This is a genomic window from Salmonella sp. GDC200615, assembly GCF_050574145.1.
Classification (GTDB): domain Bacteria; phylum Pseudomonadota; class Gammaproteobacteria; order Enterobacterales; family Enterobacteriaceae; genus Salmonella; species Salmonella enterica.
Map to the genome: position 1 here is coordinate 1,380,188 of NZ_CP192247.1, position 57,301 is coordinate 1,437,488.

Sequence of the window (57,301 nt, forward strand, 5' to 3'; positions counted from 1 at the left end):
CCGGCAGCCGACCGCTGATTGATGCGGCGCTGGCCCATTTTGCTATTGAGGCGGATATCGTGCAGGAGATTGGTCACCCGGCCACGCTGTTTCCAATGGTGTAAGCGGGAATCGGCATCAGCGTGCTGCCCGCGCTGGCGTTACCGCTCCCGCAGGGCAGCCACTTGCAGGTTAAACGGCTGACGCCCGTAGTTGAAAGGCAGCTCATGCTGGCGCGACGAAAAAACCGATCGCTCTCCACGGCGGCGCAGGCGTTGTGGGACGTGGTGCGTACCCAGGCCAGCGAATTAACCGCCGCGAGGGCGAAAGATCCGCTGTATCAGCTATAAATATCTATCTGTCCGTGTGTGAGGTGCGGTCTTGCCCTGCCATTTTTGACAGGGCAGTGTGTTAAAACAGGTATTTGATGGAATAAATAATGCCATCCTGCAGGAAGGATTCTCCTAACTTATTATCAGCGTAACGATATTGTACTCCTGCGGTCAGGTGAGGAGTCGCATTCCACCACAGCGCTACTGCGCCATTAATGCCATCTTTCCCGCCATTGCCCGCAGCGTAGGACGCATCGCGGTCAAACTCATACTCATTCCAGTTCGTTACGCTGAATTTCTCACTACCCAACGAGAAGCTATAGCCGGCCACCCAACCTAATACATAACCATTATCGCCTGTGTAGTAGGTCTGATCGGTATAACGTTTGGCAAAGAAGGGTTTAAACCAGTAACCGTTACCTGTGAAGTTATAGCCTAAACCATAGAGAAACATGTCATCATGGAAATTAGCGCGATGAGGTGAACCGTACGTCCCGTAGGCATGGAGATAGAGGTTTAATCCTGTATCGCCCAGATAAATACGGTTGGTATTTTTAAAGGTGTAACGCTGTTCGCTGCCTGGTTTAGCGTGGCGGCCATTGTAAAAATTTTCCCAGTCGAAGAACCCGTACATTTCTCCCCAGCTAAAATTCGCTCCGCCTTCCAGCTCCAGGTACCCAAAATCATCTTTATGGGATTTTTTACTGGTTTTTTCCGTGGTGTCTGATGTCCAGTCGAGGTAATGGAGGCCGATATCGGCGAACCCGCCTTTAAATTCCGCATGGGTGAGTGCGGGAATAATGAGTAAAGAAGAAAGCGTCAGAGTAAGAATTTTTTTCATAGCATATTTCCCTATGCCGATAATTATTAATGGGTTAATTAAAAAGAGGCAATTTATAAATATGAAAGCGGCATATTGTTAATATGAAGTGCAAGCAAAAACCAATACTGTTTTCCCTCTGTATTAATACAGAAGCGATCTAAATCTATCGATATTAAATGGCTATTGATGACACGTGAAAAGTGTATTGGTCAGCAAGGGGCGATGGTCGTTATAAAAAGGAGTCAAATTAAATCCGATAGAACAAGGAAACTTATGCCTCACGCTCTTTTTTCTCATAATCCTGAGTATTGTATTGATATTATTCATGCACATAAACCGGCATTTACCCCGCGAGTCGCGTTTATTTTAGGCTCCGGGTTGGGTGCTCTGGCGGATCAAATCGAAGATGCGGTAGCCATTTCTTACGAGAAATTGCCGGGATTTCCCGTCAGCACCGTACACGGCCATGCTGGTGAACTGGTGCTCGGCCATCTGGCGGGTGTTCCGGTGGCCTGTATGAAAGGTCGCGGACATTTTTATGAAGGGCGTGGAATGGCGGTGATGACCGATGCCATTCGCACGTTGAAATTACTGGGCTGTGAAGTGTTGTTCTGCACCAATGCGGCAGGATCTCTGCGTCCGGAAGTGGGGCCGGGTAGCCTGGTTGCGCTTAGCGATCACATTAATACGATGCCCGGTACGCCGATGGTGGGGCCAAACGATGATCGTTATGGCGATCGCTTCTTCTCGCTGGCTAATGCTTATGACGCAGATTATCGCGCCATGCTTCAGTCCGTTGCGGCAGAGGAGGGATTCCCCCTCACTGAAGGCGTATTTGTTTCTTATCCGGGTCCGAACTTCGAAACGGCGGCAGAAATCCGCATGATGCAGATTATTGGCGGCGATGTGGTCGGAATGTCCGTTGTCCCTGAGGTGATTAGCGCACGTCATTGTGGCCTCAAAGTTGTTGCCGTCTCAGCGATCACCAATCTGGCGGAAGGGCTGGGCGATGTAAAACTCTCCCATGCGCAAACGCTGGCGGCGGCTGAACTTTCCCGGCAGAACTTTATAAATCTGATTTGCGGCTTTTTACGTAAACTGGCCTAAACACAATGACTACGGCCCCGTATTGGGGCTTTATCTCACGGCAAGGAATAAAAAATGGGTATTACGTCCCGCTTAAAAGTCATGTCGTTCTTGCAATATTTTATCTGGGGGAGCTGGCTGGTTACCCTGGGCTCTTACATGATCAACACTCTGGATTTTACCGGCGCGAATGTCGGTATGGTCTACAGCTCAAAAGGACTGGCAGCGATTATCATGCCGGGCATTATGGGGATCATTGCTGATAAATGGCTGCGCGCTGAGCGAGCCTATATGCTTTGCCATCTGGTTTGCGCGGGGGCGTTATTGTACGCCACCACCGTTACCGATCCCCAGACGATGTTCTGGGTGATGTTGGTTAATGCGATGGCGTATATGCCAACGATTGCATTATCCAATAGCGTTTCGTACTCCTGTCTGGCGAAAGCAGGTCAGGATCCGGTAACGTCATTTCCGCCTGTGCGCGTTTTCGGCACAATAGGTTTTATTGTTGCGATGTGGACGGTGAGCCTGATGGGGCTGGAACTGAGCAGTGCGCAATTATACATCGCTTCTGGCGCATCGTTATTGCTGGCCCTGTATGCGCTGACGTTACCGAAAATTCCGGTAGCCGAGAAGAAGGCGAACACCACGCTTGCCAGTAAGCTCGGACTGGATGCTTTTGTTCTGTTTAAAAATCCACGCATGGCAATCTTCTTTTTGTTTGCGATGATGTTGGGGGCGGTGCTGCAAATTACCAATGTCTTCGGTAATCCGTTCCTGCATGATTTTGCCCGTAATCCTGAGTTTGCCGACAGCTTTGTGGTGAAGTATCCCTCTATCTTGCTTTCAGTTTCGCAGATGGCGGAAGTGGGCTTTATCCTCACCATTCCGTTCTTCCTTAAACGCTTTGGTATTAAAACGGTAATGCTGATGAGTATGCTGGCGTGGACGCTGCGTTTCGGCTTCTTTGCCTTTGGCGATCCATCCCCGTTTGGCTTTGTGCTACTGCTGCTGTCGATGATTGTTTATGGCTGCGCATTTGATTTCTTCAACATCTCAGGGTCAGTATTTGTAGAGCAGGAGGTGGACTCAAGTATTCGCGCCAGCGCGCAGGGGTTGTTTATGACCATGGTTAGCGGCGTGGGGGCGTGGATTGGGTCTCTTTTAAGCGGTATGGCCGTGGATTATTTTTCTATTGATGGCGTAAAAGATTGGCAAACCATCTGTCTGGTCTTTGCCGCCTACGCTCTGGCATTGGCCGTTATTTTTGCATTGTTCTTTAAATATCAGCACCATCCAGAAAAACTGTCGACCAAATCATTAGCACATTAATTTTATTTGACTGGCGAGAGGATGTTCGCCAGTCCATTTTTATGAACAAGGACACAGCATGAAAGAAATTATTCTCTCCTCCGGTATTGGATTTGGTATTGGCGCATTTTTTACTTTATGCCGTATACCTATTCCCGCACCAAATGTTTTACCCGGGGTATTATCTATTGTATTTATGTATATTGGGTATCTTGTCGTTAAATCTATTTTTTACTAGGTAATATGGTAAATTCCAGACGTTATCCCTTATTCCTGGAGTGCGATAGTGATGGAACGAGCCCATCGTATTGATCTAAAGCTATTACGTTATTTCCTCGCTGTTGCAGAGGAATTGCATTTTGGCCGGGCTGCTGCCCGGTTAAATATGTCACAACCTCCCTTGAGTATCCATATCAAAGAACTTGAACAGCAACTGGGTACATTGCTGTTTATTCGTCATTCCCGCAGCGTTGCATTAACCCATGCCGGGAAAGTTTTAATGGAGGAGTCACGTCGCTTGTTAGCCAGTGCAAATCAGGCGCTGGCGCGAGTGGAGCAGATTGGTCGCGGTGAAGCGGGGCGCATTGAACTGGGTGTGGTTGGTACGGCGCTGTGGGGAAGAATGCGTCCTGCGATGCGTCACTTTTTGAAAGCAAATCCCAATGTTGAAGTACTTTTTCGCGAAAAGTCTCCCGGTATGCAAATGGCGTTGTTAGAGCGTCGGGAACTTGATGCAGGGATCTGGCGTATGGCTATCGAACCGGCAGTCGGTTTTACCAGCATACGTTTGCATGAATCTGCATTCATGGTTGCAGTTCCGGAAGATCACGATCTGGCATCCAGAGATTCTGTGCCGCTGTCGGCGTTGCGCAATGAATATTTTGTTACGTTGCCTTCCGTACATTCTGATTGGGGATTTTTACAACGTGTATGCCAACAGGCGGGTTTCTCGCCAATGATTATTCGGGAAGTGGTTGAGCCGCAAACGGTGTTGGCGATGATCAGTATGGGGATCGGGATTACGTTGATGGCTGATGGCTATGCGCAAATGAGCTGGCCGGGTGTGGTGTTCCGTCCGTTAGAGGAACGTATTCCGGCGGATTTGTATATTGTGTATGACCAGCAGCAGGCAACGCCAGCACTGGAGAAACTGGTGGCGGCGTTGACGGTATGATGTCTGTGCCGGATGGCGACTAACGTCTTATCCGGCCTACGTGTGCGGTGTCGTCTGTAGGCCTGATAAGCGCAGCGCATCAGGCAAGACCCGAACCTGCTGCAGGTTCGAATCTTCCATATCGCAGATAGCAAAAAAGCGCCTTTAGGGCGCTTTTTTACATTGGTGGGTCGTGCAGGATTCGAACCTGCGACCAATTGATTAAAAGTCAACTGCTCTACCAACTGAGCTAACGACCCGAAGTGGTGGGTGATGACGGGATCGAACCGCCGACCCCCTCCTTGTAAGGGAGGTGCTCTCCCAGCTGAGCTAATCACCCACTTCTCAATTTCTTATCTACACGGCGGAGACTACATAAAGTAGTTGGTGGGTGATGACGGGATCGAACCGCCGACCCCCTCCTTGTAAGGGAGGTGCTCTCCCAGCTGAGCTAATCACCCCCGCTGTGTGGAGTCGCATTATAGGGAGAGTTGAAAATGAGTCAACGCATTTTCTAAAGTTTTTGTTTGTTCGTCGTAAAATTAAACAAAACGATCGTGAATTACCCCGCGCTGCATGATTTCTATACGGAAATAGCAAAGCGCAGTGTTCTGACCGGATCAACATTGAGGAATCAAGCCACAGTGATAGAATACAAGGCTATTCATCTTTCCAGGATTTGCCGGTTGTCGGCATCTTTATAAACGTAAGGCCATTTCATGAAAATCAAAACTCGCTTCGCGCCTAGCCCGACAGGTTATCTGCACGTCGGCGGCGCGCGTACTGCTCTTTATTCCTGGCTTTTCGCACGTCACCACGGCGGTGAATTCGTGCTGCGTATTGAAGACACCGATCTTGAGCGTTCCACGCCGGAAGCCATTGAAGCCATCATGGATGGTATGAACTGGCTGAACCTGGAATGGGACGAAGGCCCATATTTCCAGACCAAACGTTTTGATCGCTATAACGCGGTGATTGACGAGATGCTGGAGGCGGGAACAGCCTATAAATGCTACTGCTCTAAAGAGCGTCTGGAGCAACTGCGTGAAGAGCAGATGGCGAAAGGCGAGAAGCCGCGTTATGACGGGCGTTGCCGTCACAGTTACGAACATCATGCCGACGATGAGCCATGCGTGGTGCGCTTTGCTAACCCGCAGGACGGTTCCGTTATTTTTGATGATCAGATCCGTGGCCCGATCGAATTCAGCAATCAGGAACTGGACGATCTGATCATTCGTCGTACCGACGGTTCGCCGACCTACAACTTCTGTGTGGTGGTGGACGACTGGGATATGGAAATTACCCATGTGATTCGTGGCGAAGACCATATCAACAATACTCCGCGCCAGATTAACATTTTGAAAGCGTTAAACGCGCCGGTGCCGATGTACGCGCATGTGTCGATGATTAACGGCGACGACGGTAAAAAGCTGTCTAAACGTCACGGTGCGGTGAGCGTGATGCAGTATCGCGATGACGGTTATCTGCCGGAAGCGTTGCTGAACTATCTGGTGCGTCTGGGCTGGTCCAGCGGCGATCAGGAAATCTTCACTCGCGAAGAGATGATCAAGCTGTTCTCCCTCGGTGCGGTGAGCAAGTCTGCGAGCGCGTTCAACACCGATAAACTGCTGTGGCTGAACCACCACTATATCAATACGCTGGCGCCGGAATATGTGGCGACGCATTTGCAGTGGCATATTGAGCAGGAAAATATCGACACCCGTAACGGCCCGCAGCTTGCTGAACTGGTGAAGTTGCTGGGCGAGCGCTGCAAGACTCTGAAAGAGATGGCGCAGAGCTGCCGCTACTTCTATGAAGACTTCAGCGAGTTTGACGCCGATGCGGCGAAAAAACACCTCCGCCCGGTAGCGCGTCAGCCGCTGGAAGTGGTGCGCGACAAGCTGTCGGCGATTACGGACTGGTCAGCAGAAAACGTCCACCACGCGATTCAGGCCACGGCGGATGAGCTGGAAGTGGGGATGGGTAAAGTGGGGATGCCGCTGCGTGTGGCTGTGACCGGTGCCGGGCAGTCGCCTGCGCTGGATGTCACCGTACATGCGATTGGTAAAACCCGCAGCATTGAGCGCATCAACAAAGCGCTGGGCTTTATCGCCGAGCGTGAAAGCCAGCAGTAACGCCCGCTGAAACAGAATAAACGGCAGGGCAGACGCCTGCCGTTTATTCTTTGTTAGTCCGCCTCATTGATACCTAAACGCGTCAGAAATCCGCGAATACCTTCCCGCGATAAAAACAGCGCCAGTTTTTCCTGTTCCTGAGCAGACATATTTTCAACGGCATCAATAATTTGTCGATAAGCGTGACTGTGCGCCGCGTTCGCATATTCTGCGAAAGCCTCTTCCGCCTGATAAAACGCAGGCAGTTTGCGAAAAGCCGGAATATTGAGAATAAACTCCCGCACGCTGGCATCAATATGGATGAGTCTTGCGCGTCCGCCTTTGACGCCGGGAAATTTTTCGGTTTTCCAGTGTTGTTCTCTGATCCAGCGATTGACGGTTTGTCTGGCCACGCCGAGGCATTCAGCCAGCTCTTCAGTGGTCATTTTACTGCGTAATCTTTTCATATTATTTGCTATCGCGTATCCCTAAGCGTTGTAACAAACCGGTAATCCCTTCACGAACGAGGAGAGAGGTAAACTGTTTCTGCTCGGATGAGGTCATCTCTTTGGCGAGCGTCATGAGCAGCGCTTCAAGCGATGCGTTGCTGGCAGGCGTGAATGTGTCTGCGTGATGGTCAACTGAACGTTCAGAGCTGCGGATATATTCACGAACCTGTTCGTTTACATGAACCAGACGGGCTTTACCGCCCTGGACGCCAGGTTTGGGCGATGTTGCCCAGCCTTCTTTCCGTACCCATTTATTGATGGTTTGTCGGCTGTAACCGGTGAGATTAGCGAGTTCTTCTGGCGTCATCCGTTCCTTGAACATAACGATTCCCTGAATAGTCGTGGGGTTAATTAGTGGTTCATTTTATAGCACCATTTTAGTCGAAACCGTGACGTGTTTAACTACTGAATGCGAGTTGTGCCGCAATGTCCTTTATTTGAATGCTTTTTCAGCGATTGAATTCGGCAAGTTCATTTTGCCGTTGACACATGCCGAGGGAATTCATATGATGCCGCCCGTCAACTCGACAAGCTTTACGTAGTGGGGCTATAGCTCAGCTGGGAGAGCGCTTGCATGGCATGCAAGAGGTCAGCGGTTCGATCCCGCTTAGCTCCACCAAATTTACTCCCGATAAATTTGGCGTATACGTAAAAGCACTATGGGGCTATAGCTCAGCTGGGAGAGCGCTTGCATGGCATGCAAGAGGTCAGCGGTTCGATCCCGCTTAGCTCCACCAACATTCAAACCCTCGCTGAAAAGCGGGGGTTTTTGCTTTTTGTCACAAAATTTATGGCCTCTGAGCTGCTCTTCAGGTGCGTTTGTTTGCCGCTGCTTTTGCGGTCAATATGAGCTTTTGTTAGATTGCTTCATAATGCGAATATACTTATTATTCATGCGCCTTATATAATGATGTGAGCATTAAAGCAATGCCGGATAAGTGTAACGTATTAAAAAATATAAAAATATTTTTACTGGCCTTCTGCCTGACCGTTCCGGCTATTCTGCTATCTCGTCTCATTTCTCCCCGCGCCACAATTGATTCCAGCTATATCTTTCTGGCCTGGCTACCGCTCTGCGTCATGTTTTCCGTGCTGTTTTTATTTGGCCGCCGTGGCGTCGCGCCGATGGTAGGCGGAATGATGTTGACTAATGAATGGAATTTTCATTTACCTCTGCCACAGGCGATGGTGCTGCTATTTTGCCAGACGTTTCCCGTGTTGCTGGTTTGCGCTATCGTACGCTGGCAGCTGGGCGCGCGCTGGCGCTACGGAATACCCAACCAAGGCATCTGGCTACGCGTTTTCTGGTTAGGGTTAATGACGCCGTTTGGCATAAAAATCAGTATGCATCTGGCGGGGCACTACCTGGCTTTCCCGGTGACAATCTCTACCTTCTTTGGCACCGGCACCGCTATTTTCTCGATTGTTGATTTATTGAGTCTGATTTCTGCCGCGCTTATTTTTACCCTCTTTTTCTATTATCCGCTGCGGATGATAGTCAGCCCGCACTATATTCGTATTTTCTGGCGGAGGGATGTCGCTCCTTATCTCGCCAAAGAAAAACGCCTGTTTACGCTTCTCTGGTTTGCCACTCTGGCGACGCTATTAGCGGTGCTGTGTACGCCTTTCGAGACAAAGTATATTGCTGGCTATCTGGTGCCAGTTCTGTTCATTGGATTTACCATCGGCGTGGGGAAAATCAGCTATCCGCTGTTGAATTTTAGTTGGGCTCTCACTGCGCTATTCCTGCTTAGCTATAACCGCAATTTTCTGCAGGGCGTGGGCTCAGAATATTCGCTGGCATTTATCCTTTCAGTTCTCATTTCTTTTAGTATTTGTTTGTTGTACATGGCGCGGATTAATCAGCGTAGCGAATGGTTGAATCGACAGTGGCACTCGCAGGCATTAACCGATCCGTTGACGCAACTGCCTAACCTGCGTGCGCTGGAGCAGTTTCTTTTACAGGATGCCGGGCAAAGCGTGTGTTATCTACGCATGGAAAACTTGGAATTTCTGAGCCGTCATTACGGTATGCAGATGCGCGTGCATTGCGAACGCGAGGTGTTTCGCGTGTTGCAGCCGCTGCTGCTGGAAAAGGAGAAAATTTTCCATCTGCCGGGCAGTGAGTTATTGCTGGTATTGACGGGACCGGAGACGGAAGCCCGCCTGCAATATATGCTCAATGTGCTTAATAACCGCAAAATTTACTGGAACAATACCGGTCTGGACATGGAATACGGCGCATCGTGGGGAACATTCGATGGTCGCCAGGAAACCTTGCAACCGCTGTTGGGGCAATTAAGCTGGCTGGCGGAGCAATCCTGTTCGCACCGTCGGGTGCTTGTACTGACCCAGAGTATTGAAGCCGCTTCCGGGCAGACGACGGAACGGGTGCTGCGGTTGCAGAAAATCCGTCAGGCGCTGGAGCGCGGCGCGCTGGTTTTGTATGCGCAACCCATTCGCGACTCGCAGGGAAAAGGGTATGACGAGATTCTGACGCGGCTTCGGTGCGACGACGGTATCATGATGCCCAATCAGTTCATTCCGCTTATCGCCCAGTTTAACCTGAGCGTACGGTTTGATATGCAGGTGATGGAAGCGCTCCTGCAATGGTTGTCCGCGCATCCTTCGGCGGAGCAGGGGGCGCGTTTCTCGGCTAATTTGATGCCGCTGACGCTGCTGCAAAAAGAGACGGCGTCGCGCATTATGCAGCTTTTTAAACGCTATGGCGTCCCGCCTGCTTCGGTCATCATCGAAATTACTGAAGAACAGGCCTTCTCTCATTCCGAAATCAGTATGCACAATATCAACCAGCTGCGTAAGTTTGGCCTAAAAATCGCCATTGATGATTTCGGCACCGGCTATGCAAACTATGAACGGCTAAAACGCCTCAAGGCGGACATCATTAAAATCGACGGTTGTTTCGTAAAAGATATTCTGACGGACTCCCTGGATGCGATGATCGTGAAATCCATCACTGATTTAGCGAAAGCGAAATCGTTGAGCGTCGTGGCTGAGTTTGTTGAAACGCCTGCGCAGCGCGATCTGCTATTGCAGCTTGGCGTACACAGTTTGCAGGGATATCTGATTGGCCGCCCGCGCCCGTTAGGTAAATAAGTGGCATAAAAAAACCGGGGATAGCTCCCCGGTTTCTACATTAAACGCAGACTTACAGTACCAGCGCCGCGATAGAGGCGGACAGTACGCTCACCAGCGTAGAACCGTAAACCAGTTTCAGACCAAAACGGGAAACCACGTTGCCTTGCTCTTCGTTCAGGCCTTTAATCGCGCCCGCAATAATACCGATGGAAGAGAAGTTCGCGAAGGACACCAGGAAGACGGAGATAATGCCTTCAGCGCGTGGAGAGAGGGTAACGGCGATTTTCTGCAGATCCATCATCGCCACGAATTCGTTGGAAACCAGTTTGGTCGCCATGATACTTCCTACCTGCAGCGCTTCACTGGACGGTACGCCCATTACCCATGCGACCGGGTAGAAGATGTAACCCAGAATGCCCTGGAAAGAGATGCTGTAGCCGAACCAACCGGTAACTGTTGCGAACAGCGCGTTCAGCGCCGCGATCAGCGCGATGAAGCCGATCAGCATCGCCGCGACGATAATCGCCACTTTAAAACCTGCCAGAATGTACTCGCCCAGCATTTCGAAGAAACTTTGGCCTTCATGCAGGTTCGACATCTGAATATTTTCTTCGCTGGCATCAACGACATAGGGGTTGATCAGCGACAGAACGATAAAGGTGCTGAACATGTTCAGAACCAGCGCTGCGACCACATATTTAGGGTCCAGCATGGTCATATACGCGCCCACGATAGACATGGAAACGGTAGACATTGCGGTCGCCGCCATGGTGTACATGCGGTTACGGGACATTTTGCCGAGGATATCTTTATAAGCGATAAAGTTCTCAGACTGGCCGAGGATCAGCGAGCTGACGGCGTTAAAAGACTCCAGTTTGCCCATACCGTTTACTTTGGACAACAGGAAACCAATAGCGCGGATGACCACTGGCAGAACGCGGATATGCTGGAGAATACCGATCAACGCGGAAATAAAGACGATCGGGCACAATACTTTCAGGAAGAAGAACGCCAAACCTTGATCGTTCATACTGCCGAAGACGAAGTTTGTCCCTTCGTTGGCAAATCCGAGCAGTTTTTCAAACATCTCGGAGAAACCTTTTACGAAGCCAAGGCCAACATCCGAGTTCAGGAAGAACCAGGCCAGTAATACTTCGATAACAAGTAACTGAATGACGTAACGAATGCGAATTTTTTTACGGTCGCTGCTAACCAGCAGTGCGAGTACCGCAACAACGGCAAGCGCCAGGACAAAATGAAGGACGCGGTCCATATTTGCTCCAAATATGAGGCAGGTTTAATTTTCGTGCACATTCTATGCAACAGCCGTAAAGAAAAAGAGATCCAACACACACTATAATAAGGACCTGTGACGAGATTCAAAATTAGTGATCTGTAATACACTTTTACTGTACTGAATATGAAAATGAAAAGTTATATCAGTGTGCTAATCTTGTAATGTTAAGCCAAACTGTTCTGATACAGGTCGTCATCGTATCGGTCTATCGTTTCACACTATCAAAGTAATCACCCGTACCCATTGAAATGCACTTGATAATCATTATCAATAAACATAGCATGAAACATAGCAAAGGCTATGTTTTTGAGGCAAAAGATGACTGACAATCGCGTAGAGAATAGCAGCGGACGGGCGGCGCGCAAGCTAAGGCTCGCATTAATGGGACCTGCGTTCATTGCCGCGATTGGTTATATCGATCCTGGTAACTTCGCGACCAATATTCAGGCCGGCGCCAGCTTTGGCTACCAGCTACTCTGGGTGGTGGTCTGGGCGAACCTGATGGCGATGCTGATTCAAATCCTCTCGGCAAAACTCGGAATCGCCACGGGCAAGAACCTGGCGGAGCAAATTCGCGACCATTATCCGCGCCCGGTAGTCTGGTTTTACTGGGTACAGGCGGAAATCATCGCGATGGCCACCGATTTAGCTGAATTTATCGGCGCGGCAATAGGTTTTAAGCTGATCCTGGGCGTCTCTTTATTACAGGGGCGCGGTATTGACCGGTATCGCGACGTTTCTGATTTTAATGTTACAACGCCGCGGTCAAAAACCGCTTGAAAAAGTCATCGGCGGTTTACTGCTTTTTGTCGCCGCTGCTTACATTGTGGAGCTGTTTTTCTCTCAGCCTGATATGGCGCAGCTTGGCAAAGGAATGGTTATCCCGGCGCTACCGAACCCGGAGGCCGTATTCTTAGCCGCCGGCGTGCTTGGCGCGACGATTATGCCGCACGTGATTTATCTGCACTCGTCATTAACACAGCATCTGCACGGCGGAACGCGGCAACAACGGTACTCAGCAACGAAATGGGATGTCGCTATTGCCATGACGATTGCCGGTTTTGTCAATCTGGCAATGATGGCGACCGCCGCGGCGGCGTTTCATTTTAGCGGCCACACTGGCATCGCCGACCTCGATCAGGCATACCTGACGCTGGAACCGTTACTAAGCCATGCGGCGGCAACGGTGTTTGGTCTTAGTCTGGTAGCGGCAGGGCTTTCCTCCACCGTGGTAGGGACTCTGGCGGGGCAGGTGGTGATGCAAGGGTTTGTCCGTTTTCACATTCCGCTGTGGGTACGGCGCAGCATTACCATGCTGCCCTCATTTATTGTGATTTTGATGGGGCTGGACCCTACCCGAATTCTGGTGATGAGCCAGGTGCTGCTGAGTTTTGGTATTGCGCTGGCGCTGGTGCCGCTCCTGATTTTCACCAGTAACGCTACGCTAATGGGCGAGCTGGTGAACACGCGGCGAGTAAAACAGATTGGCTGGATAATTGTCGTGCTGGTCGTCGCCCTGAATATCTGGTTGCTGGTTGGAACGGTGATGGGATTGTCATAAAGACAGAAAGATAGCAGGCCCGATGCGTGGGCGTCATCGGGCTGTTATTCAGCAGGAGGCTTAGTGATGATGTTTGTGACCCCGGCCTCGCCCGCGATGATCGTCGCGATCGCGCCAGCCTTCCCGATAACCGCGTTCATACGCTTTACGCTTATCCCAGCCGCGATGATAGCCGTTGTCATGGCGCCACCAGCGATTTTTACGCCATTCATAATGGTTGTGCCAGTAATCCCGGTCGCGCCAGCGACCACCGTCCCAGTAGTTACCGTAATCATCGCGATCGCCAATCTGTAATTTTATTGAGGGCAACAGGGTGATTTCGCCCGCATTCGCGGCAAGCGGTGTAAAAGCCAGCAAGGCTGCCGCCAGAATCAGTGACCTGAACATACTTTCTCTCCTTCACGATCGAGCCGTCGCCGGCCTGTTAATGCAATATTACAAAGCAGTAAAGATTTGTTTCATCGCCTTAACTCTTAAATCATGAAGAAGAGCATTTTTTGCTAAAACCGGCCCTCCAGAATAGCGTCAATTTCTGCACATTCAGCCGCCGAAAAACGGCGATTGGCCAGCATTCCTACGGCGTCTTCTATTTGCGACGGTTTGCTGGCGCCAATCAGTACCGAGGTAACGTTATCGTTACGCAGCACCCAGGCGAGCGCCATCTGAGACAATTTTTGGCCCCGTCGCGCGGCCAGTTCATTCAACCGGCGAACTTTTTCCAGTTTGTCGGCGGTAATCTGTTCTGGTTTAAGGAAACGGCTTCCGCTCGCCGCGCGGGAATCTTCCGGAATGCCATTCAGATAACGGTCAGTGAGCTGCCCGCCCGCCAGCGGCGAGAAGGCAATACTGCCGACGCCTTTTTCCTGCAACAGCGCCAGCAGCCCGTCCTCTACCCAACGCTCAAAAAGCGAATATTTAGGCTGATGAATCAGGCAAGGCGTGCCGAGATCCTCCAGAATATCGATAGCTTGTCTGGCCAGATCGGCAGGATAGTTAAGAGATCCCCACGTACAACGCTTTGCCGTGGCGCACAAGGTGATCTAACGCTTTCATCGTCTCTTTAAGCGGCGTTTCGGGATCGGGACGATGGTGATAAAAGATATCGACATACTCCAGCCCCATACGTTTCAGGCTTTGATCGAGGCTGGCGATAAGGTATTTCCGTGAACCCCAGTCGCCATAAGGGCCATCCCACATGGTGTAGCCCGCTTTGGTGGAGATGATCAATTCATCACGCCACGGTAAAAAATCTTCCTGCAGAATGCGGCCAAAATTGCATTCTGCGGAGCCCGGCGGCGGCCCATAATTATTGGCGAGATCAAAGTGGGTAATGCCCAGATCGAACGCGCGTTGCAGCAGCGCCCGGCTATTTTCTACCCGTGTCGTATCGCCGAAGTTGTGCCATAACCCCAGCGAAATAGCGGGAAGTTTGACGCCGCTGCGTCCGCAGCGACGATACTCCATTGTGTGATAACGATTCTCATCGGGCTGATAAATCATGACCTTTCCCCCTGTGGCGTGAATAAATAGTGTATACGGTTACACTCGCCAGGCGGTATCCGGCTTTTACTGTTTGCCGCTGTAAACATTGTTTTCCAGGCTTTCATCCCCACCGTGCTGGACAGCCATCGGCATTCCTTAATACTCAACATAATATCAACGTCAGAAGGAAAGCTGTCATGCAAAACCCCTATACCGTGGCCGACTATTTGCTGGACAGACTGGCAGGATGCGGCATTGGCCATCTTTTTGGCGTACCGGGCGATTATAACTTGCAGTTTCTTGACCATGTGATTGACCACCCGACCCTGCGTTGGGTGGGATGCGCCAATGAGCTGAACGCCGCTTATGCCGCGGACGGCTATGCGCGCATGTCGGGCGCTGGAGCGCTACTCACCACCTTTGGCGTGGGAGAACTTAGCGCTATTAACGGTATCGCGGGCAGTTACGCGGAATATGTCCCGGTCTTGCATATCGTCGGCGCGCCCTGTAGCGCTGCGCAGCAGCGTGGCGAATTGATGCACCATACCCTCGGTGACGGCGATTTTCGTCATTTTTATCGCATAAGTCAGGCGATATCCGCTGCCAGCGCAATATTAGATGAACAGAACGCCTGTTTCGAGATTGACCGCGTGTTGGGTGAAATGCTTGCCGCACGCAGGCCAGGATACATCATGTTGCCCGCCGATGTGGCGAAAAAAACGGCCATCCCACCTACGCAGGCGCTGGCGTTGCCCGTGCATGAAGCGCAAAGCGGCGTGGAGACGGCTTTTCGTTACCACGCCCGTCAGTGCCTGATGAACAGTCGGCGTATTGCGCTATTGGCCGACTTTCTTGCCGGGCGTTTTGGTTTACGACCACTGTTGCAGCGCTGGATGGCGGAAACGCCCATCGCTCATGCGACACTACTGATGGGGAAGGGGCTTTTTGATGAACAGCACCCGAACTTCGTTGGCACCTATAGCGCTGGCGCCAGCAGCAAAGAAGTGCGTCAGGCCATAGAGGACGCCGATAGGGTTATCTGCGTCGGCACCCGTTTTGTCGATACCCTTACGGCCGGATTTACCCAACAATTACCGACGGAACGCACGCTGGAGATTCAGCCTTACGCGTCGCGCATCGGCGAAACCTGGTTCAACCTCCCGATGGCGCAGGCGGTGTCTACGCTGCGCGAACTGTGCCTGGAATGCGCTTTTGCGCCGCCGCCGACGCGTTCCGCCGGACAGCCAGTGCGGATTGATAAGGGAGAACTGACCCAGGAAAGCTTCTGGCAAACCTTACAGCAGTATCTCAAACCCGGCGATATTATCCTTGTCGACCAGGGGACCGCCGCCTTTGGCGCTGCCGCGCTGTCGCTTCCTGACGGCGCGGAAGTTGTGGTACAGCCGCTGTGAGGGTCTATCGGCTATTCCTTGCCCGCCGCGTTTGGCGCGCAAACCGCCTGTCCCGATCGGCGGGTGATTCTGATTATCGGCGATGGCGCGGCGCAGCTCACGATTCAGGAGATGGGCTCGATGTTACGCGACGGGCAGGCGCCGGTCATCCTGCTGCTCAACAATGACGGCTATACCGTAGAGCGCGCCATTCACGGCGCGGCCCAGCGGTATAACGACATCGCGAGCTGGAACTGGACGCAGATACCACCGGCGCTAAACGCGGCGCAACAGGCGGAGTGCTGGCGGGTGACGCAGGCTATCCAACTGGCAGAGGTCCTAGAACGTCTGGCGCGCCCACAACGTCTGTCATTTATTGAAGTGATGTTGCCAAAAGCCGATCTGCCGGAATTACTGCGTACCGTGACCCGGGCGCTGGAAGCCCGCAACGGGGGATAATGGCCCCCGCTGCGCCGGATTAGGGTTCGTGACGGTTGGCGGCCAGCAACGGTTTTCCCGCCAGCAATAGCCAGGCGGGGAGCATCACAATGCAGAGCAGCGGCAGCAGATTGGTATCCGGTACGACGACTGCCGCCATAAACAGACTGAGCCAGCCGTCGCGCGTCACTACCAGCACTAAGCCAAGAATCGCGCAGGAGACGGTAATCGCCGCGGGTACGGCCTCAACATAGGCATGGAGCATGAGCCCCAGCGCCGCGCCGATAAACACAGCCGGAAAAATGCGCCCGCCGCGAAAGCCGCTCGCCGCCGCGATGACCAGCGCGGCGAGTTTGACGACGGCTAAGGTAAAATAATCTCCCGCGCCCAACGTCTGGCTAAACGCCATTTGTTGCATTTCGTCCAGGCCTTTAAACAGGGTAAGCGGCCCGCCAATGACGCCCAGGATGCCCAGTATAAAACCGCCAATGCCGAGAATCAGGACCGGATTTTTCAGGCGGTGCAGCAACTCATGCAGACGCGGAAGGCACCAGACGGCGACCATCCCGGCGGCAATGGCGATCGCCGCGACGATCGCTCCGCTGGCAATGTCCACCAGACGCATCTGCGTGTAATGGGCGATGGGTAACGAAAAATGCGGATGAAAGAACAGACTGGTGGTGAGTGACCCCGCCGCTGCCGCCATTAACGGCGCAAACAGGCGATCCCACATGGGAATATCGTTAGAGCCGCTAAGTGTTTGCGAAAAAATCAGCGCTGCGGCGACGGGCGTGCCGAACAGCGCGCCGATGGTGCCCGCTGAGGCCAGAATCGTCCAGTCTAACGCCGTGATACGCGGAAACAGGCGGGAGCCGAAAGCCGCCGCCAGCGCGATATTTATTGTCATTATCGGATGCTCTGGCCCCAAACTTACCCCACCAGCAAGGCCGATGATTAAGGCGAGAAGCAGCCCGGGTAGCGCAGATGGCGAGACCGGCATACTGATTAACGGTTCGATGGCCGGATCGGGGCCAGCGTGTCCGGGACTGTAACGGATAATCAAACCCACCACGATCCCGGTTAGCGTGAGCATACCCACTATCCAGAACGGCGAATCATAAGCGATGCCGATGCTGGTGGGCAGTCGTTGCCAAAGAAATTGCTGAAAAACCGACGCGACTTTCATCGCAGCGATTAAAACCAGGCTTGACGCTACGCCAATAATCAGCGCGGGGAGCGACAGCAGCAGCATCGTTCGGGCACGCGGGTGGAACATAATCTCTTCCTTACACGGGGTCGTATACCTATTTTGCACAGCCTGCCCGACGGCATTGCTGCAATTGGTGCTGAAACAAGAAAGTAATTCTGTGATGAAGATCTATATTTATAGGCAGTCAGCCTGATGGCCGTTGTTGTTATGCCCCCATGAATTTACAGTGTGACAAAGACTTATTTTGACTTTAGCGGAGCAGTAGAAGAATGACAAAGTATGCTTTAGTAGGAGATGTAGGCGGCACGAATGCGCGTCTTGCCCTGTGTGATATCGCCAGTGGAGAAATCTCGCAGGCCAAAACGTATTCCGGCCTGGATTATCCCAGTCTTGAGGCCGTGGTGCGCGTTTATCTCGATGAGCATAGCGTCAGCGTGGAAGATGGTTGTATCGCCATAGCCTGCCCGATTACCGGTGACTGGGTAGCGATGACTAACCATACCTGGGCTTTTTCTATTGCGGAAATGAAAAAAAATCTCGGCTTTAGCCATCTGGAAATCATCAACGATTTCACCGCCGTGTCGATGGCGATCCCGATGCTGAAAAAAGAGCATTTAATTCAGTTCGGCGGCGGCGAACCGGTAGACGGCAAACCTATTGCGGTGTATGGCGCGGGAACCGGCTTGGGCGTGGCGCATCTGGTGCATGTGGATAAGCGTTGGATTAGCCTTCCGGGCGAAGGCGGGCATGTCGATTTTGCGCCTAATAGCGAAGAAGAAGCTATGATTCTGGAAATATTGCGCGCCGAAATTGGCCACGTTTCCGCCGAGCGCGTGCTGTCTGGCCCGGGGCTGGTGAATCTTTACCGGGCGATTGTTAAGTCCGACAACCGTCTGCCGGAAAATCTGCGCCCGAAAGATATTACCGAACGCGCCCTGGCGGATAGCTGTATCGATTGTCGCCGCGCGTTGTCGCTCTTTTGCGTCATCATGGGGCGATTTGGCGGCGATCTGGCGTTAACCATGGGGACATTTGGCGGCGTTTATATCGCTGGCGGTATTGTCCCGCGCTTCCTGGAGTTTTTTAAAGCGTCCGGCTTCCGTGGTGGCTTTGAAGATAAAGGCCGCTTTAAAGATTATGTACACGGTATTCCGGCCTATCTGATTGTCCATGATAACCCTGGCTTGTTAGGCTCCGGCGCGCATCTGCGCCAGACATTAGGCCATATTCTATAAGTCAGATGGCGGCATAAACGCCTTATCCGGCCTACAAAAGTGTGTCATCTGTAGGCCTGATAAGCGCAGCGTCATCAGGCAATTAATCATTCTCTTGTCAGTCTCAAACCGCGTGCCTCACGCGGTTTTTTTCATTGCCTTTCCTGTGCATGAATGCTTCAACTGACTGAATTATTTCACTTTACTCTTGCTGAGCGAAAGGTCAAACACCAGCGCGTTGAGTCATCACGTCATGGCGGTTAGTCAGGCGAAAACAGGGATTTATTTTACTATACGTATCCGGTTCGCTGCCTTATTTACGGTTTCATCGCGGCATCTTGCTGGAAAGGATCCTCATTTTCGGGGAAATGTCCCTGAAAAATACCGCAATATGATATGATTGAATACCTTTATCGTTAGTAAGGGTTTTGATTAAAGAGGAAAAACCACAAAATAAAAAGGGGATTATTTGAGATAAGGTTTATTGACAGGAAATTATCGTCGGCTGTAACACATTAGGTAAATTCAATGATATCAAGTTGTTAATAATATGATTTGTTTGATGCTATAACTGACATGCTTAAAAGGTAAATTTTTACGCTTGTTCCTCTTTTTTCGTCGCTAAAAAATATTTTCATTAGCCTCTCGACAGGAAGAAAATTTTCAGGCTATTTTCTAAAGGAGCCACCATCGTGGCAGCGTCGCTCGGACGGTCCGGGCGCTAACGTTAATCTGAGGATATTATGGCTGACTTCCGCCCTGAACGTCGCTTTACGCGTATCGATCGCCTTCCGCCCTATGTTTTTAACATCACCGCTGAACTCAAAATGGCTGCGCGTCGGCGCGGTGAAGATATTATTGATTTCAGTATGGGTAATCCTGATGGCGCAACCCCTCCCCACATTGTCGAAAAACTTTGCACCGTCGCGCAGCGTCCGGATACGCACGGTTATTCCACGTCCCGCGGCATACCGCGTTTACGCCGCGCGATTTCTCACTGGTATCAGGAACGTTATGATGTCGATATCGATCCGGAAACCGAAGCGATTGTGACCATCGGTTCCAAAGAGGGACTGGCGCATTTAATGCTGGCGACGCTGGATCATGGCGATACGGTACTGGTGCCGAACCCCAGTTACCCGATTCATATCTATGGCGCCGTTATCGCCGGGGCGCAGGTGCGTTCGGTTCCATTGGTAGAGGGAGTGGATTTCTTCAACGAGCTGGAGCGCGCTATTCGCGAAAGTTATCCGAAACCGAAAATGATGATTTTGGGTTTTCCGTCTAACCCTACGGCCCAGTGCGTCGAACTGGAATTTTTTGAAAAAGTGGTCGCTCTGGCTAAACGTTATGATGTGCTGGTGGTGCACGATCTGGCGTATGCCGATATCGTGTACGACGGCTGGAAAGCGCCATCCATTATGCAGGTGCCCGGCGCGCGCGACGTGGCGGTTGAATTTTTCACGCTGTCGAAAAGCTATAATATGGCGGGCTGGCGTATTGGGTTTATGGTGGGCAATAAAACCCTGGTCAGCGCGCTGGCGCGCATTAAAAGTTATCACGATTATGGCACCTTTACCCCGCTTCAGGTGGCGGCTATCGCCGCTCTGGAAGGCGATCAGCAGTGCGTGCGCGATATTGCCGAGCAGTATAAACGTCGTCGCGATGTGCTGGTGAAGGGGCTGCATGAGGCGGGCTGGATGGTTGAAATGCCGAAAGCCTCAATGTACGTCTGGGCGAAAATCCCGGAGCAATATGCGGCGATGGGATCGCTTGAGTTTGCCAAGAAGCTGCTGAATGAGGCGAAGGTTTGCGTTTCTCCAGGGATAGGCTTTGGTGATTATGGCGACACCCATGTACGCTTTGCATTAATAGAGAATCGCGACCGCATTCGCCAGGCCGTCAGAGGGATTAAAGCGATGTTCCGCGCCGATGGCGTGCTGCCGTCACATCCAAAACCCGTTGAAGCGAGCACGGAGTAGAAAAGCAAACAGGAGCCCCATGGCTCCTGTTTTTCTTTGCATTGTACTTTTAAATCATCAGGGCGAAAGTACCGGCCCAAACGATGACCATAAATGAAATGCCCATAAAGAAATATTTCACGTTTCATCTCTCCGCGTACCTGTCGTACGCCTAAATGAACTTACACTTACCTGATTATAGAGAGTTGATGCCGGACAATACGAAATTGAGAATTATTCGTGTTTCTACCGCCTGCATCACCTCAGAATTCTGCGCGTCATCGCTCCAGACGGCGCTAATGTACGCCTAAAAATGAGGTGAAACAAGAGGCATTTTCTTATTTACTTTTAGTAACTTACAAGTGTCGGGAATCGGCGACAGTTTAATTTCTGACAGTGATGAATCGCTATTGAGCGACGCCGCCGACACAGTAAAAAATCGCCTGTAAACAGGAGATTTATCGCTAAAAGCAGGAATGAGTAATTTACGATATGAATATTATGACAATGCGAAATGCCAAAATAAAAGGCCTTGCGGCCTTTTTCAGATGTAGAGTGACGCTTCCCCCAACGGGCGAGTCTTGAAACGGCGATGGATCCAGAGATATTGCTCCGGGGCGCGCATGATCTCTTTCTCAATAATTTTATTCATATAGGCAGCGGCTTGATTTTCATCTGCCGGGTAACCTTCCATTTCAGGGGTAATATACAGACGATAACCCGAGTTATCGGATTTCCTTACCATTGTAACGGTCAACATGGCGGCGCCAGACAGCCTGGACAGTACATAGGTGCCGTTGGTGGTGGCGACGTTTTCAACCGCGAAAAATGGCGCAAAGGAGCTGCCTTTAGGGCCGTAGTCCTGGTCGGGAGCAAACCAAACGGCTTCCCCTTTTTTTAGCGCGCCCACAATGCCGCGCAGATTGTTTCTGCCGATCATCGCTTTATTTGAGCGCATACGACCGCGCGTCTGCACCCACTCCATGAGCGGATTGTTATGCGGACGATAGGTCGCCATCATCGGCTGGCAGAGACCCATTACCCGGCCTCCCAATTCCAGCGACATAAAATGCACGCCAACGACCATTACGCCGCGATTTTGCGCCTGCGCACGGGTAAGGTTGTCCAGCCCGTCCACATCAAACCATTTGCGAACCCGGTTATCAGGCCAGAACCAGGCCATGCCCGTTTCAAGCAGCGCCATGCCAAGAGAGTGGAAATTCTCGGCGATCAGTTTTTCCCTTTCTTCCCGGGAGAGGGTCGGAAAACAGAGTTCAATATTTTTCTGGGCGATTGACTCACGTCGCTTCAGGAAGGGGCGCGCCAGTTTACCGGTGCGGGTGCCCAGAAAACGCAAAACCGGGTAGGGAAGCTGCACCAGTAACCAGAGGACGCCAACGCCAAACCACGTCAGCCAGTAGCGCGGGTGCAAAAACGCGCGTGAAAATTTGCTTTGAGGAAACATAAAATACCTTCTGTAGATACGAAAATAATGTATCGCAGAAGAGTCATTATCCGCAGCGGTACACTCTGAAATACGCATCATCCTTCAAGTTGCGTTAGCTTATCCGAAGCACTTACTTGAGTAAGCTTATCAGGGTAACTTGAATGATTTACGTATAGTTAGGCCATCATGTACGACAATGGTTCCCGTAAGGAGTGTAAAACTAAGTCAGTACTAAACCACGAGGGCATGAACGCCAGGCAGGCTAATGTACCACCAGTTATTTACTCGCGCCCAGAAATTCTTTATCAAGAAGCGTAAATATTTCTCCCGTAGCAAAAATAAGCTAATCATTATTTTTAATGCATTGTTTTTACAGTGATAATTTTATTTCAGACGAAGGTCATTGAAAAATGATTAAAAAAATAAAATGTGAGATAAATGTTATGGAAATGACGGGCTGATAAGGTTTATCTTAAAGGAGAAGTGAGAGGGACCGTAAGGCTATATGGAATCCTTGCCATAGACAGGAGGTATTATAGATGATCTATTTATGGACATTTCTTGCAATAAGTATACTTGCCGTGAGTGGCTATATCGGTCAGGTGATGGGGGCTTTTTCTGCGGTTTCTTCTTTTACGGGAATGGTTATCCTTGCCGCGCTGATTTATTTACTCAATGTATGGTTGCAGGATGGCGATGACATCGTTAGCGGATTATTGCTTTTTCTCGCACCGGCATGTGGGTTAATTATTCGCTTTATGGTGGGATACGGTAAGCGTTAGTCAGTACATACCCTTCATACTTCAAGTTGCTGATGTGTTGGCTACGGATTACTCGGCCCATCGATGGGCCTCGCCCTGACGGCCGTCGCACGCGACGTTCAAATCTGTTCCCGGCAGATTTGTCGTTCACCCCAGTCACATCGTTATCTATGCTCTTGGGGACTCACTCCCTTGCCGCTTTTAAGCAACTCGAATTATTTTGGGTATACACGATGTCAGCGAATAGATAGCGCCGACAATGTCGGCGCTTCTGTTCCCCGGGAAGGCTAATCGTTTATTGCGCGTCCGCAAGCTGCAGTGAGTCCTGATTATGTAACGCATTCTGGCGCTGGCGTTCCAGTTCCAGCGCGCCGCGATGGGAGAGGTAACAGAATAGAATGCAGCACACGATGCCGCCCATCAGAAGATAAAATCCGCCGTACCAGCCAAGTTTATCCACCATTACACCAAACAGGCTGGTGCCCAACGAGGCGCCGAAAATATAGCTCATGAACCCACGTAAACCGACGGCGGAACCTACGGCAAAGCTGGGGACTATCTCCATTGTCTGTACGGACGCGAGGAACTGCGGGACGTAAATCAGACAACCTACAATGGCGGCGAAAATCGTTACCATCAGCAAAGATTCACTTTTCCAGTATCCGATCAGACAGACAAAAATCAGCGCCATGCAAATCATGGCTAACGGCATTCTGCGGCCCTTAAACAGTTTATCTGACAGCCAGCCTGCCAGTAGCGTGGAGGGAATCGCCGCCCACTCGAAAAAGAGAAACGCGACGCTCATCTGTTCTTTTGAAAAGTGTTTTACTGTCAACAGATAGATAGGCAACCGGCTAATCATGCCAAACCGCACCATATAGACGAAGACATCCACCAGCGAAATATACCAGGCATTTTTATTGCGCAGCACATAAGTACAGAAGATTTGCCATGCGCTCATATTTTCCGGCGCTTTTGCCGTATTCTTCGTTTTCAGTACGACTTTTTCTTCCGGCATCATCTGTTCCAGTGAGGGAAGACCTTCTTCGCGTGGCGAACCTTTTCCCAAAACCAGAACAATTAAGGCAAAAATGACGGCGACGCAGGCCGGAACGATATAACTGGCGCTTTGCCAGTGTTCGTTGCCCAATATCGCAAAAGCCGCACCGACGATAGGCGCGACGATCCCGCCGCCAACGTTATGCGAGATATTCCAGAAGGCGCCTACGCGTCCGCGTTCCCGACGAGGGAACCAGTTTGCAAAGTAATAAACGAGGGGCCGACGCCCATGCCCTGAAAAAGGCCATTGAAGACCACCAGAGCGGCAAATATCCAGAATGCGCTACTGAATCCCAGCCCAACGTTAACAATCGCGCAGAGTACCAGACCGCACGCCATGAAGACTTTTGGGCTGGCTTTATCCGCCAGACTGCTCATTACGCCTTTACTGATTCCGTAAGCAATAAGCATACAGCTACTCAGCAGGCCGATTTGCGTAGCGCTGAGATCCAATTGCTCTTTTAAATAAGGCGTCGATAATGTGAAATTGTTTCTGACTATATAGTAAGCGAGATATCCCAGAAATACGCTTAACAATGCCTGTATACTATATCGACCATATGTGGCCTGGACTTTTTCCGGTGGGACTTTATGCGCCGATTGCCCTGTTTTTAATATTGTTAACATGGAGTCACCTGTATTTTATAGTGAGATGAACATCAGGAGGTTTTGTCGGTAGAGTGAAAGGAGTGACAATAAAATTCAAGTCGAAGAAATGTGTCAAAATTGACTCAATTGGGTGAATTTAAAGGTTATTTTTGACCCATCCTGAAGGGTGTGGTGAAACTTTAATTATTGGCATGGCCGTTTTATCGTTAGCATGTGCGGATATTAACAAATTTGCTGCCAGTGATCTGATACGCTTTATTGATGTTTTCGGGCGACGGACCCGTTATTATTCAAATAACGTTGTTCTGGATGCCAACAGAAATAAAAGGGTAAGTTTTGTCTCAATATTTTCTTTATGTGATATCGATATTTATGAACGGGATCACAAATCGACTTTTCTCATGCTGTAGTCGTTTCGCCAGAGTGGGCGCTTTTACGCTATGGCTGGCGGCAATGTTCGGTTCTTGCCAGGCGTACAGCCGCGAGCTGGTGATGGCAACGACCTTTTCACCCAGCGCGACCGCCTGGATTATCCAGCGCTGGCAGACGGAGCCGGGTTCCGTCATGATTCGTACGCTCAACCGTACCAGCGGTTCTTTAGAGCAATTACTTGATACGGCGAATGCGGAAAATGTCGATCTGATCCTGACGTCATCCCCCATGCTGTTGCAACACCTTCAGGAGCACCAAAAGCTGGCGCTATTAGATAGCGCGTCTGCCGCCAGCCAGAAGCTGGTGCCGCGTTCTATCCGCTCAACTTCAGTGGCGGTAGCGGTATCCGGATTTGGGCTATTGATCAACCGTTCAGCGCTCGCTGCGCGCCATCTTCCGCCGCCTGCTGACTGGCAGGATATGGGCCTGCCCAGTTACCAGGGCGCTCTATTAATGAGCAGTCCGTCACGTTCAGACACGAATCATTTGATGGTGGAGTCGCTGTTGCAGCAAAAAGGCTGGACGGCAGGATGGGCGACGCTGCTGGCAATCTCGGGTAATTTGGTCACGATTTCCTCTCGCAGTTTCGGCGTAGCGGATAAAATCAAAAGCGGGCTTGGCGTTGCCGGGCCGGTCATTGATAACTATGCTAATTTGCTACTTAACGATCCTAATCTTGCTTTTACCTATTTCCCGTATTCTGCGGTGTCGCCCACTTACGTCGCGGTGTTGAAAAACAGCCGTCATGCAGACGAAGCGCGTGCTTTTATTCATTACTTATTAAGTCCGAAAGGGCAAAGGATACTGGCTGACGCGAATACCGGTAAGTATCCCGTCGCACCGCTTAGCGCCGATAATCCTCGCGCCGCGCAACAACAGCGTTTGATGGCCCAGCCGCCGTTGAACTATCGTCTGATCCTGAAGCGTCAGCAACTGGTACAACGCATGTTTGATACCGCGATCAGTTTTCGTCTCGCGCAGCTTAAAGATGCATGGCGAGCGTTGCATAGCGCAGAAACGCGGCTTAAACGCCCCTTACCTGAAATCAGAGCCTTATTGACCAGCGTCCCGGTGGATGCGGCAAGCAGCGAGGATGAAACCTGGCTGGCGCAGTTTGATAATAAAAGCTTTGCCGAACAAAAAATGATGGAGTGGCAGATCTGGTTTCTGAACAATCAGCGGCTAGCGATTCACAAACTGGAAGAGCTGAAATGAAGGGGAGATTATTGCAACGGCTTCGTCAGCTCAGTATCAGCAACAGTTTACGGGGTGCATTTTTAACGGGCGCATTACTGACGCTGATTGTCAGTATGGTCAGCCTTTATTCCTGGCATGAGCAAAGTTCGCAGGCTCGCTATTCGCTTGATGAATATTTTCCTCGCATCCACTCCGCTTTTTTAATTGAGGGGAACCTGAATCTGGCTGTGGATCAACTCAATGAATTTTTGCTGGCGCCGAACACGACGGTACGTTTGCAGTTACGTACGCAGATTATTCAGCATCTGGATAAGATTGAGCGTCTCAGCCAGGGGCTTCAGCTTGCTGAGCGCCGGCAACTGGCCGTCATTTTACAGGATAGCCGGACCTTGCTGGCGGAGCTGGACAACGCCCTCTACAACATGTTTTTGGTGCGGGAGAAAGTCAGTGAGCTTTCCGCTCGCATCGACTGGCTCCATGATGATTTCACCACGGAGCTAAATTCGCTGGTACAGGATTTTACCTGGCAGCAAGGGACGCTACTCGATCAAATTGAGGCGAATCAGGGCGATGCAGCGCAGTATTTGCAACGTTCGCGCGAGGTGCAGAACGAGCAGCAGCAGGTATATACCCTGGCGCGAATTGAAAATCAGATTGTTGATGACCTGCGCGACAGATTGAATGAGCCCAAGTCCGGCAATAATGACGGGATGCTGGTGGAGACCCATATTCGCTATCTGGAAAACCTAAAAAAAACGGCGGATGAGAATATTCGTGCGCTGGATGACTGGCCCAGTACGATCACGCTGCGGCAAACCATCGACGAACTATTGGAAATCGGGATGGTAAAAAATAAGATGCCCGATACCATGCGCGATTATGTTGCGGCGCAAAAAGCCTTACTGGACGCCAGCCGCGCCAGAGAGGCTACGCTAGGGCGCTTTCGCACGCTGCTTGAGGCGCAGTTAGGTAGTAGTCACCAGCAAATGCAGACGTTCAATCAACGCCTGGAACAGATTGTTCGCGTTAGCGGCGGGCTTATTTTAGTGGCGACGCTCCTGGCGTTGCTGCTGGCCTGGGGACTCAACCACTATTTTATCCGTTCCCGGCTGGTAAAGCGTTTTACCGCGCTTAATCAGGCTGTGGTACAGATAGGGCTGGGGAGAACCGACTCGACTATCCCGGTTTACGGGCGCGATGAGCTAGGACGGATAGCCCGTTTGCTACGTCATACGCTGGGCCAGCTCAATATGCAACGCAGGCAGCTTGAACAAGAGGTCGCCGAGCGCAAAGAGATAGAAGCCGACCTGCGCGCCATGCAGGATGAGTTGATTCAGACGGCGAAACTGGCGGTAGTCGGCCAGACCATGACCACGCTGGCGCATGAAATTAACCAGCCGCTGAATGCGCTTTCAATGTATTTATTTACGGCGGGACGCGCGATTGAACAAGGTCAGAGCGGACAGGCGAGAAATACGCTCACCAAAGCGGAAGGGCTCATTAACCGGATTGACGCCATTATCCGTTCGCTGCGGCAGTTTACCCGCCGGGCGGAGCTGGAAACGCCATTGTATCCCGTTGATCTGCGCCAAACCTTCGTGGCGGCATGGGAGTTATTAGCCATGCGTCACCAATCCCGGCAGGGAGCGCTTTCACTGCCAACCGACACCGTATGGGTTAGCGGCGATGAAGTGCGTATTCAGCAGGTTCTGGTGAATGTGCTGGCGAATGCGCTTGACGCCTGTTCGCATGATGCGGCGATCGCGGTGACATGGCAGACGCAGGGAGAGGCGCTGGAGGTTTATATTGCAGATAACGGCCCTGGCTGGCCTGTGGCGCTGTTGCCCTCTTTACTCAAGCCGTTTACTACCAGTAAAGCTGTCGGGTTGGGTATTGGGCTGTCGATTAGCGTGTCGCTGATGGCGCAAATGAAGGGCGACCTGCGTCTGGCGTCGACGCTGACGCGTAACGCTTGCGTGGTGCTGCAATTCTCTGTAACGGATGTCGATGATGTTGAATGATGAATGTTCTATTTTGCTGATTGATGATGACGTTGATGTACTTGACGCCTACACCCAAATGCTTGAGCAGGCAGGCTACCGCGTGCGTGGCTTTACCCATCCTTTCGAGGCCAAAGAGTGGGTAGAAGCGGATTGGGAGGGGATCGTTTTGAGCGATGTGTGTATGCCGGGGTGTTCCGGTATCGATCTTATGACGCTGTTTCATCAGGATGACGATCAACTGCCAATCTTATTGATTACCGGACATGGCGATGTACCGATGGCGGTTGATGCGGTGAAAAAGGGCGCCTGGGATTTTCTGCAAAAACCCGTCGATCCGGGCAAGCTGTTGATATTAATTGAAGACGCGCTACGCCAGCGCCGGTCGGTCATTGCACGGCGGCAATATTGCCAGCAGACGTTACAGGTTGAACTGATTGGGCGCAGCGAGTGGATGAATCAGTTTCGACAACGGTTACAACAACTGGCGGAAACGGACATTGCCGTATGGTTTTACGGTGAGCATGGCACTGGACGTATGACTGGCGCCCGTTATCTCCATCAACTGGGGCGTAACGCGAAAGGGCCGTTTGTACGCTATGAACTCACGCCGGAGAATGCCGGGCAGTTGGAGACATTCATCGACCAGGCGCAAGGAGGTACGCTGGTGTTGAGTCATCCCGAATATCTGACACGCGAACAGCAGCACCATCTGGCGCGTTTACAAAGCCTGGAGCATCGGCCTTTTCGTTTGGTGGGCGTTGGCAGCGCTTCGCTGGTGGAGCAGGCGGCAGCTAACCAGATTGCGGCCGAGCTTTACTACTGTTTCGCCATGACCCAAATCGCCTGCCAGTCTCTTTCTCAGCGACCGGATGATATCGAACCGTTATTTCGCCATTATCTTCGAAAAGCCTGCCTGCGGCTCAATCATCCAGTGCCGGAAATAGCGGGGGAATTACTGAAAGGAATAATGCGACGCGCCTGGCCAAGCAATGTGCGCGAACTGGCTAATGCGGCAGAGCTTTTTGCTGTTGGCGTGCTGCCGCTGGCGGAAACGGTCAACCCGCAGTTGCTTCTTCAGGAGCCGACCCCGCTTGACCGGCGCGTTGAAGAGTATGAGCGACAAATTATTACCGAAGCATTAAATATTCATCAGGGACGAATTAATGAAGTGGCGGAGTATCTGCAAATTCCCCGTAAAAAACTTTATCTGCGCATGAAAAAATATGGTCTAAGTAAAGAGCATTATAAATTCTGATATTACAGTTACTTTCAATCTGGCTGACAACAACAGCAACGATGTCGTTAGCCAGATAACGTCGCATCACCGTAATGGTAAATCATTCCATCATGATTATAGATTGCTTATTATTCACCTGAGCATCAAATTCTATTTCTTAACTTCAATATAAGGTAAAAATGCGTCAAGTTCTCTGGCGTAATAAATGTACTCTTGTCCGACGATTTGACAAGATGAAAACTTCATCACCTCTCCAGATTACATCTGAATATGAGGACAAGAGAAATGAAAAAACATGCTATTGCAGTAATGATGATCGCCGTATTTTCTGAGTCGGTTTATGCGGAGTCTACCTTATTTATTCCGGACGTCTCTCCTGATAGCGTCACGACATCCCTTTCTGTGGGGGTGTTAAATGGTAAATCCAGGGAGCTGGTTTATGATACCGACACCGGGCGGGAGCTGAGTCAACTGGACTGGAAAATAAAAAATGTCGCCACGTTGCAGGGGGATTTATCATGGGAACCCTATTCGTTCATGACGCTGGACGCCCGCGGCTGGACGTCTTTGGCGTCGGGATCGGGTCATATGGTTGACCATGACTGGATGAGCAGTGAGCAGCCTGGCTGGACCGATCGTTCAATTCATCCGGACACCAGCGCCAACTATGCTAATGAATACGATTTGAATGTGAAAGGTTGGTTATTGCAGGGCGATAACTACAAGGCGGGCGTGACAGCGGGCTATCAGGAAACCCGTTTTAGCTGGACGGCAAGAGGCGGGTCTTATATTTATGATAATGGTCGGTATATTGGTAACTTTCCTCATGGCGTGCGCGGTATAGGTTATAGCCAGCGTTTCGAAATGCCCTATATCGGGCTGGCGGGTGATTATCGTATTAATGACTTTGAGTGTAATGTACTGTTTAAATACAGCGACTGGGTAAATGCGCATGATAATGACGAACACTACATGCGCAAACTTACCTTCCGTGAAAAAACGGAAAATTCACGATATTATGGCGCGTCTATTGACGCCGGATATTATATTACCAGTAATGCAAAAATCTTTGCTGAGTTCGCTTACAGTAAATATGAAGAAGGTAAGGGCGGTACGCAAATCATAGATAAAACCAGCGGTGATACGGCGTATTTTGGTGGCGATGCCGCAGGTATAGCTAATAATAACTATACGGTTACCGCGGGGTTGCAGTACCGCTTCTAGACCACATCAGGATGTCATCGGTCATAACCGGCCGATGACGACTTTTTGCTGAACGTATGGCATGTCCGGTGATATTGTGTTTACCTCATATAGATCTGGCGGGTTTGGCGTTAAGACGTGGCAAGGAACAGTAGAGGGGGACCTCATCCAGATGTTATAAACTTCAATTCAGAAAGTTACTTTCCATATACTTTTTGTGGGACTGCTTCAACCTTTGGGCAGATATCGGAAATGAAAAAGATAGACCAGGCAACTATTCGCTATCAGAATATCCGGTACACCAACTACCAACTACCAACTACCAACTACCAACTACCAACAAATCATTTAGTCGATGGTCTCGTTGCCATTGGTTCATAGAGTGTTGGTCTTGGTATGGATGGCTGGGGAAGTTATGTATCGAACATTCTTATGCAAGATTGCGCAGGGTCTGGTGATCTATGGTACACATATGGGAAGGCATTCACATATATTTCTGTAATCGATACTAAAACTTTAACACTAACTAATTGTTTGTAGAAAGTGGTTGCATTATTAATGGTTTGAGACTCATTGACATAAAACAAACACCATCTGGTAATCTGTCAGACCCCGCATCCTTAATAGTTAACTATAAAGATTGTATGGTAGTTGAGATGTCGTTAGTTCTAATATCGTGTCAGATAAATTTATAAAAGATTACTCATGTTTTGTGTCACATGCAAAAATAATTCGGCTTCGTTAAGGTCTTTAGGGGAAATACCTAATGGATAATTAGTTAGATTAACGTTAACAACACTTTGAACGTGTAATGAATATGGGGGTAAAATATAAGTATTGGGAGATTGTAATTAAAAATTATGTAATTGTCTGATTATTATATATTCACTCCAGCAAAGGAGAAAGGCAATTATGGACGAAAAGAAACTCACAGCTCTTGCGGCTGAACTGGCTAAAGGTCTTAAAACTGAAGCCGACCTCAGTCAGTTTTCCCATATGCTGACGACATTAACCGTCGAAACGGCGCTCAATGCTGAGCTGGCTGACCATCTCGGGCATGAGAAAAATGCTCCTAAAACGAGCTCAAACTCCCACAATGGCTACTCATTAAAAACGGTGCTGTATGATGGCGGCGAGATAGTGCTGAACATGCTGCGTGACCGTGAAAATACCTTTGAACTGCAGCTGATTAAGGAGCATCAGACGCGTATTACGAGATGGACAGTCAGATTTATCCCTTTATGCCAAAGGCATGACATGACTACCCGCGAAATCATCGCCACCTTCAAAGAGATGTACAACGCTGATGTGTCGCCCATGCTGATACTTAAGATCACCGCCGCAGTAAAAGAGTTGGTCAAAGGGGCGTCAAAAAATGGAGTATGCCGATCCAGGACTGGTCGCTGGCAATGAGTCGCTTTATTATCGAGTTCGGTGACCGCCTGAGCGATCACCGTTAATATAGTGGCAGTTACACAGTATGACTGGCAGGTTCTATATTGGATTTATATGTAATAGTAACAGCCTATCTATTTGATTATTTTATTTCCGATTTTATTAAAAAGGAAATCAGAACCAGGCTTTGTTAAATGTCCCCAATCAACGGCAGTGATAAAATCAGGACCATTACCAACTCTTGTAAGACATCCACTTTCGTTACATAATGCTTTGTATGCTGATATATATTCAATTCCCATTTTTGGAACATTGTTACTAAAGTAAGAGTCCCACTCGCTTATTTCACTATTTAATCCATATGTCATATACAATGGTGGGGTTTTTTTAAACTCACTCAGGTAGTTAGATATTATTTTAACTAAATTTGCATTCCATTCCGGGACTGGTCCAATGAAAATAATCCTTGAGTCAGGGGATGCCTCTTTAATTTTTTTATGGTTAATGATAACGTATCAATTGCTAACTTTTTATCATGTACTCCATTTGTTCCTCGAACTGACCATGTCAGCAGAACCACCTCAGGCTGAACACGTTTAATTTCATTAATTCTATTATTGTTTAGAGTGATGACACTTCTCTGTAAATCATCTTTACCGTCAACAAATAGAGGAGGAGCGTTACCATCTGTCATTTGGCTTATTATATAATCAGAACCTTTATTATCTATATAATGAGAAAGTCCATTGAAAAGAGCCGCCGCATAAGAATCACCAATGATAAATATATTATGCTTGCCATTTTTTATACATCCATTGGATATGGCAGCAGTAAGTTGTACTGAGTGGCATATCCCTCCACGGAGTAGTTCTCCATATTTATAATAATTGTACACGTCAGTAACAGAAGCATATTCACCTGCTGATTTATTGATTTCCCTGTCTTTAACTCCATTTATATGAAAAATAAATGCGCCAATTAAACCTGTCCCAAATACTGATAATGCTAATAATATTGCTATGATATATTTATTTCTGGCATTTCTCAGTGGTTTTTCAATTAAATAATAAGTTAATATCGCCAAAAAGAACGATGATAATAAAAGAAGAATTAATTCATGGTAGTCTGGTGAACCAGCAAATATTGAACGATAGAATGAATAAATAGGCCAATGCCACAAATAAAGAGGATAGCTAATAAGACCAAAGAAAACAACAGGCCTAACACTAAGCAATTTCGACACAACTAAATCATTACCATTAGATGCTATTATAAGAGAGGCGCCAAGTACTGGGATTATTGCTATATATCCAGGAAATGACATCTTTTCATCTATCATGGTTATTGATAATGCGATTAGTATAATTCCTAACAGGGACATTAATTTTGATAACGAAGTGTTTATTCCTATAAATCTCAATGTGGATATAATCGCTCCAGCCATTAACTCCCAAAATCTTGATGCGGGAGAGTAGTAATTAGCTCCGCCATCAGATGCCATTGTAAAAATGCTAATCGCATAGCTAATTATAAATATAGTTGCGCATGATAATACTATGTTTCTGTTATGGTTTTTGCTTCTAAAGCATAGCAATATAACTACTGGCCATATTATATAAAATTGCTCTTCAATTCCCAGTGACCACAAATGTAGTAAAGGTTTAAGGTATGACTTTGAATCAAAATAGCCAGACTCACTCCAAAGAGTAAAGTTTGATATAAAGAATGAGCCGCTAAAAACATGCTTACCAAGTAATTTGTAATCATCCTGGAATAAATAAACCCAGCCAACAATAAGACATGATACAAGAACTATGGATAATGCTGGAAATATTCTAAGCACTCTCCTTTTATAGAAATCAAGGTATGAAAATGATTTGTTTGATGCAGATTTTAATATTATTGATGTTATAAGGTATCCAGATATCACAAAGAGTATATCTACTCCAACAAACCCACCCGGCAATAATGATGGGAAATAATGGAATATTACCACAGATAAAACCGCTATTGCGCGTAATCCATCTATATCAGGTCTGTATTTTAAGTGTTCCAACTTAAATTACCTCAATTTTAAAAAAAGATTAATAAAATGGTTGTGCATCTTGCATCATTCCCGAAGTTTCGTGTAAACGAAAACGGAATGACGAGTGGATCAGATACGGCTATTATTTTAATTATTGACTCTGTCACATCTTTACTTCCGTCATTAATAAAAATGATCTCAACTTTATATTTTTCAAGTTCATTAAACTCATGTACCGTTCTATAGAAAATCGGTATCGTGTCTTCTTCGTTAAAAACTAGGACGACAAGAGAGATTTTCATTTTTATCCCTGAAGATAAAGAATCTGGAATAGATAAAGCCGCATACCAGGCTAATTGCCGAGAAAGTGATGAGGGTAACCAATGGTGGCAAAGAACATTGGTCAGCCATCCATCCAACAACAGCGCTCAGTGCTCCCATGAATCCCATATACATCATGTAGCGAATTGCAGTAGTGCTGGCATTAAAGGTGAAGCGCGCATTAGCATAGAAGCTGAACGATACAGCGATAACAAAATCGGAAAAGTTCGTCAGCGCCTGATGCGTATGCATCCCATACATACAGAAAGAAAATACTCTCCAATGAATGAGCATGTTAAGAACACCGATCGATGTGTACTTAGCGAATAACTTCAACATTATGAAAATTATCAGATTCAGAAAGGTCTGGAGTGTAGCACTACAAATTGGTTTGATCGATATAAGCGATCAATAATTGTATTTTTAATAGTTTTAAACTATTGAGTTTTAATATATTGATCGATGTTATCGATCAATTGGTATTGCTGATTGCCAAGCGTCTTGGAATAAAAACGGGACATGTAAAGCTTTGCATCGTCTTACAAGGCTTTGCATTTTTTTTCAGGGAGAGGTACTTGAAAGGGTGGAAGTGCTGGGGGGAGGGGGAGCGTTAAAAATTCTGTATAATTTTAGTAACATAAAATAAAAAAGAATGGCACATGTCCCATCCCTTCGATTTCGACAAAGCACTTAAAGCCCTTCAGGTCCGGCCAGGCATTAACGGGCAAAGATGGCATCTTAACGCCATTAATCAAGTAGTTAACCGAGTCTACCCTGTCTGCTGAACTTGATTCCCATCTGGCTCAGGATGTTGAGGCAAACCGTAAAAATGGTTCCGGCAAAAAGCCATTAAAGCCCCAACAGGCAGTTTTGAACTGGCAACTCCGCGCAATCGTAACGGCACTTTTGAGCCATAACTGGTGAAGAAGCTTCAGACCCCCTGTACGACGAGATCGAGCGCAATATCATTCGACTGTTTGCGCTGGAGATGAGTTATCAGGACATCGGCCGGGAGAGTGAAGATCTTTATGCCTTCAGCGTTTCAACCGCCACCGTCAGTGCAGTACCGATAAAGTCATCCCTGAACTAAAACAGTGGCAACAGCGCCCGCTGGAGAAGGTTTATCCCGTCGTCTGGCTGGACGCTATTCATTATAAAAACCGTGAGGATGGCCGTTATCAGAGCAAGGCGGTTTATACCGTTCTGGCACTGAATCTGGAAGGCAAAAAAGAAGTTCTGGGCCTATATCTGTCGGAAAGTGAAGGTGCTAACTTTTGGTTAAGTTCTAACAGCGAGAGGGTACTTTAAAGGGATGCTTTTCGTTATGTTTATAGGCACTATTCGCTGGAAATCATAAGACATCAAAAACGCTGCAACGCCTTGTGTGGTGTGGGGTTGCTGAGATTTGTGAGAGGTGGGTAAAAGAGGTCATGGTGTCCCCTGCAGGAATCGAACCTGCAACTAGCCCTTAGGAGGGGCTCGTTATATCCATTTAACTAAGGGGACAACGCGGCGCCAGTATAGCGTTTTTTATTCGCCGGAGTAAGTGTAGCGCCGCCTGACTGGTTAAACCGTCGCCACTCAGCGCTGTTTTTCCGCTTTTTTCCGCTCCCGTTCCAGGCGCTCGCCGCGTAGCCTCGCTTCTTCCTTACGCTTATTGCTCATATCGTTGCGGATCTGCGCGTGGCTCATCAATGCGAAAATAAAAGTGCCGCCGCAGATATTTCCGGCAAGTGTGGGAAGGGCGAAGGGCCAGAGAAAGTCGCTCCAGGGCAGCGTGCCGTTGAAAACCAAATACAAAATTTCAACGGAACCGACGACAATATGGGTGGTATCGCCCAGCGCGATAAGCCAGGTCATCAAAATAATGACCACAATCTTTGCCCCGCCTGCTGCAGGAAACATCCATACCATTGTGGCGATGATCCAGCCAGAGATAATCGCGTTGGCAAACATCTCCGTTGGGCTATTTTTCATGACCTCCATACCAATTTTGACAAAGGCGTCGCGGGTCTCTTCATCAAATATAGGCATATATTCAAATGCCCACGCCGCAACCCCGGTGCCAATAAGGTTGCCCAATAAGACTACGCCCCACAAGCGCATCAGCAGGCCAACGTTACTCAGAGTGGGATTTTGCATTACCGGCAACACGGCGGTAACGGTATTTTCAGTAAATAATTGCTGGCGGGCCATGATGACAATGATAAAACCAAAGGTATAGCCGAGATTTTCCAGTAAAAAGCCGCCGGGAACGCCTTCAAGCTGCACGTGGAAAATCCCTTTCGCCAGGAGTGATGCCCCCATAGAAAGTCCTGCGGCAATGGCTGACCAGAGCAAAGCCATCGCATCGCGTTCCATCTCTTTTTCACCATCCTGGCGAATATGTTCATGAATCGCCATGGCGCGGGAAGGAAGACGATCTTCATCCACTTCAATCTCTTTACCGCTTTGTTTTTCTTCGCTTTCAACTTCCAGGTCACTGCTTTGCCGGTTAATTTTATCGTCGTTAAGGCTATCCATGATGATCTCTGCTGATTAACACATATTAATAAAGCGTAGCGGTTTTTCATTTACCCAGGCCGGGGCATTCTCCGAAAAAATAAAAATGATCACGCTCGTTTTTATCTGTTTCGTTAGAATAGGGCCGTCACGTTGTTGCGTTACCAGGCTATGCTCAAAGCAATGAGATCGCGCATATAGACATCGTTTGACGTGCTGTTAAAATCGCTCACACCTAAACAGGCGGATACGGTAGCGTTCCGTCATGGATGGCAATCAGCGATAGCCATAATTCACAGGGAGACATCTATGAAGCTTCGCCTGTCGGCGCTGGCGCTGGGAACCACACTGCTGGTCGGGTGTGCGAGTTCCGGTACAGAACAGCAGGGGCGTTCAGACCCATTTGAAGGGTTTAACCGCACCATGTACAACTTCAACTTTAATGTGCTGGACCCGTATGTTGTTCGGCCGGTCGCGGTCGCCTGGCGTGATTATGTTCCACAGCCTGCGCGTAACGGTTTAAGTAATTTCACCGGCAACCTCGAAGAACCGGCGATCATGGTGAACTATTTCCTGCAGGGCGATCCTTATCAGGGTATGGTGCATTTCACCCGTTTCTTCCTGAACACCTTATTAGGGATGGGCGGATTTATTGACGTCGCGGGAATGGCGAATCCTAAGCTGCAGCGCGTTGAACCGCATCGCTTTGGCAGTACGCTGGGCCATTATGGCGTGGGGTATGGGCCTTATATGCAACTTCCGTTCTACGGCAGCTTCACGCTGCGTGAAGATGGCGGGGATATGGCGGATACCTTGTATCCGGTGCTCTCGTGGTTGACCTGGCCAATGTCCATAGGAAAATGGACTATCGAAGGGATAGAAACCCGCGCGCAGTTGCTGGACTCCGATGGTTTGCTGCGCCAGTCTTCCGATCCTTATATTATGGTGCGTGAGGCGTACTTCCAGCGTCATGACTTTATCGCCAATGGCGGAAAACTCAAGCCGCAGGAAAACCCGAACGCGCAGGCGATTCAGGACGAACTCAAAGAGATCGACTCGGAATAAACGGCAGTAAATAAAAAGGTGAGCGCAATGCTCACCTTTTTGATCCGTTTCAGAAAGAGATTAGAACGCGTAGTTAAAGTTAGTACCGAACAGCCAGGCTTTCCCTTCAGATTCAAACTGATAAGGGCCTTCATTAATTTTCACGCTCTGACCATGCATATAAGAGACGCCAACGTCGACAGACGCATCTTTATTAAAGGCGTAAGTCGTACCGGCGCTCAGCCAGAAACGGTCCTGGTCCGGAATAGAGATAGAACGGTTTTGCGCTGGTACCGGGCTGTCATCGAAGGCGATACCGGTACGTAACGTCCAGTTGTCATCGTAGTAATAGGTGGTACCCAACGCAATGCGATAAGCGTCTTTAAAGCCTTCATGCTTCTCAAAGAGCGTATCGCCGGCGGTCGATTTTGCCTTCAATTCCTGGAACTGGCTCCAGCTGGTATAGGCCAGGCTATAGTGGATGGCCCACTGTGGCGCCACACGGTTATAACCGGACACTTCCCACATTTCCGGCAGATTCAGCGTCAGGTAGCCTGACTGCGTCGCGCCGCCGGTTGCCGTTGGGATAGGCAGGTTAAATCGGTTTATAGCGATGGGAAGATCGCTGCTGTAGTTGCCTTTAAAGTCAATTTTGACTTCCGAGCGGTAGGTCAGCGCGTAGCGGTTATTTTTATCCAGTTCATAAAGGATACCGGCATTCCAGCCAAAGCCCCACTTATTACCGTTCAGGTGGGCAATCTTGGTGTCGCTGGGAATCTGACCCGCGACCGGCGCCAGCGCCGGATTCTGTGCCGCGACCAACTGGCCTAAATCGCCCGCAAAACGTTCGATTTTCGCACGCGCGTATACCGCATCAAAGCCAAGGCCGAAGCTCCAGGCCTCATTTAAGCGATAAGCGCCGCTTAAATTCAGGTTCATGGTTTCAAGATCGGTCGTACCGCCAACCGAGCCGCCGGCGTATGTGTCGTTAAACTCTGTCGCCAGACCATAGTTAGAGGTAATAGAAGCCCCCCAGCCAAACTGATCGTTAATCGGGGCGACAAAATGGACGTTCGGCACCCAGGCCGTCGGCGCGATGTTATCCGCATCTAACGTCCGACGAGATGGCGATGTCCCGCTAATATTAACATCAGGATCAATATAAACCGCGCCCGCTGAAAACGTCGGGCGGTCAAACATGGTAATTAACCCCGGGTTGCGGCTAACGTTACCCGCATCATCTGCGATTGCGCCTTCACCCGAATAGGCCCGGCCAAGGCCAGAGGAAGAAAATTCGTTTAACTGAAAGCCTGCAGACCAGGCCTGGGTGGAGATGATTGCCACTGCGACTGCGAGAGCAGACTTTGTAAACAGGGTTTTCTGGCTCATGACCATAACCTCATTGATTATTTTTATACAAACTATGTTACATGCTGTAACAGGAGCGCGAAGTGTAGGGTCTGCGGTACGACTTAGAAATCAGACCAGTGGCGAGAGTATAGGTCTGACCAGCTAGAATGTTGCAAGTATGTTTATAAGTTTTTTCAATTGTGATCTTAGAAACGAGATCTGGCTGGCAAAATCGGCGGGCTTAACGGTCACCCGATCGCGCGATTTTTGTTTTAGATCATTTTTAAGTGTGATTTCGGTCACTTAACGCGTTTCCCACCATTAACGACTGGAGAGGCGAATGCCGGGAGCGTAAAATATCCCCATCGTTTATCTGGCACCCTGGGTGCAAATACAGAGGAAATCTACAATGAGTAAATGCAGTGCTGATGAAACCCCGGTTTGCTGCTGTATGGATGTTGGAACCATCATGGACAACTCCGATTGCACCGCGTCATACAGCCGCGTATTCGCTACCCGCGCAGAGGCTGAAGGGACGCTGGCGGCGTTAACCGAAAAAGCGCGTAGCGTGGAGTCTGAGCCTTGCCAAATTACGCCAACCTTTACCGAGGAATCCGAAGGCGTTCGTCTGGATATTGATTTTGTTTTCGCCTGCGAAGCAGAAACGCTGATCTTCCAGCTCGGCCTGCGTTAATCCGTTCATTCACGACGCCTCCGTCATCATCTGGCGGAGGCGTTTTCTTTTTTTGTCGTTTCCCTTCACTGTGCCTTAGCTCCCACTTTCTTTTCTCTCTGCTTGGCTAAATGTAAAAAATTGGTTAAGACTGTGATCAGGTCAGACCACTAATTTATTTTTTTACAGGGGAGTACTATGCGTCAGGCTTTACCGTTGGTCACCCGTCAGGGCGATCGCATTGCTATTGTCAGTGGGTTACGAACCCCCTTCGCTCGTCAGGCCACTGCATTTCATGGTATTCCCGCTGTTGATCTCGGCAAGATGGTGGTAGGCGAGCTGCTGGCGCGCAGTGAAATTCCAGCCGATGCCATTGAGCAACTGGTTTTTGGTCAGGTAGTACAAATGCCGGAAGCCCCCAATATTGCGCGCGAAATTGTGCTGGGTACGGGAATGAATGTTCATACCGATGCCTATAGCGTAAGCCGCGCCTGCGCCACCAGTTTTCAGGCGGTAGCGAATGTGGCGGAAAGCCTGATGGCCGGCACGATACGCGCGGGTATCGCTGGCGGCGCAGATTCGTCGTCGGTACTGCCAATAGGCGTGAGTAAAGCCCTGGCGCGGGTACTGGTTGATGTCAATAAAGCCCGGACGACCCGCCAACGGCTGACGCTTTTTTCTCGTCTGCGCTTACGCGACCTGCTGCCCGTGCCTCCCGCCGTTGCTGAGTATTCCACCGGTCTGCGCATGGGCGATACCGCCGAACAGATGGCGAAAACGTATGGTATTACGCGTGAACAGCAGGACGCACTGGCGCATCGTTCACATCAGCGCGCCGCGCAGGCATGGGCGGAGGGTAAACTGGCGGAAGAAGTGATGACGACCTATGTGCCGCCGTATAAAAACCCCTTTGCAGAAGACAACAACATTCGCGGCGCCTCCACGCTGGCGGACTACGCTAAACTGCGTCCCGCTTTTGACCGAAAACATGGCTCCGTAACCGCCGCCAACAGTACACCGCTGACCGACGGCGCTGCCGCCGTTATTATGATGACCGAATCCCGCGCTAAAGAGCTGGGGCTGCGCCCGCTTGGTTATCTGCGCAGCTACGCCTTTACCGCTATTGATGTCTGGCAGGACATGCTATTGGGGCCGGCCTGGTCAACGCCGCTGGCGCTGGAGCGGGCCGGGTTGACGATGGCCGATCTGACGCTTTTTGACATGCATGAAGCGTTTGCCGCCCAGACTCTGGCGAACTTACAACTGCTGGGCAGCGAACGATTTGCCCGTGAGGTGCTTGGTCGTGCGCAGGCGACAGGGGAGGTGGATGACGCTAAATTCAACGTGCTCGGCGGCTCAATCGCCTACGGGCATCCTTTTGCCGCAACGGGCGCGCGGATGATAACCCAAACGTTGCATGAATTACGGCGTCGGGGCGGAGGTTTTGGCCTGGTCACGGCCTGCGCGGCTGGCGGTCTTGGCGCGGCGATGGTTCTGGAGGCGGAATAATGACTACCACATCAGCTTTTATGCTTAACGTGCGTCTGGATAATGTCGCGGTTGTCGCTATTGATGTCCCTGGAGAAAAGGTGAACACCCTGAAAGCGGAGTTTGCCGCGCAGGTACGCGCCATCCTGAAGCAGATCCGGGAAAATAAAGCGTTGCAGGGCGTTGTTTTTATCTCAGCCAAAGCAGATAACTTTATTGCTGGCGCTGATATCAACATGATAGGTCACTGCCAAAACGCGCAGGAAGCGGAAACGCTGGCGCGTCAGGGGCAACAACTGATGGCGGAGATCCAGGCGTTGCCTGTTCCGGTTATCGCCGCCATTCATGGCGCCTGTCTGGGGGGCGGCCTTGAAATGGCGCTGGCCTGCCATCGACGTATCTGTACCGACGACGTTAAAACCGTTCTCGGACTGCCGGAGGTACAGTTAGGGCTTTTACCGGGATCGGGCGGAACGCAGCGACTTCCACGGCTGGTGGGGGTCAGTACCGCGCTGGATATGATCCTGACAGGTAAACAGCTTCGCGCCAGGCAGGCGCTTAAAGCCGGGCTGGTTGATGATGTGGTGCCGCAAACTATTTTACTGGAAGCGGCTGTCGAGCTGGCTAAAAAAGAACGCCTGGCGCAGCGGACATTACCGGTCCGTGAACGTATCCTGGCGGGGCCGCTGGGGCGCGCGCTGTTATTTCGCCTGGTGCGTAAAAAGACAGCGCAAAAAACGCAGGGTAATTATCCGGCGACGGAGCGGATCATTGATGTGATTGAAACCGGACTGGCGCAGGGCAGCAGTAGCGGCTATGACGCGGAAGCGCGCGCTTTCGGCGAGCTGGCGATGACGCCTCAATCGCAGGCGCTGCGCGCTGTTTTCTTTGCCAGTACCGAGGTGAAAAAAGATCCCGGTAGCGATGCGCCGCCCGGCCCGCTGAACAGCGTGGGCATCTTAGGCGGCGGGTTAATGGGCGGCGGTATCGCCTGGGTTACGGCCTGTAAAGGCGGTTTGCCAGTACGAATTAAGGATATAAATACTCAGGGGATCAATCATGCTCTGAAATACAGCTGGGATCTGCTTGAAACAAAAGTACGCCGCCGCCATATCAAAGCCAACGAACGCGATAAACAGTTGGCATTGATATCAGGTTCGACCGATTACCGTGGTTTCAGTCATCGTGATCTGGTCATTGAAGCGGTGTTTGAAGATCTGCCGTTAAAACAACAGATGGTGGCGGAAGTGGAACAAAATTGCGCTGCTCACACCATTTTTGCCTCCAATACTTCTTCCCTGCCGATTGGCGATATTGCGGCGAATGCGGCCAGACCGGAACAGGTGATTGGATTGCACTTTTTTAGCCCGGTCGAAAAAATGCCGCTGGTTGAGGTTATTCCTCATGCGTCTACTTCCGCGCAGACCATCGCCACGACCGTTAAGCTGGCGAAAAAACAGGGTAAAACCCCGATAGTCGTCAGTGATAAAGCCGGGTTTTATGTTAACCGAATTCTTGCGCCATATATCAATGAGGCGATTCGGATGCTGACTGAAGGCGAACGCGTCGAACATATTGACGCCGCCCTGGTAAAATTTGGTTTTCCGGTGGGGCCAATCCAACTTTTGGATGAGGTAGGAATCGACACGGGCACTAAAATTATTCCTGTGCTTGAGGCGGAGTATGGAGAACGTTTTAGCGCGCCTGCAAATGTTGTCGCTTCAATTTTGAATGACGATCGCAAAGGTAGAAAAAATGGTCGCGGTTTCTATCTTTATGGCGAAAAAGGGCGTAAAAGCAAAAAACAGGTTGACCCTGCTATTTATAAGCTTATTGGCGTGCAAGGGCAGAGTCGATTGTCTGCGCAGCAGGTGGCAGAGCGCTGTGTCATGTTAATGCTTAACGAAGCGGCGCGCTGTTTCGACGAAAAAGTGATTCGCAGCGCGCGCGATGGCGATATCGGCGCCGTGTTTGGTATCGGTTTTCCGCCGTTTCTCGGTGGCCCGTTCCGCTATATGGATGCTCTCGGGCCGGGTGAAATGGTGGCGACATTACAGCGCCTGGCCGCACTTTACGGTCCTCGTTACGCGCCTTGTGAACAATTAGTGCGCATGGCGGAGCGCAGGGAGCATTTCTGGACGAATGGGGAAACTGACCAGGGAAATTGAGGTCAAAGAGAATATGAATCCGCACTGAATGCCTCCTTAGTGGCGAAATAATAATCAAGGATTGACTATACTTACGCCATTGAGGTAAAAAACAGCGTTTCATTCAGTGAATGGATAAGGCACAATGCCGGCCACCGCATTTTTGCCGCAGCCAATAGGGGCATGTGGTAAGCGTGTTGGTGAAACTGGTTAACAAAAGCGGTGCAATATGCAAGTTTTTATCATGCGTCACGGCGACGCAGCCCTCGATGCCGCCAGTGATTCGGTTCGTCCCTTGACCCCTTGTGGGTGTGACGAGTCTCGCCTGATGGCGAACTGGCTGAAAGGTCAAAAAGTGGATATCGAACGTGTTCTGGTGAGTCCGTTTCTTCGGGCCGAACAGACGTTAGATGTGGTCGGCGATTGTATGAATCTGCCGGCTCAGGTGGATGTCCTGCCGGAGCTAACGCCCTGTAGCGATGTCGGTCTGGTCAGCGCCTACCTCCAGGCGCTGGCCAATGAAGAGATCGGATCGGTGCTGGTGATTTCTCACTTACCTCTGGTCGGATACCTGGTATCTGAGCTTTGTCCGGGCGAAACGCCGCCGATGTTCACGACGTCCGCAATTGCCAACGTTACGCTTGATGAAAGCGGCAAGGGGACATTCAACTGGCAAATGAGTCCCTGCAATCTGAAAATGGCGAAAGCGATTTAATCTTTGCTGCCTGATGGCGCTTCGCTTATCAGGCCTGCGACAGCGTTGGCTGTTCGTAGGCTGGATAAGCCGCTTGCGCCGCCATCCGGCAATTCCGCATCAGGGTAATTCGGGCGGTTGCCACTCTTCCACTTCAATCAACACCAGCAGCGCGGCGTCGCCGCCGTACTCTTTCGGCGCCTGATGAAAGGCCATCACATGCGGATGCTGCGCCAGCCATAACGGCGTTTGCTGTTTCAGAATATGTTTACCGTGTCCATGCATGACGCAGGCGCAAAAAATATGTTCCCGACGGCAGGCGGCAATCAGCGCCCCCAGTTCCTGCCTGGCCTGAAGCTGCGTTAAGCCGTGTAAATCCAGAAACAGTTCTGGCGAATAGTCGCCGCGACGCATTTTTTTTAGCTCGAAATGGCTGACATCTTCACGGACATACTTTACCGGCCCTTCCGTATTGAGCAGCGGCTGGAACTCATCGGAAAAATAGTGGCTGGCGTCCGCCTGTTCCTGAATTAACCTTCGGGTAGGGACTTCCGTGATTTTCTTGCGCAGCGGCCGATGGACGATAGTATCCTGTTTAATCTTTCGGGTGCCGACCATCAGCTGACGGAACAGCGCCTGGTCCTCCTCGCTGAGCGATGTTTTCTTTTTCATTCGTGGGTCTCGTCTGATCTTTTGCCTTAGTTTACCCGACCCGGAGGATATCCGAACGGTCAAAACGGATTTTTCGTATTCTCCCGCCGCGTCAATGCTGATTTATCCCTGTCTTCGTGGCAAACTAGCCGCCGAATTTAATGCGAGCATGCCCTGGAGGAATACGTGGATAAAATTTTCGTCGATGAAGCAGTAAGTGAACTGCATACCATTCAGGACATGTTGCGCTGGGCGGTAAGCCGCTTTAGCGCGGCGAATATCTGGTATGGACACGGTACCGATAACTCGTGGGATGAAGCGGTACAACTGGTGTTGCCGTCTCTTTATCTGCCGCTGGATATTCCGGAAGATATGCGGACCGCGCGGCTGACGTCCAGCGAAAAACACCGCATTGTCGAGCGAGTGATTCGTCGCATTAACGAGCGTATCCCGGTCGCCTACCTGACCAATAAAGCCTGGTTCTGCGGCCACGAATTTTATGTCGATGAGCGCGTGCTGGTGCCGCGTTCGCCCATTGGCGAGCTGATTAATAACCACTTCGCCGGCCTTATTAGCCAACAGCCGAAATATATTCTGGATATGTGCACCGGCAGCGGCTGCATCGCCATCGCCTGTGCTTATGCTTTCCCGGACGCAGAGGTTGATGCGGTCGATATTTCGCCGGATGCGCTGGCTGTCGCCGAGCATAACATTGAAGAACACGGTCTTATCCATCACGTGACGCCAATCCGTTCCGATCTGTTCCGCGATCTGCCGAAAGTTCAGTACGATCTGATTGTCACTAACCCGCCTTATGTCGATGCGGAGGATATGTCCGATCTGCCGAACGAATATCGCCACGAACCTGAGCTGGGGCTGGCGTCCGGCACTGACGGCCTCAAATTGACCCGTCGTATCCTGGGGAATGCGCCGGATTATCTGTCCGATGACGGCGTTCTGATTTGTGAAGTCGGAAACAGCATGGTACATCTGATGGAGCAGTATCCGGATGTGCCGTTCACCTGGCTGGAGTTTGACAACGGCGGCGATGGCGTCTTTATGTTGACCAAAGCGCAGTTGCTCGCGGCCCGTGAACATTTCAACATTTATAAAGATTAAAACACGCAAACGACAACAACGATAACGGAGCCGTGATGGCAGGAAACACAATTGGACAACTCTTTCGCGTAACCACTTTCGGCGAATCACACGGGCTGGAGCTTGGGTGTATCGTCGATGGCGTGCCGCCCGGCATCCCGTTGACGGAGGCCGATCTGCAGCACGATCTCGACAGACGCCGCCCCGGCACCTCGCGCTATACTACCCAGCGCCGCGAACCGGACCAGGTAAAAATTCTCTCCGGCGTGTTTGATGGCGTGACGACCGGCACCAGCATTGGCCTGCTGATTGAAAACACCGATCAGCGCTCGCAGGACTACAGCGCGATTAAAGATGTTTTTCGTCCGGGACACGCGGATTACACCTATGAGCAGAAATACGGCCTGCGCGATTACCGTGGCGGTGGACGTTCTTCCGCGCGTGAAACCGCGATGCGCGTAGCGGCAGGGGCGATCGCCAAGAAATACCTGGCGGAAAAGTTCGGCATCGAAATCCGCGGCTGCCTGACCCAGATGGGCGATATTCCGCTGGAGATTAAAGACTGGCGTCAGGTTGAGCTTAATCCGTTCTTTTGTCCCGATGCGGACAAACTTGACGCGCTGGACGAACTGATGCGCGCGCTGAAAAAAGAGGGCGACTCCATCGGCGCGAAAGTGACGGTGATGGCGAGCGGCGTGCCGGCAGGGCTTGGCGAACCGGTTTTTGACCGACTGGATGCGGACATCGCCCATGCGCTGATGAGCATCAATGCGGTGAAAGGCGTGGAGATCGGCGAAGGATTTAACGTGGTGGCGCTGCGCGGCAGCCAGAATCGCGATGAAATCACGGCGCAGGGTTTTCAGAGCAACCACGCTGGCGGCATCCTCGGTGGTATCAGTAGCGGGCAACACATTGTGGCGCATATGGCGCTGAAACCTACCTCCAGCATTACCGTGCCGGGACGTACGATCAACCGGATGGGTGAAGAAGTCGAAATGATCACCAAAGGGCGCCACGATCCGTGTGTGGGGATTCGCGCAGTGCCGATCGCAGAAGCCATGCTGGCGATCGTGCTGATGGATCACCTGCTGCGCCATCGGGCACAGAATGCGGATGTAAAGACAGAGATTCCACGCTGGTAAGAAATGAAAAAAACCGCGATTGCGCTGCTGGCATGGTTTGTCAGTAGCGCCAGCCTGGCGGCGACGCCGTGGCAGAAAATAACCCATCCTGTCCCCGGCGCCGCCCAGTCTATCGGTAGCTTTGCCAACGGATGCATCATCGGCGCCGACACGTTGCCGGTACAGTCCGATAATTATCAGGTGATGCGCACCGATCAGCGCCGTTATTTCGGCCACCCGGACTTGGTCATGTTTATCCAGCGGTTGAGTCATCAGGCGCAGCAACGGGGGCTCGGAACCGTCCTGATAGGCGACATGGGGATGCCTGCCGGAGGCCGCTTTAATGGCGGACACGCCAGTCATCAGACCGGGCTTGATGTGGATATTTTCTTGCAGTTGCCGAAAACGCGCTGGAGCCAGGCGCAGCTATTGCGCCCGCAGGCGTTAGATCTGGTGTCCCGCGACGGTAAACACGTCGTGCCGTCGCGCTGGTCGTCGGATATCGCCAGTCTGATCAAACTGGCGGCACAAGACAATGACGTCACCCGTATTTTCGTCAATCCGGCTATTAAACAACAGCTTTGCCTCGATGCCGGAAACGATCGTGACTGGCTACGTAAAGTACGCCCCTGGTTCCAGCATCGCGCGCATATGCACGTGCGTTTACGCTGCCCTGCCGACAGCCTGGAGTGCGAAGATCAACCTTTACCCCCGCCGGGCGATGGATGCGGCGCTGAACTGCAAAGCTGGTTCGAACCGCCAAAACCTGGCACCACAAAGCCTGAGAAGAAGACACCGCCGCCGCTGCCGCCTTCCTGCCAGGCGCTACTGGATGAGCATGTACTCTGATGGACAATTTTTATGATCTGTTTATGGTCTCCCCGCTGCTGCTGGTGGTGCTGTTTTTTGTCGCCGTACTGGCAGGATTTATCGATTCTATCGCCGGGGGCGGAGGGCTGCTCACTATCCCTGCGCTGATGGCCGCCGGGATGTCGCCGGCAAACGCGCTGGCGACCAATAAATTACAGGCGTGCGGCGGCTCCCTCTCGTCTTCGCTCTATTTTATTCGCCGTAAAGTGGTAAACCTGGCCGAGCAAAAGCTCAATATTCTGATGACGTTCATTGGCTCGATGAGCGGCGCGCTGCTGGTGCAGCACGTGCAGGCGGATATTTTGCGCCAGATCTTGCCTATCCTGGTGATTTTCATCGGCCTCTATTTTTTATTGATGCCAAAGCTGGGCGAGGAAGATCGCCAGCGCCGCCTGTATGGATTACCGTTCGCGCTGATAGCCGGGGGATGCGTCGGGTTTTACGACGGCTTTTTCGGGCCTGCCGCCGGGTCGTTTTACGCTCTGGCGTTTGTCACCTTATGTGGCTATAACCTGGCGAAATCCACGGCACATGCCAAAGTGCTTAACGCTACCTCCAACGTTGGCGGCCTGCTGTTATTTATCATCGGCGGCAAAGTGATCTGGGCGACGGGCTTCGTGATGCTGGTTGGTCAGTTTTTAGGGGCGCGAATGGGGTCGCGTCTGGTATTGAGCAAAGGCCAAAAGCTTATCAGACCGATGATCGTTATTGTCTCGGCGGTAATGAGCGCCAGGTTACTTTATGATAGCCACGGACAGGAGATCCTCCACTGGTTGGGGATGAATTAATGAACAATACGCACCATTACGAACAGTTAATTGAGATTTTTAACGGCTGCTTTGCCGAAGAATTTAATACCCGTCTGATTAAAGGCGACGACGAACCGATCTATCTTCCTGCTGACGCGCAGGTACCGTACCACCGCATCGTCTTTGCGCATGGGTTTTACGCCAGCGCGCTGCATGAGATTTCTCACTGGTGTATCGCCGGTAAGGCGCGCCGCGAACTGGTTGACTTTGGTTACTGGTACTGCCCGGATGGACGCGACGCGCAGACCCAAAGTCAATTTGAAGACGTCGAGGTGAAGCCACAGGCTTTCGACTGGTTGTTTTGCGTGGCGGCGGGGTATCCCTTTAACGTCAGTTGCGACAATCTGGAAGGCGATATTGAGCCGGATCGCGTGGCGTTTCAGCGCCGGGTTCATGCGCAGGTAATGGCGTATCTGGAGCAGGGCATTCCTGAACGTCCGGCCCGCTTCATCAAAGCGCTACAGAATTACTATCACACGCCCGAACTTAAGGCGGAACAGTTCCCGTGGCCGGAAGCGCTTAATTAAAGCCAGCGCCACGTTTACAATGAGGAAAGAAGATGATCGCGGAGTTTGAATCACGCATTCTGGCATTAATTGACGATATGGTAGAGCACGCCAGCGACGATGAGCTTTTTGCCAGTGGATACCTGCGTGGCCACCTGACGTTAGCCATTGCCGAGCTGGAGAGCGGTGATGACCACTCCGTTGAGGCGGTCTATGCCAACGTTAGCCAAAGTCTGGAGAAAGCGATCGGCGCCGGCGAACTGTCGCCGCGCGATCAGGCGTTAGTCAAAGCGATGTGGGACAATTTGTTCGACAAGGCAAAACAATAACGCCGTGGGCCGGAAGGCGACGCTTGCCGCCTTCCGCTATTGACTGACCCATTACTTCACCGCTTTTCCCTTCAATAACTTTCTCACCCATAACCGATTTGGATTTAACGCCGCCAGCGTACCGGCATCCAGTGGAATCGGCTCGTTACTCATCTGCGCCGCCAGAATTTCTGCGCATAATGGCGCTGAGCACAAACCGCGCGATCCCAGTGCGCCAAGCACAAATAAACCCGGATACACAGGCGCAGGCGCCGCCGACGTTTTGTTATCGGCTAAATCGGCGTAATGCGTCAGCGTGGCGTGGTAATCCGGGACGTTGCCCACCATCGGCAGATGGTCGCGGGTGGCGCAACGCACGCCGCAACGGGCGCTGTTGCCGCTAACGTCAACCTCTATGGCCCATTTCGCATCCGGAAAACAGTCAAGCAGACGCTGTCGGTTCTGACGCTGATCTTCTTCGCGCCAGACGGTGCTTTCGTCGCCCCGGTGATAGCTGGCGCCAATACAGTGCTGCTGATTATGCGGATTTTGCGGCGTCAGATAGCCGTCGTAGCATAACACCTGACGCAACGCCGAGAGGGCGGGGGTGGTGGGAATATGACTGACCTGCCCCCCGACGGCATACACCGGCAGCGGCCGGGTCTGATCAAAACGGTTAATCTGATGGCCGTTCGCCAGGACGACGGTCTCATGGCTGGCGGTTTCACCTGACATAAAGCGCAGTTGCCAGCGCGACTCCTGCGCAACGAGCGACGTGAGCGTATGGCGAAAGCGCGTTTGTAAACCCTGTTCGGTCGCCAGTGCGATGACTGCGCGAGTTAATTGTTCCGGGCATAGCCAGCCGCCTGCCGGATAGGTAATTCCTCCGCAGCGTGTCGTCACGCCAACCGCCTGTTCCGCCTCTTCGGCATTGAGCGCCGAGGCCAGTTCGGCGGGCAGCGCCAGGGACAGCATCTGGGCAATTTTCTGCTGGCTTTTCTCATCCCATCCGAGCTGTGTCACGCCGCACCAGTCATGATCAAAAGAGACGGGCAGGGCATCATACAGGCGACGGGCAAAGGTGAATGCGGTCGGGAAAAAGCGATTAATGGCGGCGTCATGTTTGCTAAGGAGTGGATAAAGCGCACCCTGTCGATTACCGGAGGCGCCCTGGGCGGGCTGGTCGTCCGCGCAATAGAGCGTCACCTGCCAGCCGCGACGCAGTAACGCCAGTGATAACAGCGCGCTGGCGATGCCGCCGCCAATGATCGCCGTTTCACGTTTTTCGCTTCCGCTGCGGTAAAACCAGGGCGCGGAAAGGGTCGGCATGAGGTGTTGTTCCATCACTCCACAAAGCATCTCGCGTTTACGTCCGAAGCCTTTGCGTTTTTGCATGGTAAAACCGGCTTCCTGTAATCCCCGACGAACGAAGCCCGCCGAGGTAAACGTCGCCAGCGTTGCGCCGGGCCGCGCCAGCCGCGCCATCGCGTTAAACAGGTTTGGCGTCCACATATCCGGATTTTTTGCCGGGGCAAAACCGTCGAGGAACCAGGCGTCGACTGTTTGATTCAGCGTGGCGTCCAGTTGGTCGGTCAGCTCATTAATATCGCCAAACCACAAATCCAGCGTCACCCGACCCCGATCCAGCAATAGGCGGTGGCACCCCGGGAGCGGCAGCGGCCATTGCGCCTGCAGCTGCTCTGCCCAGGGCGCGAGCTCCGGCCAGTGTTGGTGCGCCAGCGCCAGATCGTCGCGCGTTAACGGGAATTTCTCAAAACTGATGAAATGTAACCTTTGCAGCGTCGCCTGTGGGTGCGCAGAACGAAAGCTGTCAAACGCCTGCCACAGCGTCAGGAAGTTGAGTCCGGTGCCAAAACCGCTTTCCGCGACTATAAATAATGGATGTGAATGTACGGGAAATCGCTCCGCAAGACGATTGCCGCCAAGAAAAACGTAGCGTGTCTCTTCGAGTCCATTGTCATTAGAAAAATAGACATCATCAAAATCTCGGGAAACAGGTGTACCCTCAGCGTTAAATTCGAGTGTGGCGGGTTGTATAGCGTATTGTTTCACGTAAGTTACTCGTCTGACGGGCGGTATCGCGATCTTAACGATGTGTGCCTGATGGCGCAAATTTCCGTACTAAATGGCTGATCGGACTTGTTCGGCGTACAAGTGTACGCTATTGTGCCAATCGAAACTTAAAAATAGTGCGAATTACAGAGGTATTGAATGAAACGTGCAGTGATTACTGGCCTGGGCATCGTTTCCAGCATCGGTAATAACCAGCAGGAAGTCCTGGCATCTCTGCGTGAAGGACGTTCAGGGATCACTTTCTCTCAGGAGCTGAAGGACGCCGGCATGCGTAGCCAGGTATGGGGCAACGTAAAACTGGATACCACTGGCCTCATTGACCGCAAAGTCGTGCGCTTTATGAGCGACGCCTCCATCTATGCTTATCTGTCTATGGAGCAGGCAGTGGCCGACGCCGGTCTGGCGCCGGAAGTCTATCAGAATAACCCGCGTGTCGGCCTGATTGCAGGTTCCGGCGGCGGCTCCCCGAAATTCCAGGTCTTTGGCGCAGATGCCATGCGTAGCCCGCGTGGTCTGAAAGCCGTGGGCCCGTATGTGGTGACGAAAGCAATGGCATCCGGCGTTTCCGCCTGCCTCGCTACGCCGTTTAAAATTTATGGCGTGAACTACTCCATTAGTTCCGCTTGCGCGACCTCCGCACACTGTATCGGCAATGCGGTTGAACAGATCCAACTGGGCAAACAGGACATCGTTTTTGCTGGCGGCGGCGAAGAGCTGTGCTGGGAAATGGCCTGTGAGTTCGATGCGATGGGCGCACTGTCCACCAAATATAACGATACGCCTGAAAAAGCGTCCCGTACCTATGATGCGCACCGTGATGGGTTTGTCATCGCGGGCGGTGGCGGTATGGTTGTTGTCGAAGAGCTGGAACACGCTCTGGCGCGCGGCGCGCATATCTATGCGGAAATCGTCGGTTACGGCGCAACATCCGACGGCGCAGACATGGTTGCTCCGTCTGGTGAAGGCGCAGTACGTTGCATGCAGATGGCGATGCACGGCGTAGACACGCCGATCGACTACCTGAACTCTCACGGTACGTCCACGCCGGTAGGCGACGTGAAAGAACTCGGTGCAATCCGTGAAGTGTTTGGCGATAACAGCCCGGCTATCTCCGCGACCAAAGCGATGACCGGCCACTCGCTGGGTGCGGCTGGCGTGCAGGAAGCCATCTACTCTCTGCTGATGCTGGAGCACGGTTTTATCGCGCCGAGTATCAACATCGAAGAGCTGGATGAGCAGGCTGCGGGTCTGAACATCGTGACCGAAACGACCGAGCGTGAACTGACTACCGTAATGTCTAACAGCTTCGGTTTTGGCGGCACCAACGCCACGCTGGTGATGCGTAAGTTGTAAGCCTGACTATTACGTTGTAGTATCAATAATGAAACAGGTCGCTAATGCGACCTGTTTTTTCATTCAGGGAACAACAAATTATATGGATATTATATAAATGCCAACTAATACATTAGATAAAATTAGGCATAGTTTGAGTTGTGTGGCTGTTTTATTTGGTTTGTTCGGCATTTTTGTTTTTGCCTCATTTTCGCCTTCCTATGCCTGGCTTTATTTGGGAGGTCTGGCTGCGCCTTTTATATATAGTATTGTTTTTGTCTATGCGATTGCCGCCTGGAGTATTTATTCAAAGTATTACCCGTTTTTATCATTGGGTCGCTTATCATTCGTGGAGTGTTTTGTTCCGGCGCTGGCCCTGGTGTGCCTTACCGTTCTCTACAATGTTTTTAGTGGCCCGGAACCCTGGATGGCCGAGTTATCAAGGCAATTTTTTCTTCATAAATTTCTTAACACGCTGGCGATGTGCTTTCTGGCTCCTGTGGCGGAGGAAATTATATTCAGAGGGTTTTTATTAAACAGCAGTATCGGTTGGGGTCGGTACTCAAGAGCTTCCGGTATTATTATTACTTCACTCGCTTTTGCATTTATGCATACACAATATCTCTTTGCGGTGACTTTTGTTTATCTGCTTGTTTTTTCATCGATATTATGCGTTGTTCGAATGAGAAGTCGAGGGTTAATGATACCGATAATACTTCATATTTTAAATAATGCCTGGGTTATTTTCGGCTTACTGTTTTCAGCGACGGAATAAGCGCCTGATGCAAGAGGCGCTTTAACCTCTCCGGTACGAACAAGAGACCGATGGCGGTTCCCTTTTTTAATGCTTCTTATATTCCGGCGCGACTTTCGCTGACCAGGCCTCAGCCTGGGTGATGGCGCCTGCGTCATAAATCGGCTGTTCATAACCCCTGTCAGCATCCCGAACGCGGTAAATTTTCCAGCGTCCCTCTTCCCAACGGGTATAAACTTCCAGGTGGATGGGCGTTGACTCTGTAGCCAACAGAACATCCACTTTTTCTCCGCCGAGGAAAGGGTGTGCCTTCCCAACCCGTAACTGTGGAATCCACTCTGGCGCATAGTCCTGCGCATACATAAAATAATCTGCCCCCACAATCTCCTGTTCATAAAGGGACTGTATTAGCGCCAGGCGATGAATAACCTCTTTGGCAACGTAACGTTGCATTAAGGCGGTGGTGTCGTCAGGGGGATTCACATCGTTCGTGAACGTCGTCATCCATGAGGTATAGAACTGCTTCACGGCCTGCGTACTGTCGTGATGAGGCGTGGAGCAACTACAAAGCAACAGGATAAGCGCGACAAGGGAGAACGTTTTCATTAATTCTTCCTGTAGATGGTATATGAGGGCCTGGCTGCCCGGTAGCCCGGGCCGGCCCACATATCGCGTTGTTTAAAATCTGAATACCACTCTGTGCCATCGTATATCGCCATGTGACCGCTCGGGTTTCCGCCAGCGTAAGGTTGAATAATGATGACGTCACCCTCGCGCGGCATTTCATAGGTACCAATAGCGGTGAATCCGGCGCTTCTTAACATTGGGCCATAATCTTTCGCATGATACGTATGCCCCAGCGTGATACCGCCCGCCTGAATTGCCTTTCGGGTAAATTCCGCACACCGGCCTTGAGAATGAGAACCTGCATGCGTTTTGGCATAATTAACCGCCACTCTTTTATCCCAACTCATAATGATTCCTGTTAATAAAATACGTAATAGCAATGACGTAATGCTTTAACAGTATTTGATTCGGGAAGCATGACAGATAGTGCTATTACTATTTTCAATAGAATAAGTTTAAATATTTATTAATTGTTGAGATTAATAAGTTAGGGCTAATTTATTCAGCATTAACTATTATTCTGCGATATCGGCATCATTTTTTATTTGCATATCATCATAGCGCGACGGCCAGATCTCCTGCGGCGTGATGCCCAGCGCGTCCGCAATAATCCGTTCAGCTCTCGGCCAGGAACGGGTAAAGACATTGCGCAGTGAATCAGGTGATAAACCGGCCTGACGAGAAAGATCTCTGAGCGTAATACCTCTTTTTTCAAGTGCACTTTTAATATCTGCACGATGCCAGTCTTGGCTTTTTGGTTCCATTCTGTAATCCTAAGAAGATGTGTTATCGGCACCGATATTTTTAAGGTAAAAATTAGCGCGAGAAAAAGAAAGTTACTTTCTTTTTCACTCTGAGAATAGTGCCAGAAAGAAAGCAAAATTTCGCGAAAAAGAAGAAATATTTTTATTTCATCAGGGGAAAGGAAAGAAACCGATGGCAAAGGAATGGTTCACGGTTAAGGAATGTCTTGGCTTACCGGGGTTTCCGGGAAGCGAGCCTGCGGTTCGCGAACGTTTATATAAGTACAGTGAAGGGAAAGCGGGGGTCAGGCGTAAGCGTGTTAAATCAAAGGCCGAGGAGTTTCATATATCTGTTTTCCCTCTCTATGTTCATCGTTATCTTGACGACAGCGGAGAGGAACCGACGCCAGAACCCATTTCCTTACAGGAAGCGGAGCCTGAAGATATCTGGGAGATGATGTTCAGGTTACTGACGCCAGAACAGCGCAAGCAGGTGACCGGACGGTTTAAGGTGAGAGGGATGAAAGCGGTCTTTCCCTTTCTGTTTGATGACACGCCGCCACGTTGATACCCTGGCTGCAATTTCAAGGTTGACAAGTTTCGCGTCTCACAGGCAGACTTCACTCTCTACATTATCTTTCCGATAATGCGTAAGCGTTTAACGTTATCCAACGCACCTTAATCCTGACGTTCAGGTAGAGGGGGGCGTGGCCTTTCCCCGCCTTACTCTGCATTCTGGAGTAATGCATGACAGCAGTTAGCCAAAAAACAACGACCCCGTCTGCGAATTTTTCGCTGTTCCGCATCGCCTTTGCGGTTTTCCTGACCTATATGACGGTCGGCCTGCCGTTACCCGTCATCCCGCTTTTTGTTCATCACGAACTGGGCTATAGCAATACGATGGTTGGGATCGCCGTGGGCATTCAGTTTTTTGCGACGGTACTGACGCGCGGCTATGCCGGACGACTGGCGGATCAATATGGCGCTAAACGATCGGCGTTACAGGGGATGTTTGCCTGCGGGCTGGCGGGCGCCGCCTGGCTCCTGGCCGCGCTGTTGCCGGTTTCCGCGCCGATAAAATTCGCGCTGCTTATTGTCGGGCGTTTGATCCTCGGATTTGGCGAAAGCCAGCTGCTGACCGGAGCCCTGACCTGGGGACTGGGGCTGGTTGGCCCAACGCGTTCCGGTAAGGTGATGTCGTGGAACGGGATGGCGATTTACGGCGCGCTGGCGGCCGGTGCGCCGTTGGGCTTGCTGATCCATAGCCACTTTGGCTTCGCGGCGCTGGCGGGGACGACGATGGTTTTACCGCTGCTGGCCTGGGCATTCAACGGCACCGTGCGTAAAGTGCCTGCGTATACGGGGGAGCGACCTTCACTGTGGAGCGTGGTCGGGCTTATCTGGAAACCGGGCCTGGGCCTGGCATTGCAGGGCGTGGGCTTTGCCGTCATCGGTACGTTTATTTCACTTTATTTTGTCAGCAATGGCTGGACGATGGCGGGATTCACCCTGACCGCGTTTGGCGGTGCGTTTGTACTGATGCGCATATTGTTCGGTTGGATGCCGGACCGCTTTGGCGGCGTGAAGGTCGCCGTTGTCTCATTGTTGGTTGAGACGGCAGGGTTGCTGCTCTTGTGGCTGGCGCCGACGGCCTGGATAGCGCTGGTAGGCGCGCCGCTCACCGGGGCAGGGTGTTCACTGATTTTCCCGGCGCTGGGCGTGGAGGTTGTGAAACGCGTACCTGCACAGGTACGCGGTACGGCGCTCGGCGGCTACGCCGCGTTTCAGGATATCTCCTACGGCGTTACCGGCCCGCTGGCGGGCATGCTGGCCACGTCAT

General features: G+C 50.9%; 47 protein-coding genes, 6 tRNA genes and 9 pseudogenes (2 of these 62 cut by a window edge). 38 read left to right on the top strand and 24 right to left on the bottom strand.

Features of this window, described 5'->3' with window-relative positions; translation table 11 throughout:
- Positions 1-329, top strand: a pseudogene (locus ACQ29O_RS06360) (LysR family transcriptional regulator); it begins 598 nt to the left of the window's first position.
- A gap of 61 nt (positions 330-390) precedes the next feature.
- On the opposite strand, the gene ACQ29O_RS06365 reads toward ACQ29O_RS06360, so the two are convergent.
- The gene (locus ACQ29O_RS06365; RefSeq protein WP_000722926.1) at positions 391-1,152 is read right to left on the bottom strand and encodes an outer membrane protein; all 762 of its coding nucleotides are present in this window, start codon (positions 1,150-1,152) and stop codon (positions 391-393) included.
- Positions 1,153-1,407: 255 nt separating this feature from the next.
- On the opposite strand from ACQ29O_RS06365, the gene xapA reads away from it, so the two are divergent.
- From xapA to ACQ29O_RS06385, 4 genes are read left to right on the top strand one after another with little or no spacing between them, the layout of a single operon-like run.
- Positions 1,408-2,241, top strand: coding sequence for a xanthosine phosphorylase (gene xapA / locus ACQ29O_RS06370; protein ID WP_001119748.1), 834 nt, complete (start codon positions 1,408-1,410; stop codon positions 2,239-2,241).
- Positions 2,242-2,295: 54 nt separating this feature from the next.
- Positions 2,296-3,552, top strand: a complete 1,257-nt coding sequence (locus ACQ29O_RS06375) for a nucleoside permease (protein ID WP_000513242.1) — start codon at positions 2,296-2,298, stop codon at positions 3,550-3,552.
- A 58-nt stretch (positions 3,553-3,610) separates the two neighbouring features.
- Positions 3,611-3,769 (top strand): XapX domain-containing protein, encoded by a 159-nt coding sequence (locus ACQ29O_RS06380; RefSeq protein ID WP_000658727.1) that lies wholly within the window; start codon positions 3,611-3,613, stop codon positions 3,767-3,769.
- Between the two features lie 51 nt (positions 3,770-3,820).
- Positions 3,821-4,705 (top strand): LysR family transcriptional regulator, encoded by an 885-nt coding sequence (locus tag ACQ29O_RS06385; RefSeq protein WP_000438892.1) that lies wholly within the window; start codon positions 3,821-3,823, stop codon positions 4,703-4,705.
- Positions 4,706-4,868: 163 nt separating this feature from the next.
- Here the strand turns inward: ACQ29O_RS06385 and ACQ29O_RS06390 are convergent.
- From ACQ29O_RS06390 to ACQ29O_RS06400, 3 genes are all read right to left on the bottom strand, one after another.
- Positions 4,869-4,944: transfer RNA gene (locus ACQ29O_RS06390), tRNA-Lys, on the bottom strand.
- 4 nt (positions 4,945-4,948) lie between these two features.
- Positions 4,949-5,024: transfer RNA gene (locus ACQ29O_RS06395), tRNA-Val, on the bottom strand.
- Between the two features lie 45 nt (positions 5,025-5,069).
- Positions 5,070-5,145: transfer RNA gene (locus ACQ29O_RS06400), tRNA-Val, on the bottom strand.
- A gap of 258 nt (positions 5,146-5,403) precedes the next feature.
- Here ACQ29O_RS06400 and gltX point away from each other — a divergent pair.
- Positions 5,404-6,819: a glutamate--tRNA ligase gene (gene gltX / locus ACQ29O_RS06405; RefSeq protein ID WP_000695626.1), complete on the top strand. Its 1,416-nt coding sequence runs from the start codon at positions 5,404-5,406 to the stop codon at positions 6,817-6,819.
- A 53-nt stretch (positions 6,820-6,872) separates the two neighbouring features.
- Here the strand turns inward: gltX and ACQ29O_RS06410 are convergent, their stop codons facing one another.
- The gene (locus ACQ29O_RS06410; protein ID WP_000826514.1) at positions 6,873-7,265 is read right to left on the bottom strand and encodes a MerR family transcriptional regulator; all 393 of its coding nucleotides are present in this window, start codon (positions 7,263-7,265) and stop codon (positions 6,873-6,875) included.
- Between the two features lies 1 nt (position 7,266).
- Positions 7,267-7,629, bottom strand: coding sequence for a MerR family transcriptional regulator (locus ACQ29O_RS06415; protein WP_000472039.1), 363 nt, complete (start codon positions 7,627-7,629; stop codon positions 7,267-7,269).
- Between the two features lie 221 nt (positions 7,630-7,850).
- Here ACQ29O_RS06415 and ACQ29O_RS06420 point away from each other — a divergent pair.
- From ACQ29O_RS06420 to ACQ29O_RS06430, 3 genes are all read left to right on the top strand, one after another.
- Positions 7,851-7,926 (top strand) — tRNA-Ala (locus ACQ29O_RS06420).
- A 42-nt stretch (positions 7,927-7,968) separates the two neighbouring features.
- Positions 7,969-8,044 (top strand) — tRNA-Ala (locus tag ACQ29O_RS06425).
- 190 nt (positions 8,045-8,234) lie between these two features.
- Positions 8,235-10,424 (top strand): EAL domain-containing protein, encoded by a 2,190-nt coding sequence (locus tag ACQ29O_RS06430; protein WP_020936862.1) that lies wholly within the window; start codon positions 8,235-8,237, stop codon positions 10,422-10,424.
- Positions 10,425-10,476: 52 nt separating this feature from the next.
- Here the strand turns inward: ACQ29O_RS06430 and nupC are convergent, their stop codons facing one another.
- Positions 10,477-11,679, bottom strand: coding sequence for a nucleoside permease NupC (nupC, locus tag ACQ29O_RS06435; RefSeq protein ID WP_000376348.1), 1,203 nt, complete (start codon positions 11,677-11,679; stop codon positions 10,477-10,479).
- Between the two features lie 305 nt (positions 11,680-11,984).
- Between nupC and ACQ29O_RS06440 the strand changes: the two genes are divergently transcribed.
- Positions 11,985-12,029 carry a hypothetical protein gene (locus tag ACQ29O_RS06440; RefSeq protein WP_418338175.1) on the top strand — a complete coding sequence of 15 codons (45 nt, stop codon included), beginning with the start codon at positions 11,985-11,987 and terminating at the stop codon, positions 12,027-12,029.
- A pseudogene (locus tag ACQ29O_RS06445) lies at positions 12,022-13,264 on the top strand (Nramp family divalent metal transporter). Before ACQ29O_RS06440 ends, ACQ29O_RS06445 begins: the two are co-directional and overlap by 8 nt.
- 60 nt (positions 13,265-13,324) lie before the next feature.
- Here the strand turns inward: ACQ29O_RS06445 and ypeC are convergent.
- Positions 13,325-13,651: a DUF2502 domain-containing protein YpeC gene (ypeC, locus tag ACQ29O_RS06450; protein WP_000490091.1), complete on the bottom strand. Its 327-nt coding sequence runs from the start codon at positions 13,649-13,651 to the stop codon at positions 13,325-13,327.
- Between the two features lie 113 nt (positions 13,652-13,764).
- A pseudogene (gene mgrA / locus ACQ29O_RS06455) lies at positions 13,765-14,764 on the bottom strand (L-glyceraldehyde 3-phosphate reductase).
- A 179-nt stretch (positions 14,765-14,943) separates the two neighbouring features.
- On the opposite strand from mgrA, the pseudogene ACQ29O_RS06460 reads away from it, so the two are divergent.
- Positions 14,944-16,596, top strand: a pseudogene (locus tag ACQ29O_RS06460) (alpha-keto acid decarboxylase family protein).
- Positions 16,597-16,615: 19 nt separating this feature from the next.
- Here ACQ29O_RS06460 and ACQ29O_RS06465 read toward each other — a convergent pair.
- Positions 16,616-17,851 carry an ion channel protein gene (locus ACQ29O_RS06465; RefSeq protein ID WP_001746945.1) on the bottom strand — a complete coding sequence of 412 codons (1,236 nt, stop codon included), beginning with the start codon at positions 17,849-17,851 and terminating at the stop codon, positions 16,616-16,618.
- Between the two features lie 203 nt (positions 17,852-18,054).
- Between ACQ29O_RS06465 and glk the strand changes: the two genes are divergently transcribed.
- Both glk and alaC read left to right on the top strand, forming a co-directional pair.
- Positions 18,055-19,020: a glucokinase gene (gene glk / locus ACQ29O_RS06470; RefSeq protein ID WP_000170379.1), complete on the top strand. Its 966-nt coding sequence runs from the start codon at positions 18,055-18,057 to the stop codon at positions 19,018-19,020.
- A gap of 722 nt (positions 19,021-19,742) precedes the next feature.
- Entirely contained in the window at positions 19,743-20,981 is a 1,239-nt protein-coding gene (gene alaC, locus ACQ29O_RS06475) for an alanine transaminase (RefSeq protein ID WP_000763118.1), read from the top strand.
- A 49-nt stretch (positions 20,982-21,030) separates the two neighbouring features.
- Here the strand turns inward: alaC and ypdK are convergent, their stop codons facing one another.
- Positions 21,031-21,102 (bottom strand): membrane protein YpdK, encoded by a 72-nt coding sequence (gene ypdK, locus ACQ29O_RS06480; RefSeq protein ID WP_010723117.1) that lies wholly within the window; start codon positions 21,100-21,102, stop codon positions 21,031-21,033.
- A gap of 402 nt (positions 21,103-21,504) precedes the next feature.
- Entirely contained in the window at positions 21,505-22,425 is a 921-nt protein-coding gene (gene lpxP / locus ACQ29O_RS06485; protein ID WP_000484428.1) for a kdo(2)-lipid IV(A) palmitoleoyltransferase, read from the bottom strand.
- A gap of 521 nt (positions 22,426-22,946) precedes the next feature.
- Here lpxP and ACQ29O_RS06490 point away from each other — a divergent pair.
- The gene (locus ACQ29O_RS06490; protein ID WP_000639889.1) at positions 22,947-23,189 is read left to right on the top strand and encodes a YfdY family protein; all 243 of its coding nucleotides are present in this window, start codon (positions 22,947-22,949) and stop codon (positions 23,187-23,189) included.
- A gap of 274 nt (positions 23,190-23,463) precedes the next feature.
- On the opposite strand, the pseudogene pgtP reads toward ACQ29O_RS06490, so the two are convergent.
- Positions 23,464-24,854, bottom strand: a pseudogene (gene pgtP, locus ACQ29O_RS06495) (phosphoglycerate transporter PgtP).
- Between the two features lie 435 nt (positions 24,855-25,289).
- Between pgtP and pgtC the strand changes: the two are divergent.
- The 7 genes and pseudogenes from pgtC to ACQ29O_RS06530 form a co-directional block, all read left to right on the top strand.
- Positions 25,290-26,483: a phosphoglycerate transport regulator PgtC gene (gene pgtC / locus ACQ29O_RS06500; RefSeq protein WP_000467988.1), complete on the top strand. Its 1,194-nt coding sequence runs from the start codon at positions 25,290-25,292 to the stop codon at positions 26,481-26,483.
- The gene (pgtB, locus tag ACQ29O_RS06505; RefSeq protein WP_000678483.1) at positions 26,480-28,486 is read left to right on the top strand and encodes a two-component system sensor histidine kinase PgtB; all 2,007 of its coding nucleotides are present in this window, start codon (positions 26,480-26,482) and stop codon (positions 28,484-28,486) included. The genes pgtC and pgtB overlap by 4 nt, the downstream gene beginning before the upstream one ends.
- Positions 28,476-29,723 (top strand): two-component system response regulator PgtA, encoded by a 1,248-nt coding sequence (pgtA, locus tag ACQ29O_RS06510; protein ID WP_000930836.1) that lies wholly within the window; start codon positions 28,476-28,478, stop codon positions 29,721-29,723. The genes pgtB and pgtA overlap by 11 nt, the downstream gene beginning before the upstream one ends.
- A gap of 267 nt (positions 29,724-29,990) precedes the next feature.
- Positions 29,991-30,929: an omptin family outer membrane protease PgtE gene (gene pgtE, locus ACQ29O_RS06515; protein WP_000716008.1), complete on the top strand. Its 939-nt coding sequence runs from the start codon at positions 29,991-29,993 to the stop codon at positions 30,927-30,929.
- A gap of 194 nt (positions 30,930-31,123) precedes the next feature.
- Entirely contained in the window at positions 31,124-31,366 is a 243-nt protein-coding gene (locus ACQ29O_RS06520) for a tail spike protein (protein WP_250636813.1), read from the top strand.
- Positions 31,341-31,448 (top strand): hypothetical protein, encoded by a 108-nt coding sequence (locus ACQ29O_RS06525; protein ID WP_139780162.1) that lies wholly within the window; start codon positions 31,341-31,343, stop codon positions 31,446-31,448. Before ACQ29O_RS06520 ends, ACQ29O_RS06525 begins: the two co-directional genes overlap by 26 nt.
- Positions 31,449-31,820: 372 nt before the next feature.
- Positions 31,821-32,267, top strand: a pseudogene (locus tag ACQ29O_RS06530) (transposase); the annotation flags it as partial.
- 170 nt (positions 32,268-32,437) lie between these two features.
- Here the strand turns inward: ACQ29O_RS06530 and ACQ29O_RS06535 are convergent.
- The 3 genes and pseudogenes from ACQ29O_RS06535 to ACQ29O_RS06545 form a co-directional block, all read right to left on the bottom strand.
- A pseudogene (locus tag ACQ29O_RS06535) lies at positions 32,438-34,359 on the bottom strand (STY2629 family LPS modification acyltransferase).
- Positions 34,360-34,412: 53 nt separating this feature from the next.
- A pseudogene (locus ACQ29O_RS06540) lies at positions 34,413-34,631 on the bottom strand (glycosyltransferase); the annotation flags it as partial.
- The gene (locus tag ACQ29O_RS06545; protein WP_020936865.1) at positions 34,600-34,989 is read right to left on the bottom strand and encodes a GtrA family protein; all 390 of its coding nucleotides are present in this window, start codon (positions 34,987-34,989) and stop codon (positions 34,600-34,602) included. The pseudogene ACQ29O_RS06540 and the gene ACQ29O_RS06545, both read right to left, overlap by 32 nt.
- 320 nt (positions 34,990-35,309) lie before the next feature.
- Between ACQ29O_RS06545 and ACQ29O_RS06550 the strand changes: the two are divergent.
- Positions 35,310-35,934 (top strand): annotated as a pseudogene (locus ACQ29O_RS06550) (IS256 family transposase); the annotation flags it as partial.
- Between the two features lie 147 nt (positions 35,935-36,081).
- Here the strand turns inward: ACQ29O_RS06550 and ACQ29O_RS06555 are convergent.
- Together ACQ29O_RS06555 and ACQ29O_RS06560 are read right to left on the bottom strand one after the other, a co-directional pair.
- Positions 36,082-36,156 (bottom strand) — tRNA-Arg (locus ACQ29O_RS06555).
- 75 nt (positions 36,157-36,231) lie between these two features.
- Complete coding sequence (locus ACQ29O_RS06560) at positions 36,232-37,173, bottom strand: formate/nitrite transporter family protein (protein ID WP_000377779.1); 942 nt, start codon at positions 37,171-37,173, stop codon at positions 36,232-36,234.
- Between the two features lie 288 nt (positions 37,174-37,461).
- Here ACQ29O_RS06560 and mlaA point away from each other — a divergent pair, with 288 nt between their 5' ends.
- Positions 37,462-38,217 (top strand): phospholipid-binding lipoprotein MlaA, encoded by a 756-nt coding sequence (mlaA, locus tag ACQ29O_RS06565; RefSeq protein WP_000776787.1) that lies wholly within the window; start codon positions 37,462-37,464, stop codon positions 38,215-38,217.
- Between the two features lie 60 nt (positions 38,218-38,277).
- Here mlaA and fadL read toward each other — a convergent pair whose 3' ends face one another.
- Positions 38,278-39,585, bottom strand: a complete 1,308-nt coding sequence (gene fadL / locus ACQ29O_RS06570; protein ID WP_001746948.1) for a long-chain fatty acid transporter FadL — start codon at positions 39,583-39,585, stop codon at positions 38,278-38,280.
- Positions 39,586-39,955: 370 nt separating this feature from the next.
- Here fadL and ACQ29O_RS06575 point away from each other — a divergent pair, with 370 nt between their 5' ends.
- The 4 genes from ACQ29O_RS06575 (at position 39,956) to sixA (ending at position 44,569) form a co-directional block, all read left to right on the top strand.
- Entirely contained in the window at positions 39,956-40,240 is a 285-nt protein-coding gene (locus ACQ29O_RS06575) for a YfcZ/YiiS family protein (RefSeq protein ID WP_000030906.1), read from the top strand.
- Positions 40,241-40,417: 177 nt separating this feature from the next.
- Positions 40,418-41,728, top strand: a complete 1,311-nt coding sequence (gene fadI, locus ACQ29O_RS06580; RefSeq protein WP_001248128.1) for an acetyl-CoA C-acyltransferase FadI — start codon at positions 40,418-40,420, stop codon at positions 41,726-41,728.
- A complete protein-coding gene (gene fadJ / locus ACQ29O_RS06585) occupies positions 41,728-43,875 on the top strand; it encodes a fatty acid oxidation complex subunit alpha FadJ (RefSeq protein WP_000214141.1) in 2,148 nt (715 codons plus the stop codon). Before fadI ends, fadJ begins: the two co-directional genes overlap by 1 nt.
- Positions 43,876-44,083: 208 nt before the next feature.
- The gene (sixA, locus tag ACQ29O_RS06590; protein ID WP_001195802.1) at positions 44,084-44,569 is read left to right on the top strand and encodes a phosphohistidine phosphatase SixA; all 486 of its coding nucleotides are present in this window, start codon (positions 44,084-44,086) and stop codon (positions 44,567-44,569) included.
- A gap of 99 nt (positions 44,570-44,668) precedes the next feature.
- Here sixA and smrB read toward each other — a convergent pair whose 3' ends face one another.
- Positions 44,669-45,220, bottom strand: coding sequence for an endonuclease SmrB (gene smrB / locus ACQ29O_RS06595; protein WP_020936866.1), 552 nt, complete (start codon positions 45,218-45,220; stop codon positions 44,669-44,671).
- Between the two features lie 165 nt (positions 45,221-45,385).
- Between smrB and prmB the strand changes: the two genes are divergently transcribed.
- Genes prmB through ACQ29O_RS06625 form a run of 6 tightly spaced genes read left to right on the top strand, consistent with a single transcriptional unit; the run spans position 45,386 to position 49,932 of the window.
- Positions 45,386-46,318 carry a 50S ribosomal protein L3 N(5)-glutamine methyltransferase gene (gene prmB, locus ACQ29O_RS06600; protein WP_001576262.1) on the top strand — a complete coding sequence of 311 codons (933 nt, stop codon included), beginning with the start codon at positions 45,386-45,388 and terminating at the stop codon, positions 46,316-46,318.
- A gap of 35 nt (positions 46,319-46,353) precedes the next feature.
- The gene (gene aroC, locus ACQ29O_RS06605; protein WP_000918476.1) at positions 46,354-47,439 is read left to right on the top strand and encodes a chorismate synthase; all 1,086 of its coding nucleotides are present in this window, start codon (positions 46,354-46,356) and stop codon (positions 47,437-47,439) included.
- 3 nt (positions 47,440-47,442) lie between these two features.
- Positions 47,443-48,267 carry a penicillin-insensitive murein endopeptidase gene (gene mepA, locus ACQ29O_RS06610; protein ID WP_000750428.1) on the top strand — a complete coding sequence of 275 codons (825 nt, stop codon included), beginning with the start codon at positions 47,443-47,445 and terminating at the stop codon, positions 48,265-48,267.
- On the top strand, positions 48,267-49,076 hold the full coding sequence (locus tag ACQ29O_RS06615) for a sulfite exporter TauE/SafE family protein (RefSeq protein ID WP_000368599.1): 810 nt from the start codon (positions 48,267-48,269) through the stop codon (positions 49,074-49,076). The genes mepA and ACQ29O_RS06615 overlap by 1 nt, the downstream gene beginning before the upstream one ends.
- The gene (locus ACQ29O_RS06620; protein WP_001066345.1) at positions 49,076-49,624 is read left to right on the top strand and encodes an elongation factor P hydroxylase; all 549 of its coding nucleotides are present in this window, start codon (positions 49,076-49,078) and stop codon (positions 49,622-49,624) included. The genes ACQ29O_RS06615 and ACQ29O_RS06620 overlap by 1 nt, the downstream gene beginning before the upstream one ends.
- A gap of 32 nt (positions 49,625-49,656) precedes the next feature.
- Positions 49,657-49,932: a YfcL family protein gene (locus ACQ29O_RS06625; protein ID WP_000559749.1), complete on the top strand. Its 276-nt coding sequence runs from the start codon at positions 49,657-49,659 to the stop codon at positions 49,930-49,932.
- Positions 49,933-49,983: 51 nt separating this feature from the next.
- Here ACQ29O_RS06625 and mnmC read toward each other — a convergent pair whose 3' ends face one another.
- A complete protein-coding gene (gene mnmC, locus ACQ29O_RS06630) occupies positions 49,984-51,984 on the bottom strand; it encodes a bifunctional tRNA (5-methylaminomethyl-2-thiouridine)(34)-methyltransferase MnmD/FAD-dependent 5-carboxymethylaminomethyl-2-thiouridine(34) oxidoreductase MnmC (protein WP_000816084.1) in 2,001 nt (666 codons plus the stop codon).
- Between the two features lie 159 nt (positions 51,985-52,143).
- Here mnmC and fabB point away from each other — a divergent pair, with 159 nt between their 5' ends.
- Together fabB and ACQ29O_RS06640 are read left to right on the top strand one after the other, a co-directional pair.
- Positions 52,144-53,358 carry a beta-ketoacyl-ACP synthase I gene (fabB, locus tag ACQ29O_RS06635; RefSeq protein ID WP_000817161.1) on the top strand — a complete coding sequence of 405 codons (1,215 nt, stop codon included), beginning with the start codon at positions 52,144-52,146 and terminating at the stop codon, positions 53,356-53,358.
- 97 nt (positions 53,359-53,455) lie between these two features.
- Entirely contained in the window at positions 53,456-54,112 is a 657-nt protein-coding gene (locus tag ACQ29O_RS06640) for a CPBP family intramembrane glutamic endopeptidase (RefSeq protein ID WP_001142905.1), read from the top strand.
- Between the two features lie 66 nt (positions 54,113-54,178).
- Here the strand turns inward: ACQ29O_RS06640 and ACQ29O_RS06645 are convergent, their stop codons facing one another.
- The 3 genes from ACQ29O_RS06645 to ACQ29O_RS06655 form a co-directional block, all read right to left on the bottom strand.
- Positions 54,179-54,697 carry a YbjP/YqhG family protein gene (locus ACQ29O_RS06645; RefSeq protein WP_000847547.1) on the bottom strand — a complete coding sequence of 173 codons (519 nt, stop codon included), beginning with the start codon at positions 54,695-54,697 and terminating at the stop codon, positions 54,179-54,181.
- The gene (locus ACQ29O_RS06650) at positions 54,697-55,065 is read right to left on the bottom strand and encodes an NlpC/P60 family protein (RefSeq protein WP_000118258.1); all 369 of its coding nucleotides are present in this window, start codon (positions 55,063-55,065) and stop codon (positions 54,697-54,699) included. Before ACQ29O_RS06650 ends, ACQ29O_RS06645 begins: the two co-directional genes overlap by 1 nt.
- Before the next feature lie 168 nt (positions 55,066-55,233).
- A complete protein-coding gene (locus tag ACQ29O_RS06655; RefSeq protein ID WP_000433425.1) occupies positions 55,234-55,482 on the bottom strand; it encodes a helix-turn-helix domain-containing protein in 249 nt (82 codons plus the stop codon).
- 172 nt (positions 55,483-55,654) lie between these two features.
- Between ACQ29O_RS06655 and ACQ29O_RS06660 the strand changes: the two genes are divergently transcribed.
- Both ACQ29O_RS06660 and ACQ29O_RS06665 read left to right on the top strand, forming a co-directional pair.
- Complete coding sequence (locus ACQ29O_RS06660) at positions 55,655-56,029, top strand: hypothetical protein (RefSeq protein WP_001051261.1); 375 nt, start codon at positions 55,655-55,657, stop codon at positions 56,027-56,029.
- A gap of 179 nt (positions 56,030-56,208) precedes the next feature.
- Positions 56,209-57,301, top strand: the 5' portion of a protein-coding gene (locus ACQ29O_RS06665; protein WP_000127719.1) for an MFS transporter. It continues 86 nt past the right edge of the window; only the first 1,093 of its 1,179 coding nucleotides appear in the window; the start codon lies at positions 56,209-56,211; its stop codon lies off the right edge, out of view.

Excerpts from the sequence above, each read along its gene's own strand:
- ACQ29O_RS06365 (WP_000722926.1), bottom strand. The coding sequence starts at position 1,152 with ATGAAAAAAATTCTTACTCTGACGCTTTCTTCTTTACTCATTATTCCC.
- xapA (WP_001119748.1), top strand. The coding sequence starts at position 1,408 with ATGCCTCACGCTCTTTTTTCTCATAATCCTGAGTATTGTATTGATATT.
- ACQ29O_RS06375 (WP_000513242.1), top strand. The coding sequence starts at position 2,296 with ATGGGTATTACGTCCCGCTTAAAAGTCATGTCGTTCTTGCAATATTTT.
- ACQ29O_RS06380 (WP_000658727.1), top strand. The coding sequence starts at position 3,611 with ATGAAAGAAATTATTCTCTCCTCCGGTATTGGATTTGGTATTGGCGCA.
- ACQ29O_RS06385 (WP_000438892.1), top strand. The coding sequence starts at position 3,821 with ATGGAACGAGCCCATCGTATTGATCTAAAGCTATTACGTTATTTCCTC.
- gltX (WP_000695626.1), top strand. The coding sequence starts at position 5,404 with ATGAAAATCAAAACTCGCTTCGCGCCTAGCCCGACAGGTTATCTGCAC.
- ACQ29O_RS06410 (WP_000826514.1), bottom strand. The coding sequence starts at position 7,265 with ATGAAAAGATTACGCAGTAAAATGACCACTGAAGAGCTGGCTGAATGC.
- ACQ29O_RS06415 (WP_000472039.1), bottom strand. The coding sequence starts at position 7,629 with ATGTTCAAGGAACGGATGACGCCAGAAGAACTCGCTAATCTCACCGGT.
- ACQ29O_RS06430 (WP_020936862.1), top strand. The coding sequence starts at position 8,235 with ATGCCGGATAAGTGTAACGTATTAAAAAATATAAAAATATTTTTACTG.
- nupC (WP_000376348.1), bottom strand. The coding sequence starts at position 11,679 with ATGGACCGCGTCCTTCATTTTGTCCTGGCGCTTGCCGTTGTTGCGGTA.
- ypeC (WP_000490091.1), bottom strand. The coding sequence starts at position 13,651 with ATGTTCAGGTCACTGATTCTGGCGGCAGCCTTGCTGGCTTTTACACCG.
- ACQ29O_RS06465 (WP_001746945.1), bottom strand. The coding sequence starts at position 17,851 with ATGTTCCACCCGCGTGCCCGAACGATGCTGCTGCTGTCGCTCCCCGCG.
- glk (WP_000170379.1), top strand. The coding sequence starts at position 18,055 with ATGACAAAGTATGCTTTAGTAGGAGATGTAGGCGGCACGAATGCGCGT.
- alaC (WP_000763118.1), top strand. The coding sequence starts at position 19,743 with ATGGCTGACTTCCGCCCTGAACGTCGCTTTACGCGTATCGATCGCCTT.
- lpxP (WP_000484428.1), bottom strand. The coding sequence starts at position 22,425 with ATGTTTCCTCAAAGCAAATTTTCACGCGCGTTTTTGCACCCGCGCTAC.
- ACQ29O_RS06490 (WP_000639889.1), top strand. The coding sequence starts at position 22,947 with ATGATCTATTTATGGACATTTCTTGCAATAAGTATACTTGCCGTGAGT.
- pgtC (WP_000467988.1), top strand. The coding sequence starts at position 25,290 with ATGTTCGGTTCTTGCCAGGCGTACAGCCGCGAGCTGGTGATGGCAACG.
- pgtB (WP_000678483.1), top strand. The coding sequence starts at position 26,480 with ATGAAGGGGAGATTATTGCAACGGCTTCGTCAGCTCAGTATCAGCAAC.
- pgtA (WP_000930836.1), top strand. The coding sequence starts at position 28,476 with ATGTTGAATGATGAATGTTCTATTTTGCTGATTGATGATGACGTTGAT.
- pgtE (WP_000716008.1), top strand. The coding sequence starts at position 29,991 with ATGAAAAAACATGCTATTGCAGTAATGATGATCGCCGTATTTTCTGAG.
- ACQ29O_RS06525 (WP_139780162.1), top strand. The coding sequence starts at position 31,341 with ATGCAAGATTGCGCAGGGTCTGGTGATCTATGGTACACATATGGGAAG.
- ACQ29O_RS06545 (WP_020936865.1), bottom strand. The coding sequence starts at position 34,989 with ATGTTGAAGTTATTCGCTAAGTACACATCGATCGGTGTTCTTAACATG.
- ACQ29O_RS06560 (WP_000377779.1), bottom strand. The coding sequence starts at position 37,173 with ATGGATAGCCTTAACGACGATAAAATTAACCGGCAAAGCAGTGACCTG.
- mlaA (WP_000776787.1), top strand. The coding sequence starts at position 37,462 with ATGAAGCTTCGCCTGTCGGCGCTGGCGCTGGGAACCACACTGCTGGTC.
- fadL (WP_001746948.1), bottom strand. The coding sequence starts at position 39,585 with ATGAGCCAGAAAACCCTGTTTACAAAGTCTGCTCTCGCAGTCGCAGTG.
- ACQ29O_RS06575 (WP_000030906.1), top strand. The coding sequence starts at position 39,956 with ATGAGTAAATGCAGTGCTGATGAAACCCCGGTTTGCTGCTGTATGGAT.
- fadI (WP_001248128.1), top strand. The coding sequence starts at position 40,418 with ATGCGTCAGGCTTTACCGTTGGTCACCCGTCAGGGCGATCGCATTGCT.
- fadJ (WP_000214141.1), top strand. The coding sequence starts at position 41,728 with ATGACTACCACATCAGCTTTTATGCTTAACGTGCGTCTGGATAATGTC.
- sixA (WP_001195802.1), top strand. The coding sequence starts at position 44,084 with ATGCAAGTTTTTATCATGCGTCACGGCGACGCAGCCCTCGATGCCGCC.
- smrB (WP_020936866.1), bottom strand. The coding sequence starts at position 45,220 with ATGAAAAAGAAAACATCGCTCAGCGAGGAGGACCAGGCGCTGTTCCGT.
- aroC (WP_000918476.1), top strand. The coding sequence starts at position 46,354 with ATGGCAGGAAACACAATTGGACAACTCTTTCGCGTAACCACTTTCGGC.
- mepA (WP_000750428.1), top strand. The coding sequence starts at position 47,443 with ATGAAAAAAACCGCGATTGCGCTGCTGGCATGGTTTGTCAGTAGCGCC.
- ACQ29O_RS06615 (WP_000368599.1), top strand. The coding sequence starts at position 48,267 with ATGGACAATTTTTATGATCTGTTTATGGTCTCCCCGCTGCTGCTGGTG.
- ACQ29O_RS06620 (WP_001066345.1), top strand. The coding sequence starts at position 49,076 with ATGAACAATACGCACCATTACGAACAGTTAATTGAGATTTTTAACGGC.
- ACQ29O_RS06625 (WP_000559749.1), top strand. The coding sequence starts at position 49,657 with ATGATCGCGGAGTTTGAATCACGCATTCTGGCATTAATTGACGATATG.
- fabB (WP_000817161.1), top strand. The coding sequence starts at position 52,144 with ATGAAACGTGCAGTGATTACTGGCCTGGGCATCGTTTCCAGCATCGGT.
- ACQ29O_RS06640 (WP_001142905.1), top strand. The coding sequence starts at position 53,456 with ATGCCAACTAATACATTAGATAAAATTAGGCATAGTTTGAGTTGTGTG.
- ACQ29O_RS06645 (WP_000847547.1), bottom strand. The coding sequence starts at position 54,697 with ATGAAAACGTTCTCCCTTGTCGCGCTTATCCTGTTGCTTTGTAGTTGC.
- ACQ29O_RS06650 (WP_000118258.1), bottom strand. The coding sequence starts at position 55,065 with ATGAGTTGGGATAAAAGAGTGGCGGTTAATTATGCCAAAACGCATGCA.
- ACQ29O_RS06655 (WP_000433425.1), bottom strand. The coding sequence starts at position 55,482 with ATGGAACCAAAAAGCCAAGACTGGCATCGTGCAGATATTAAAAGTGCA.
- ACQ29O_RS06660 (WP_001051261.1), top strand. The coding sequence starts at position 55,655 with ATGGCAAAGGAATGGTTCACGGTTAAGGAATGTCTTGGCTTACCGGGG.